At 53.9% G+C, this 56070-nt stretch carries 56 protein-coding genes and 2 pseudogenes (2 of these 58 cut by a window edge); 24 read left to right on the forward strand and 34 right to left on the reverse strand.

Annotated features, from left to right (window positions below; translation table 11 throughout):
* The 5 genes in view from recG to gmk are tightly spaced (at most 54 nt apart) and all read right to left on the reverse strand, a layout consistent with a single transcriptional unit that may run on beyond the window.
* Window positions 1-1604 carry the 5' portion of an ATP-dependent DNA helicase RecG gene (gene recG, locus HV107_RS10605; RefSeq protein WP_182063157.1) on the reverse strand. Its footprint begins 478 nt before the window's first position, so only the first 1604 of its 2082 coding nucleotides appear in the window; the start codon lies at window positions 1602-1604; its stop codon lies beyond the left edge, outside the window.
* A 3-nt stretch (window positions 1605-1607) separates the two neighbouring features.
* The gene (trmH, locus tag HV107_RS10610) at window positions 1608-2297 is read right to left on the reverse strand and encodes a tRNA (guanosine(18)-2'-O)-methyltransferase TrmH (RefSeq protein WP_014068336.1); all 690 of its coding nucleotides are present in this window, start codon (window positions 2295-2297) and stop codon (window positions 1608-1610) included.
* Between the two features lie 4 nt (window positions 2298-2301).
* Entirely contained in the window at window positions 2302-4416 is a 2115-nt protein-coding gene (gene spoT, locus HV107_RS10615; RefSeq protein ID WP_182063158.1) for a bifunctional GTP diphosphokinase/guanosine-3',5'-bis pyrophosphate 3'-pyrophosphohydrolase, read from the reverse strand.
* A gap of 19 nt (window positions 4417-4435) precedes the next feature.
* Window positions 4436-4711, reverse strand: a complete 276-nt coding sequence (rpoZ, locus tag HV107_RS10620; protein WP_000135058.1) for a DNA-directed RNA polymerase subunit omega — start codon at window positions 4709-4711, stop codon at window positions 4436-4438.
* A gap of 54 nt (window positions 4712-4765) precedes the next feature.
* Window positions 4766-5389: a guanylate kinase gene (gene gmk, locus HV107_RS10625; RefSeq protein WP_182063159.1), complete on the reverse strand. Its 624-nt coding sequence runs from the start codon at window positions 5387-5389 to the stop codon at window positions 4766-4768.
* Between the two features lie 251 nt (window positions 5390-5640).
* Between gmk and ligB the strand changes: the two genes are divergently transcribed.
* The gene (gene ligB, locus HV107_RS10630; RefSeq protein ID WP_182063160.1) at window positions 5641-7311 is read left to right on the forward strand and encodes an NAD-dependent DNA ligase LigB; all 1671 of its coding nucleotides are present in this window, start codon (window positions 5641-5643) and stop codon (window positions 7309-7311) included.
* A 1-nt stretch (window position 7312) separates the two neighbouring features.
* Here the strand turns inward: ligB and HV107_RS10635 are convergent, their stop codons facing one another.
* From HV107_RS10635 to HV107_RS10650, 4 genes are all read right to left on the reverse strand, one after another.
* Entirely contained in the window at window positions 7313-7930 is a 618-nt protein-coding gene (locus HV107_RS10635; protein ID WP_014068340.1) for a trimeric intracellular cation channel family protein, read from the reverse strand.
* 238 nt (window positions 7931-8168) lie between these two features.
* The gene (locus HV107_RS10640) at window positions 8169-9227 is read right to left on the reverse strand and encodes a bifunctional transcriptional activator/DNA repair enzyme AdaA (protein ID WP_182063161.1); all 1059 of its coding nucleotides are present in this window, start codon (window positions 9225-9227) and stop codon (window positions 8169-8171) included.
* Window positions 9211-9549 carry an isocitrate lyase/phosphoenolpyruvate mutase family protein gene (locus HV107_RS10645; RefSeq protein ID WP_182063162.1) on the reverse strand — a complete coding sequence of 113 codons (339 nt, stop codon included), beginning with the start codon at window positions 9547-9549 and terminating at the stop codon, window positions 9211-9213. The genes HV107_RS10640 and HV107_RS10645 overlap by 17 nt, the downstream gene beginning before the upstream one ends.
* 146 nt (window positions 9550-9695) lie before the next feature.
* Window positions 9696-10559 carry a YicC/YloC family endoribonuclease gene (locus HV107_RS10650; protein ID WP_182063163.1) on the reverse strand — a complete coding sequence of 288 codons (864 nt, stop codon included), beginning with the start codon at window positions 10557-10559 and terminating at the stop codon, window positions 9696-9698.
* 125 nt (window positions 10560-10684) lie between these two features.
* Between HV107_RS10650 and rph the strand changes: the two genes are divergently transcribed.
* Window positions 10685-11401 (forward strand): ribonuclease PH, encoded by a 717-nt coding sequence (gene rph, locus HV107_RS10655; RefSeq protein WP_014068346.1) that lies wholly within the window; start codon window positions 10685-10687, stop codon window positions 11399-11401.
* Between the two features lie 72 nt (window positions 11402-11473).
* Window positions 11474-12115 carry an orotate phosphoribosyltransferase gene (gene pyrE, locus HV107_RS10660; protein ID WP_182063164.1) on the forward strand — a complete coding sequence of 214 codons (642 nt, stop codon included), beginning with the start codon at window positions 11474-11476 and terminating at the stop codon, window positions 12113-12115.
* Window positions 12116-12155: 40 nt separating this feature from the next.
* Here pyrE and slmA read toward each other — a convergent pair whose 3' ends face one another.
* From slmA to coaBC, 3 genes are all read right to left on the reverse strand, one after another.
* A complete protein-coding gene (gene slmA, locus HV107_RS10665) occupies window positions 12156-12752 on the reverse strand; it encodes a nucleoid occlusion factor SlmA (protein WP_166718145.1) in 597 nt (198 codons plus the stop codon).
* Window positions 12753-12872: 120 nt separating this feature from the next.
* Window positions 12873-13331, reverse strand: a complete 459-nt coding sequence (dut, locus tag HV107_RS10670) for a dUTP diphosphatase (RefSeq protein ID WP_182063165.1) — start codon at window positions 13329-13331, stop codon at window positions 12873-12875.
* Complete coding sequence (gene coaBC / locus HV107_RS10675) at window positions 13309-14520, reverse strand: bifunctional phosphopantothenoylcysteine decarboxylase/phosphopantothenate--cysteine ligase CoaBC (RefSeq protein ID WP_182063500.1); 1212 nt, start codon at window positions 14518-14520, stop codon at window positions 13309-13311. Before coaBC ends, dut begins: the two co-directional genes overlap by 23 nt.
* A gap of 175 nt (window positions 14521-14695) precedes the next feature.
* On the opposite strand from coaBC, the gene radC reads away from it, so the two are divergent.
* The 4 genes from radC (at window position 14696) to mutM (ending at window position 16886) form a co-directional block, all read left to right on the forward strand.
* A complete protein-coding gene (gene radC / locus HV107_RS10680) occupies window positions 14696-15361 on the forward strand; it encodes a RadC family protein (RefSeq protein WP_182063166.1) in 666 nt (221 codons plus the stop codon).
* Between the two features lie 216 nt (window positions 15362-15577).
* Window positions 15578-15814, forward strand: a complete 237-nt coding sequence (gene rpmB, locus HV107_RS10685) for a 50S ribosomal protein L28 (protein ID WP_002436699.1) — start codon at window positions 15578-15580, stop codon at window positions 15812-15814.
* Window positions 15815-15836: 22 nt separating this feature from the next.
* Entirely contained in the window at window positions 15837-16004 is a 168-nt protein-coding gene (rpmG, locus tag HV107_RS10690; RefSeq protein ID WP_003024094.1) for a 50S ribosomal protein L33, read from the forward strand.
* Window positions 16005-16076: 72 nt separating this feature from the next.
* Window positions 16077-16886, forward strand: coding sequence for a bifunctional DNA-formamidopyrimidine glycosylase/DNA-(apurinic or apyrimidinic site) lyase (gene mutM, locus HV107_RS10695; protein ID WP_182063167.1), 810 nt, complete (start codon window positions 16077-16079; stop codon window positions 16884-16886).
* A gap of 48 nt (window positions 16887-16934) precedes the next feature.
* Here the strand turns inward: mutM and coaD are convergent, their stop codons facing one another.
* The 4 genes from coaD to HV107_RS10715 form a co-directional block, all read right to left on the reverse strand.
* Window positions 16935-17414, reverse strand: coding sequence for a pantetheine-phosphate adenylyltransferase (gene coaD / locus HV107_RS10700; protein WP_166718142.1), 480 nt, complete (start codon window positions 17412-17414; stop codon window positions 16935-16937).
* A 3-nt stretch (window positions 17415-17417) separates the two neighbouring features.
* Window positions 17418-18188: a glycosyltransferase family 2 protein gene (locus HV107_RS10705; RefSeq protein ID WP_182063168.1), complete on the reverse strand. Its 771-nt coding sequence runs from the start codon at window positions 18186-18188 to the stop codon at window positions 17418-17420.
* Window positions 18188-19462: a lipid IV(A) 3-deoxy-D-manno-octulosonic acid transferase gene (gene waaA, locus HV107_RS10710; protein ID WP_182063169.1), complete on the reverse strand. Its 1275-nt coding sequence runs from the start codon at window positions 19460-19462 to the stop codon at window positions 18188-18190. Before waaA ends, HV107_RS10705 begins: the two co-directional genes overlap by 1 nt.
* A gap of 67 nt (window positions 19463-19529) precedes the next feature.
* On the reverse strand, window positions 19530-20513 hold the full coding sequence (locus tag HV107_RS10715) for a glycosyltransferase (protein WP_182063170.1): 984 nt from the start codon (window positions 20511-20513) through the stop codon (window positions 19530-19532).
* Between the two features lie 157 nt (window positions 20514-20670).
* Between HV107_RS10715 and HV107_RS10720 the strand changes: the two genes are divergently transcribed.
* Window positions 20671-21774, forward strand: a complete 1104-nt coding sequence (locus HV107_RS10720; RefSeq protein WP_182063171.1) for a glycosyltransferase family 4 protein — start codon at window positions 20671-20673, stop codon at window positions 21772-21774.
* Here the strand turns inward: HV107_RS10720 and HV107_RS10725 are convergent.
* Genes HV107_RS10725 through rfaD form a run of 5 tightly spaced genes read right to left on the reverse strand, consistent with a single transcriptional unit; the run spans window position 21753 to window position 26933 of the window.
* Entirely contained in the window at window positions 21753-22862 is a 1110-nt protein-coding gene (locus HV107_RS10725; protein ID WP_182063172.1) for a glycosyltransferase family 4 protein, read from the reverse strand. The genes HV107_RS10720 and HV107_RS10725 overlap by 22 nt on opposite strands.
* Window positions 22859-23962, reverse strand: a complete 1104-nt coding sequence (gene rfaQ, locus HV107_RS10730) for a putative lipopolysaccharide heptosyltransferase III (RefSeq protein ID WP_182063173.1) — start codon at window positions 23960-23962, stop codon at window positions 22859-22861. The genes HV107_RS10725 and rfaQ overlap by 4 nt, the downstream gene beginning before the upstream one ends.
* Window positions 23955-24941: a lipopolysaccharide heptosyltransferase RfaC gene (gene rfaC / locus HV107_RS10735; protein WP_182063174.1), complete on the reverse strand. Its 987-nt coding sequence runs from the start codon at window positions 24939-24941 to the stop codon at window positions 23955-23957. Before rfaC ends, rfaQ begins: the two co-directional genes overlap by 8 nt.
* Before the next feature lie 3 nt (window positions 24942-24944).
* Window positions 24945-25991: an ADP-heptose--LPS heptosyltransferase RfaF gene (gene rfaF / locus HV107_RS10740; RefSeq protein ID WP_182063175.1), complete on the reverse strand. Its 1047-nt coding sequence runs from the start codon at window positions 25989-25991 to the stop codon at window positions 24945-24947.
* Between the two features lie 9 nt (window positions 25992-26000).
* A complete protein-coding gene (gene rfaD, locus HV107_RS10745) occupies window positions 26001-26933 on the reverse strand; it encodes an ADP-glyceromanno-heptose 6-epimerase (RefSeq protein ID WP_182063176.1) in 933 nt (310 codons plus the stop codon).
* Between the two features lie 215 nt (window positions 26934-27148).
* Here rfaD and kbl point away from each other — a divergent pair, with 215 nt between their 5' ends.
* The 6 genes from kbl (at window position 27149) to HV107_RS10775 (ending at window position 34309) form a co-directional block, all read left to right on the forward strand.
* Window positions 27149-28345 carry a glycine C-acetyltransferase gene (gene kbl / locus HV107_RS10750; RefSeq protein WP_182063177.1) on the forward strand — a complete coding sequence of 399 codons (1197 nt, stop codon included), beginning with the start codon at window positions 27149-27151 and terminating at the stop codon, window positions 28343-28345.
* 9 nt (window positions 28346-28354) lie between these two features.
* Window positions 28355-29380: an L-threonine 3-dehydrogenase gene (tdh, locus tag HV107_RS10755; RefSeq protein ID WP_182063178.1), complete on the forward strand. Its 1026-nt coding sequence runs from the start codon at window positions 28355-28357 to the stop codon at window positions 29378-29380.
* Window positions 29381-29555: 175 nt separating this feature from the next.
* The gene (locus HV107_RS10760) at window positions 29556-31136 is read left to right on the forward strand and encodes a phosphoethanolamine transferase (RefSeq protein WP_182063179.1); all 1581 of its coding nucleotides are present in this window, start codon (window positions 29556-29558) and stop codon (window positions 31134-31136) included.
* Window positions 31137-31204: 68 nt separating this feature from the next.
* Window positions 31205-32461, forward strand: a complete 1257-nt coding sequence (locus tag HV107_RS10765; RefSeq protein ID WP_182063501.1) for an O-antigen ligase — start codon at window positions 31205-31207, stop codon at window positions 32459-32461.
* A 71-nt stretch (window positions 32462-32532) separates the two neighbouring features.
* Window positions 32533-33390: a glycosyltransferase gene (locus HV107_RS10770; protein ID WP_182063180.1), complete on the forward strand. Its 858-nt coding sequence runs from the start codon at window positions 32533-32535 to the stop codon at window positions 33388-33390.
* Window positions 33391-33397: 7 nt separating this feature from the next.
* Window positions 33398-34309, forward strand: a complete 912-nt coding sequence (locus HV107_RS10775) for a capsular polysaccharide synthesis protein (protein ID WP_259349693.1) — start codon at window positions 33398-33400, stop codon at window positions 34307-34309.
* 51 nt (window positions 34310-34360) lie between these two features.
* On the opposite strand, the gene HV107_RS10780 is transcribed toward HV107_RS10775, so the two are convergent.
* The 4 genes from HV107_RS10780 to gpmM form a co-directional block, all read right to left on the reverse strand.
* A protein-coding gene (locus tag HV107_RS10780; protein WP_105318584.1) for an IS3 family transposase occupies window positions 34361-35718 on the reverse strand; the annotation gives its coding sequence in 2 pieces (ribosomal slippage) (window positions 34361-35256 and window positions 35256-35718; 1359 coding nt in all).
* 73 nt (window positions 35719-35791) lie between these two features.
* On the reverse strand, window positions 35792-36727 hold the full coding sequence (locus HV107_RS10785) for a divergent polysaccharide deacetylase family protein (protein ID WP_182063181.1): 936 nt from the start codon (window positions 36725-36727) through the stop codon (window positions 35792-35794).
* Window positions 36728-36730: 3 nt separating this feature from the next.
* Window positions 36731-37990 (reverse strand): murein hydrolase activator EnvC, encoded by a 1260-nt coding sequence (gene envC / locus HV107_RS10790; RefSeq protein ID WP_259349703.1) that lies wholly within the window; start codon window positions 37988-37990, stop codon window positions 36731-36733.
* Between the two features lie 33 nt (window positions 37991-38023).
* Window positions 38024-39568 carry a 2,3-bisphosphoglycerate-independent phosphoglycerate mutase gene (gene gpmM / locus HV107_RS10795; protein ID WP_182063183.1) on the reverse strand — a complete coding sequence of 515 codons (1545 nt, stop codon included), beginning with the start codon at window positions 39566-39568 and terminating at the stop codon, window positions 38024-38026.
* A 249-nt stretch (window positions 39569-39817) separates the two neighbouring features.
* Here gpmM and HV107_RS10800 point away from each other — a divergent pair, with 249 nt between their 5' ends.
* The 5 genes from HV107_RS10800 (at window position 39818) to cysE (ending at window position 42928) form a co-directional block, all read left to right on the forward strand.
* Complete coding sequence (locus HV107_RS10800) at window positions 39818-40249, forward strand: rhodanese-like domain-containing protein (protein WP_182063184.1); 432 nt, start codon at window positions 39818-39820, stop codon at window positions 40247-40249.
* Window positions 40250-40260: 11 nt separating this feature from the next.
* The gene (grxC, locus tag HV107_RS10805; RefSeq protein ID WP_129324327.1) at window positions 40261-40512 is read left to right on the forward strand and encodes a glutaredoxin 3; all 252 of its coding nucleotides are present in this window, start codon (window positions 40261-40263) and stop codon (window positions 40510-40512) included.
* Window positions 40513-40544: 32 nt separating this feature from the next.
* Window positions 40545-41012 carry a protein-export chaperone SecB gene (secB, locus tag HV107_RS10810; protein WP_014068374.1) on the forward strand — a complete coding sequence of 156 codons (468 nt, stop codon included), beginning with the start codon at window positions 40545-40547 and terminating at the stop codon, window positions 41010-41012.
* Window positions 41012-42031, forward strand: a complete 1020-nt coding sequence (gpsA, locus tag HV107_RS10815) for an NAD(P)H-dependent glycerol-3-phosphate dehydrogenase (RefSeq protein ID WP_182063185.1) — start codon at window positions 41012-41014, stop codon at window positions 42029-42031. Before secB ends, gpsA begins: the two co-directional genes overlap by 1 nt.
* Window positions 42032-42106: 75 nt before the next feature.
* Complete coding sequence (gene cysE, locus HV107_RS10820) at window positions 42107-42928, forward strand: serine O-acetyltransferase (RefSeq protein WP_008502718.1); 822 nt, start codon at window positions 42107-42109, stop codon at window positions 42926-42928.
* On the opposite strand, the gene trmL is transcribed toward cysE, so the two are convergent.
* The 8 genes from trmL to HV107_RS10860 form a co-directional block, all read right to left on the reverse strand.
* The gene (gene trmL, locus HV107_RS10825) at window positions 42925-43398 is read right to left on the reverse strand and encodes a tRNA (uridine(34)/cytosine(34)/5-carboxymethylaminomethyluridine(34)-2'-O)-methyltransferase TrmL (protein ID WP_182063186.1); all 474 of its coding nucleotides are present in this window, start codon (window positions 43396-43398) and stop codon (window positions 42925-42927) included. The genes cysE and trmL overlap by 4 nt on opposite strands.
* Window positions 43399-43436: 38 nt before the next feature.
* A complete protein-coding gene (lldD, locus tag HV107_RS10830) occupies window positions 43437-44624 on the reverse strand; it encodes an FMN-dependent L-lactate dehydrogenase LldD (protein ID WP_182063187.1) in 1188 nt (395 codons plus the stop codon).
* The gene (gene lldR / locus HV107_RS10835; protein ID WP_182063188.1) at window positions 44621-45394 is read right to left on the reverse strand and encodes a transcriptional regulator LldR; all 774 of its coding nucleotides are present in this window, start codon (window positions 45392-45394) and stop codon (window positions 44621-44623) included. The genes lldD and lldR overlap by 4 nt, the downstream gene beginning before the upstream one ends.
* On the reverse strand, window positions 45391-47046 hold the full coding sequence (gene lldP / locus HV107_RS10840; RefSeq protein ID WP_182063189.1) for an L-lactate permease: 1656 nt from the start codon (window positions 47044-47046) through the stop codon (window positions 45391-45393). The genes lldR and lldP overlap by 4 nt, the downstream gene beginning before the upstream one ends.
* 269 nt (window positions 47047-47315) lie before the next feature.
* Window positions 47316-47678, reverse strand: coding sequence for a YibL family ribosome-associated protein (locus HV107_RS10845; RefSeq protein WP_182063190.1), 363 nt, complete (start codon window positions 47676-47678; stop codon window positions 47316-47318).
* Window positions 47679-47736: 58 nt separating this feature from the next.
* The gene (mtlR, locus tag HV107_RS10850) at window positions 47737-48327 is read right to left on the reverse strand and encodes a mannitol operon repressor MtlR (protein ID WP_182063191.1); all 591 of its coding nucleotides are present in this window, start codon (window positions 48325-48327) and stop codon (window positions 47737-47739) included.
* Window positions 48324-49472 carry a mannitol-1-phosphate 5-dehydrogenase gene (gene mtlD / locus HV107_RS10855; RefSeq protein WP_182063192.1) on the reverse strand — a complete coding sequence of 383 codons (1149 nt, stop codon included), beginning with the start codon at window positions 49470-49472 and terminating at the stop codon, window positions 48324-48326. The genes mtlR and mtlD overlap by 4 nt, the downstream gene beginning before the upstream one ends.
* A gap of 109 nt (window positions 49473-49581) precedes the next feature.
* Complete coding sequence (locus HV107_RS10860; protein WP_182063193.1) at window positions 49582-51489, reverse strand: PTS mannitol transporter subunit IICBA; 1908 nt, start codon at window positions 51487-51489, stop codon at window positions 49582-49584.
* 658 nt (window positions 51490-52147) lie between these two features.
* Here HV107_RS10860 and HV107_RS10865 point away from each other — a divergent pair.
* Window positions 52148-52504, forward strand: a complete 357-nt coding sequence (locus HV107_RS10865) for a DUF3302 domain-containing protein (protein WP_182063194.1) — start codon at window positions 52148-52150, stop codon at window positions 52502-52504.
* A 2-nt stretch (window positions 52505-52506) separates the two neighbouring features.
* Window positions 52507-52872: pseudogene (locus tag HV107_RS10870) on the forward strand (biotin/lipoyl-binding protein); the annotation flags it as partial.
* A gap of 15 nt (window positions 52873-52887) precedes the next feature.
* Here HV107_RS10870 and HV107_RS10875 read toward each other — a convergent pair.
* Window positions 52888-53585, reverse strand: a protein-coding gene (locus HV107_RS10875) for an IS1-like element IS1B family transposase (protein ID WP_095033700.1) whose coding sequence is annotated in 2 segments (ribosomal slippage) — window positions 52888-53336 and window positions 53336-53585 — 699 coding nt in all. Because the reading frame shifts where the segments join, the coding sequence is not laid out codon by codon here.
* Window positions 53586-53639: 54 nt separating this feature from the next.
* Here HV107_RS10875 and HV107_RS10880 point away from each other — a divergent pair.
* The 3 genes and pseudogenes from HV107_RS10880 to selA all read left to right on the forward strand — a co-directional run.
* Window positions 53640-54419: pseudogene (locus HV107_RS10880) on the forward strand (HlyD family secretion protein); the annotation flags it as partial.
* 90 nt (window positions 54420-54509) lie between these two features.
* Window positions 54510-55118 carry a glutathione S-transferase gene (locus HV107_RS10885; protein WP_182063195.1) on the forward strand — a complete coding sequence of 203 codons (609 nt, stop codon included), beginning with the start codon at window positions 54510-54512 and terminating at the stop codon, window positions 55116-55118.
* 103 nt (window positions 55119-55221) lie between these two features.
* Window positions 55222-56070, forward strand: partial view of an L-seryl-tRNA(Sec) selenium transferase gene (selA, locus tag HV107_RS10890; protein ID WP_182063196.1) — the 5' portion only. The gene runs 537 nt beyond the window's last position; the window shows 849 of its 1386 coding nt (coding positions 1-849); its start codon is at window positions 55222-55224; its stop codon lies off the right edge, out of view.

Below are 56070 nucleotides of genomic sequence, written 5' to 3' on the forward strand. Positions count from 1 at the left end.
ACCGCCTGTTTTTCGGCAGGCTTCATGCGCCCGTGAACCAGGCCCACGTTCAGCTCTGGCAGGGCCAGTTTCAGCTCTTCCCACGTTGCCTCTGCCGCCTGCGCTTCAAGCAGCTCGGATTCTTCAATCAGCGTGCAGACCCAGTACGCCTGGCGGCCTTCGTGAGTACAGGCGTTGCGTACGCGGTCGATGATATCGCTGCGGCGCGTGTCCGGGATGGCAACCGTGGTGACCGGCGTACGGCCCGGCGGCAGCTCGTCGATAGTGGAGGTGTCCAGATCGGCGTAGGCGGTCATCGCCAGGGTGCGGGGGATTGGTGTCGCGGTCATGATCAGCTGATGCGGGTGGAAGCCCTGCTGAAGACCCTTTTCCCACAGCGCCAGACGCTGATGCACACCAAAACGATGTTGTTCGTCGATGATCACCAGGGCCAGGCCATTAAACTGCACCTGTTCCTGGAAGATGGCGTGCGTGCCGACAATCATCTGCACTTCGCCGCTGGCAATGGCGTCCTGTTGCGCAAGACGCGCTTTGCCCTTTTGCTTACCGGCAAGCCAGCCGACTTCAACGCCAAGCGGGGCAAACCAGTTGCGGAAGTTGTTTGCGTGTTGCTCAGCCAGGAGTTCAGTGGGTGCCATCAGCGCCACCTGTTTGCCGTGGGCGATCGCACGCAGGGCGGCCAGTGCAGCAACCAGCGTTTTACCGGAACCCACATCACCCTGTACCAGACGCATCATGGGTACATCGAGCGCCATATCACGTTCAATCTCGGCTACCACGCGCGCCTGTGCGCCCGTAGGTTTAAACGGCAGCGATGTCAGCAGCTTATCTTTTAAATCATCATGGGTGCTTAACGGCTGAGCGTGGAAACGCTGCGCGCCTGCACGCAGTGCCAGCATACTCAGGTTATGCGCCAGTAATTCTTCAAGGATAAGCCGCCGCTGTGCCGGATGCTGGCCGCTTTCTAAATCACTGAGCTGTAGCGACGGAGGCGGGCGATGCAGCGTATGCAGCGCTTGCGGCAGGCTCATCATTCCCTGAGCCAGCTCAGGCGGCAGCAGTTCGGCAATGGCGCAGGTATCGAGCAGCTCCAGCGCCTGATCGGTGAGCTTACGTAATGTGGCCTGTTTGATGCCTTCGGTGGTCGGGTAAACCGGGGTCAGCGTTTCCTGTAGTTCCGGCGTGCTGAGATCGCCCTGCACACGGTATTCCGGGTGGATCATCTCCGCGCCGTATTTGCCGCGTTTGGCTTCCCCGTACGCGAGCACACGTCGGCCAGTGGCCAGGCTGTTTTTCATCGCTGCGCTGAAGTTGAAAAAACGCATGGTGAGGATGCCGGTGCCATCGCTAATCTGGCAGGTCATCATCCGGCGGCCGCCGAAAGTGATGTTGCAGTTCAGCACTTCGCCTTCAACCGTGGCGTAAATCGCGGGAAGGAGATCGCCAATTTTATACAGCTGGGTGCGGTCTTCGTAACGCAGGGGGAGGTGGAGCAGGAGATCCTGCACGGTGTGCAGACCAATTTTCGCCAGTTTGCTGCCTTGCGCTGCGCCCACGCCTGTCAGCGTATTAAGCGGAATGGCATCCAGCAGGCGGCCTTTCATGGGTTATCCTGCGTACTGCATGGTGGACCACCACTCAGCATCGGCTTCGATTTCGCCCTGCGCGTTGACGTGGGGGTAAGGTAATTTTTTCTGCTTCGCCACGCGGGCCAGCACCGGATAGCCGCCTTCAAACAGCAGGCGTTGCTGTTCGTCTTCCGGCAACATGCTGTTGCTGCGTTTGTACATACCGGCGTTCTGACGCTGGCGTTGCGCTTCATACAGAATGAGCGCCGAGGCCACAGAGACGTTCAGCGACTGCACCATGCCAATCATCGGGATGATGATGTCCTGATCCGCCAGATCCAGCGCTTCTTGCGAGATCCCGGTTTTTTCCTGACCCATCAGAATGCAGGTCGGGCGGGTGTAATCTATCTCGCGGAAGTCGACGGCTTTATCGGACAGGTTGGTGGCAAGAACCTGCATACCGCGCCCTTTCAGGTGCGATACGGCTTCGCCAATGGTCTGATGGTTTTTCACTGACACCCAGCTGTTGCTGCCTGCCGCTGCGGATACCATGTTGCGCATCCGGGAACCCGGCCAGACGGCGTGCACTTCATGCACGCCAACGGCATCGGCGGTACGGACAATCGCTGAGACGTTATGAGGTTTATGGACCTGCTCCATGCAGACCGTCAGGTCCGGTTGGCGCCTGGCGAGCATCTCGCAGATACGTGCATAACGTTGTGCATTCATAAAACTAGTTTCTGTTTCGGGTGACTTTAATCACGTCCGGCATCACGCGGATTTTGCGCATAATGTTTGCCAGATGCACGCGGTCACGGGCCGTCAGGCGGATAAAGGCGCTGTAAACGCGGCCATCTTTTTCTTCGGTATTCAGACTCTGAATATTTGAAGAGGCCGTGTTAATCGCCGCCGTCAGGTTAGCCAGTGCACCCTGGTGGTTGAACATATCCACCTTAATTTCGGTGATAAATTCCTGTGCAGTCTCTTTATCCCACTCGACCGCCATGAACTTCTCTGGCTCTTTCTGGTAGCCACGGATGTTACGGCAGGATTCGTGATGGATAACCAGGCCTTTGCCCGGGCTGACGTGCGCAATAATCGGATCACCCGGGATCGGTCGGCAGCATTTGGCGAAGGTGATAAGCACTCCGTCTGCACCTTTGATCGGCAGATGACCATGGCCTTGTGTGGTAGATGGCGCAACAGATGCATCACCCTGCTGCAGGTTTTTCGCGACGACCACGCTCATGGCGTTGCCGAGGCCGATTTCTGCCAGCAGGTCATCAAGTGACGCAAGCTTCATGCGCTCCAGCTCGTGCTGGATGTTCTCTTTCGGGATTTCCGCAAGCTTACGGCTGCCACCCAACGCGTGGTTGAGCAGACGACGGCCCAGGCTTACCGAATCATCGCGTTTGAGATTTTTCAACAGCTGGCGGATTTTGGCGCGTGCCTTGGAGCTCACGACAAAGTTCAGCCAGGCCGCATTCGGACGTGCGCCCGGTGCGGTGATAATTTCCACCGTCTGACCGCTTGAGAGCGGCTGAGACAGCGGGTAAGGCTGTCTGTCGACGCGTGCGCCGACACAGGCATGACCGATATCGGTATGTACTGCGTAAGCGAAGTCGACAGGTGTTGCACCAGCAGGCAGTTCGACGATGCGCCCCTCTGGTGTGAAAACGTAAATCTCATCCGGGAAGAGATCGGATTTAACGCTCTCGATAAATTCAAACGAGCTACCGGCGCTCTGTTGCAGTTCCAGCAGGCTTTGCATCCAGCGTTGCGCGCGGATCTGTGCGGTAGTGGTGCTTTCGCCACCGTGCTCTTTATACGCCCAGTGTGCCGCGACACCCATTTCTGCCATCTGGTCCATGTCTTCGGTGCGAATCTGCACTTCAACAGGAACACCATGAGGGCCGATCATCGAGGTATGCAAAGATTGATAGCCGTTCGCTTTTGGAATGGCGATATAGTCTTTGACGCGACCTGGACGCGGTTTGTAGAGGCTGTGCATCTGGCCCAGTACGCGATAGCAAGTATCGGAATCGTGGACGATGACGCGAAACGCGTAGATGTCCATGATCGAGTGAAAACGCTGCTCTTTGAGCACCATTTTGCAGTAGATGGAGTACAGATGTTTTTCGCGACCGCTGACGCGGCACGGAATTCCCGCTTCCTGTAAACGCCCTTCAATTTCAGAGAGGATTTTTTGAATCATCTCTTTACGGTTACCACGTGCGGCTTTCACCACCTCTTTAATCACGCGATAGCGGTTTGGGTACAACGCTTCAAAACCCAGCTCTTCCAGCTCGGTTTTAATGTGATGGATACCTAAACGGTGCGCCAGCGGGCTATAGATTTCGAGGGTTTCACGGGCAATGCGGCGACGTTTGTCCGGGCGAAGTGAGCCCAGCGTGCGCATGTTGTGGGTACGGTCGGCGAGTTTGATGAGTATGACGCGGATATCCTGCACCATCGCCATAATCATCTTGCGGAAGTTTTCGGCTTGCGCCTCTTTCTTGTCGCGGAATTTCAGCTTATCAAGCTTAGACACCCCTTCCACCAGTTCGGCAACGCTTTTGCCAAACAGCTGTTCCATGTCCTGGTAGGTGGCGGGGGTATCTTCGATCACGTCATGCAGCAGTGCGGCCATCAGCGTTTCATAGTCGAGTTTCATCTCGGCCAGAATACAGGCCACCGCTACCGGGTGCGTGATATAGGGTTCACCGCTTGAACGTGTCTGGCCCTCGTGAGCGTCACGTGCAACGAGATACGCCTGCTGGAGACGCTTAATCTGGTCTTCCGGCAGGTAGTGTTGAATCAGTTGATTCAGGCTTTCAAACAGATACAAGGGCGACCCGCAGGTTTAATTAACGACGACCTTCAGCAATGGCGGTTACGGCCTGCAGTTCTGCGGCTTCCTGCTCTTGCTGCTCCTGGCGCTCACGCACGTCGAGGATCTGGTTGTTGATCAGACCTTCTTCGATTTCGCGAAGTGCAATAACGGTGGTTTTATCGTTTTCTTCCGGTACCAGCGGATCTTTGCCGCCTACCTGCATCTGACGAGCGCGACGCGCGGCGACCAGCACCAGGTCAAAACGGTTACCAATTTTCTCTACAGCGTCCTGAACAGTTACGCGTGCCATACTTAAAATGCTCCACAGGTGAAGAAATGACTGGGCATGATACTGAAAGTGGGTTCAGTCTGCCAACAGTTTGGTGATTAATGCGTCATGTCGCTGCTTCTGGCGGCTCATACGCAGACGTTCTGCGCGAAGAATGGTTTTGAGATCGCTCAGCGCGGCATCAAAATCATCATTCACAATAAGGTAATCATATTCCGCGTAATGGCTCATTTCTGCAACTGCCTGTGCCATACGCTTTGCGATCACTTCTTCGCTGTCCTGGCCACGGCCACGCAGGCGGCGATCCAGTTCATCTTTCGATGGCGGTAAAATAAAGATGCTGCGCGAATCAGGCATTTTCTTGCGGATTTGCGCTGCGCCCTGCCAGTCGATATCGAGGAACACATTCACGCCAGTCGCCAGAACCTGCTCAATAGTTTCACGCGACGTGCCGTAGTAGTTACCGAAAACTTCTGCATGTTCAAGAAACGCATCTCTGCCAATCATCGCTCTGAATTCGTCGTGATCTACAAAGAAATAGTGTTCACCGTGCACTTCACCCGGACGCGGTTGGCGTGTGGTGTGAGAAACAGAAACCTGTGTGTCGTACAACGGTTGGGTTTTTAACAGTGCCTGAATAAGGCTGGATTTACCCGCGCCACTAGGGGCAGAAACAATATAAAGCGTGCCTTGAGCCATGAGAGTCTTTTGTATGTGTTAGCGAAGAAGTCCTACATACGGGCTTATTATACACGTCACCGCCCTGTGACGTAGCCTTTGTCACACTTTTTCACCAGGTTTATTGAATTTTGCGTAACGATTTCCGGTTTTACATACGGTTTGCTGCAACGGCAATAAATCCTGGATAACGCCTCGCAGGTTGATGTTTTGACGTTAGTACCCTGACACGTATCGCGTTATACCTCTGATCATTCAATGGAGGGGTAGCGATGTGGCGATGGATAAGCGGGATGATGTTGCTGTGGTGCGGATATGGCGTGGCGGTATGCCCGGTTTGGCCGCCAGCAAAGGCAGACAAAGAAATAGCGACGCTCAGTGCGCAGCTTAAACGCTGGAACGATGCGTACTGGCAACAAGGCAGCAGCCCGGTTAGCGATGAAGTGTACGATCAGCTCACTGCACGGCTAAAACAGTGGCAGCGTTGTTTTGGCAGCGAGCCTGCGGACCTGGCGATCCCCGTGCTTGCGGGGAATATACAGCATCCAGTTTCCCATACTGGGGTGCAAAAAGTGGCGCACAAAGCGGCACTTCGGCAGTGGATGCAGTCGCGCGGCGATCTCTGGGTGCAGCCAAAAGTCGACGGAGTGGCGGTGACGCTGGTCTATCGCAACGGGGTGTTAACCCAGGCGATTAGCCGCGGGGACGGCAACAAGGGGGAAGACTGGACTGAGCAGGTTCGCGCAATACCGTCGGTGCCCGGTCACCTGCAAGGCGCACTGGCGAACAGCGTGTTGCAGGGCGAATTATTCCTTCTGAGCGACAGCCATATCCAGAAGCAGATGGGTGGTATGAATGCCCGGGCGAAGGTCGCGGGTGCACTGATGCGAAAAACGGACAAACTGCAATTAAGCCGCATTGGCGTGTTTGTCTGGGCCTGGCCGGATGGCCCGGCAACCATGCCGCAGCGTCTTGCGGCGTTAACAGAGGCCGGATTCCCCCTTACGGCACGCTATACGCTGCCCGTCCGCTCAGTGGATGAAGTCGAGAAGCAGCGTGCGCAGTGGCTCACTTCCCCGCTCCCGTTTGCCACTGATGGCATTGTCGTTCGTTCTGCGAATGAACCACCGGGTGAGCGCTGGCTACCCGGAGAAGGGCACTGGGTAGTTGCATGGAAATATGCACCGGTTTCGCAGGTTGCGGAGGTAAGGGATATCCGTTTCACCGTAGGAAGAACGGGCAAGATTTCGGTTATTGCCGCGCTGGAGCCTGTGCAACTGGATGACAAACGTGTTCAACGGGTTAATCTGGGCTCTGTTGCTCGCTGGCAGGAACTGGATATTGCGCCAGGGGATCAGATCCTGATAAGCCTTGCCGGGCAGGGCATTCCCCGGATTGATAAGGTCGTCTGGCGGGGCCCGCTTCGACAGAAACCCAATCCGCCACCCTCAAAATTCCATTCGCTGACCTGCTTCTACGCATCCCCGGAATGTATGGAACAGTTTATAGCCCGGCTGACGTGGTTAAGTTCGAAACCGGTGCTGGATATTGAAGGTGTAGGGGAGTCTGCCTGGAGAACGCTTTATCAGACCCACCATTTTGACCATATTTTTTCGTGGCTTTCATTAACCCAGCCAGAGTTGCAGGCGACGCCGGGGTTCTCTGCCGCGCGCGGGTTAGCGGTATGGCACCGGTTTAACCTGACACGCGAACGGTCATTTATTCGTTGGGTTATGGCGATGGGGGCTCCACTGCCTCAGGCGTCACTGAAAGCGGCCACAGGCGTGTCGTGGCAGGAAATGAGTCAGCGGAATAGTTCAGAGTGGCGAGCTTTACCGGGGACGGGAGAAGAAAAAGCGCGGCAAATCGTTAACTGGCTGCACCAGCCCGATGTTGCTGCGCTGGCAAAGTGGCTTTCAGAGCAGCACATCAACGGGTTTTAAGTCAGTGTGCGTTGTGCTTGTAATGAAAAACGGGCAGGCCGAGTTTCAGGCGCAACGCCAGCATCCGGGCGGTAAAGCCAAACAGTAGTGTGGAGATAACCACCACGTCGTGATTAGAAACGTAATGCTGCAACGCAACATAGAGCACTGCTGCGGCAAAGGATATCCCGGCATACAGCTCTTTCTGGAACACTAACGGAATGCGTTTGCAGAACATATCGCGCAACACGCCGCCGAACACCCCCGTGACCACGGCAGCGATAATGGCAATAACCGGGCCTTCACCCATATCCAGCGCGATTTGTGCGCCGATAATAGAAAAGACGATAAGCCCAAGCGCATCCAGTACCAGAAACAGGCGGCGCAAATGAGGCATGACGGGGGCAACAATTGTGGTTAATACTGCGGCCGTTGCCACAATAATCACGTATTCAGGGTTTTTCACCCAGCCGAGCGGGTAATGGCCCAGCAGAATATCGCGCACAGAGCCGCCGCCAAGTGCGGTTGCGGTGGCGATAATAATCACGCCGAAAGTGTCCATGCGGCGACGCCCCGCCGCGAGCGCGCCGGTCATGGCTTCTGCGGTGATCCCGATAAGATAAAGAATGTGAAGCAGCATATAACCTCCGGTGTGAAGGCGTGGAGGTTAGCGATTTGTGCGCAGGATCACGATTGAGATTTTCTAAGGTGAATCATTTTTGATAATTTTTAGTAATGATTGGTTGCCAAATGTTAATAATTTAATTGCCTGTTTTATAAGAATTATATCCCCATTATTAGCCTGATCTTACTGAGTGTTTATTTTATTTTTTACCTATAAAAACTAATCCTTTAAAGTGATGCGCAGTACCAGTTATTCAGGTAAGCACTTTCCTGATTTTAGCTTCGTGGCTAATCAACCATTCTTTACGCGCAATACCCCCGCCGTAGCCGGCCATTGAGCCATCTTTTCCAATAATGCGATGACACGGGATAACAATCGCGACACGATTCGCGCCATTCGCTGAGGCAACAGCACGCACGGCAGTCGGTTTGCCAATCTCCGTCGCAAGGGCCTGATAATGTGCGGTATCACCAAACGAAATGCCCTGTAATCCCTCCCAGACGCTTCGCTGGAACTCGCTGCCGGGTGTATCAAGTGCCACATCGAATGATTGTCGCAGGCCGGCAAAGTATTCCCCAATTTCTTTCTCAGCCTGGCGGGTATGGGTGTTTTCCCCTGCGATGATGTTCGCCCTGAACAGATGTTGCAGATCCCTGAATTCGGTTTCCAGCGCCCGACGGTCGACAAATTCCAGCAGACAAACCCCGCGCTCAGTGGCGCAAACAAACATTGGGCCTAATGGGGTGGTAAAGCGATGAATGAGGATTATCTCTTTGTGTGTACCGGGCGAGGAGCCCGTCAGTTTTTTGCAGGTGTAGCCAAATCCGCTCAGGGATCCGTAACCATTGTCGAACGCGACGTCGGTCGTTGAGCGGCCGGTTTTTAGCTCCTGTAGTGCCACGTTAACCCGCTGCATCCGCTGAAAGGCCTGAAACGTTATCCCGTGGTTTAGCAGGAACCAGCGCCGTACTCGCTCCGGGCTGATGCCGTTCTGACGCAGTTCAGTATCGCTGACGCGTTCTTTGGGTTGTTCGCGCAGAAGCCTTAGCGCGTGTTCAATGAAATCAGGCGCAGAACTGGCGTTCTCTGTTGGGCGACACACCTTGCATGGGCGGAACCCGGCATCCAGAGCGGATTTAAAGTCAGTATAAAATTCAACGTTCTCTCGTTTGGGTTTTCGCGCACGGCATACCGAAATGCAAAACACGCCGGTGGTTTTAACGCCCACGAAAAAAACGCCGGTAAATTCTTCTGCGCGGTTGAGTAACGCCTGATACCAGATATCGCACTGGGTATTATCGGTTATTTTCATGGCCAAAAATGTCCGAGAAAGAGTGGGTTGCCTGAATCTTACAGAGTAAATCTGTGAGCCGCGCTTGCAGGGTAGCATGGATAAAATTACCCATCGAAATGCGCTTTACACCCAGCGTGGCCAGAGTATTGAAATCTGGCAGGGCAGGCATACACATCACGTTTAAGGATACAGTTATTTTGCTGGCAAGGGCGGCAATAGCGGCGCTGGACGTACCCAGTGCGTGATATCCCGACTGTTCGGCGGCGAGAGCACTGCTGGCATCCCAGACGTTGGCGATAAGCAATGGCTGGGGCTGATGGTGAAGCGCGTTGAAGTCCATGATTTTCTCCTGTTGTGATGTGCAGTATGAATGTGCCGCGTCAGGCACAGCTCTCACAACCGAAAATCGGACGAGCATTTTTTCGTGGGCGCAAAATGAAAAAAGCCACTGTTTCCAGTGGCCTTTTCTCACGGTACTGCGGGAGATTATTCGATGTTCTGGATCTGCTCGCGCATCTGCTCAATAAGCACTTTCAGCTCAATGGCAGAATTAGTCACGTCGGAATTGATGGATTTAGACGCCAGGGTGTTCGACTCGCGGTTAAACTCCTGCATCATAAAATCGAGGCGACGACCTACGGCTTCTTTTTTCTTCAGAATGTTGTAGGTTTCTTTCACGTGCGCTTCCAGACGGTCCAGCTCTTCTGCAACGTCCACACGCTGCGCCATCAGCACCAGCTCTTGTTCCAGACGGTTGTTTTCTAACTGAACTTCGGCTTCTTCCAGCTTCGCTACCAGGCGTTCGCGCTGCCATTGCAGCACTTCTGGCATATGGGCACGGACTTTGGTGACTTCGGTGCTGACACCTTCAAGGCGTTGCTCAATCAGGGCTTTCAGCGCCTGGCCTTCGGTTTCACGGGCAACGATAAAGTCATCCAGAGTGCCATCGAGGGCGGCAAGGATTTCCGCAGCGATAGCATCCAGATCCTGTTCACCGGCGGCCATGACGCCAGGCCAGCGCAGAATATCAACCGGATTGATTTCGCCTTCATCGCTTTGCATTTTGACCCAGTTCGCCGCATTGACAAGCTGTTTGGCCAGTTTTTCGTTGAGGATCAGTTCACCCTGTGCGCTGGCATCAGGCTCAAAACGCAGGTTACATTCTACTTTACCGCGCGTCAGGCGAGAGCGGATACGCTCACGCACAACAGGCTCAAGGCTGCGGAACTGCTCCGGCATACGGAAATAAGTTTCCAGGTAGCGCTGGTTTACCGAGCGCATTTCCCAGGTCGCACTGCCCCAGCTGCCCTTGATTTCACGCCGGGCGTAGGCGGTCATACTGCGGATCATAGACATTCCCGTTTTTAAAGGAGAGATGGGGGGATTATAGCTTTCAGGACTTTGTCAGGATAGGAATAAGCGCGTTTAATCCGTATAATGCGCAGCCACATTCGTTTCAAGCCGGAGAATTCATCATGCGTCCAGCAGGTCGTAGCGCCAATCAGGTACGCCCCGTCACCCTGACCCGTAACTATACAAAACACGCTGAAGGCTCCGTGCTGGTTGAATTTGGTGATACCAAAGTTCTGTGCACCGCGTCCATCGAAGAAGGTGTACCGCGTTTCCTGAAAGGTCAGGGCCAGGGCTGGATCACCGCCGAATACGGCATGTTGCCGCGTTCGACCCATACCCGTAACGCGCGCGAAGCGGCGAAGGGCAAGCAGGGCGGCCGTACCATGGAAATTCAGCGTCTGATCGCACGTGCGCTGCGCGCCGCTGTTGATCTGAAAACGCTGGGCGAGTTCACCATCACCCTGGACTGCGATGTTATCCAGGCCGACGGCGGTACGCGTACGGCATCCATCACCGGCGCCTGTGTTGCTCTGGCTGATGCCCTGAATAATCTGGTTGCTGCGGGCAAACTGAAAACCAACCCACTGAAAGGGATGGTTGCCGCAGTTTCTGTGGGTATCGTGAATGGCGAAGCGCTCTGCGACCTGGAATATGTTGAAGATTCCGCCGCAGAAACCGATATGAACGTGGTAATGACCGAAGATGGTCGAATTATTGAAGTGCAGGGCACGGCAGAAGGCGAGCCGTTCACTCACGAAGAGCTTCTTACCTTGCTGGCTTTGGCCCGAGGGGGAATTGAATCCATTGTAACGACGCAGAAGGCGGCGTTAGAAAATTGATTTTAAAGGCGACTGATGAGTCGCCTTTTTTTTGTCCGTAGAAAAGCAAAAAGTCATTTGAGGAGTAAGCCCATGAAACCGTATCAGCGCCAGTTTATTGAGTTTGCGCTTAACAAGCAGGTACTTAAGTTTGGCGAATTTACGCTGAAATCCGGGCGTAAAAGCCCCTATTTCTTCAATGCCGGGCTGTTTAATACCGGGCGTGATCTGGCCCTGTTAGGCCGTTTCTACGCAGAAGCGCTGGTGGATTCAGGGATTGATTTCGACCTGCTGTTTGGCCCGGCTTACAAAGGCATTCCGATTGCGACGACTACCGCTGTTGCGCTTGCGGAACACCACGACCGCGATGTGCCGTACTGTTTTAACCGTAAAGAGGCCAAAACCCACGGTGAAGGCGGTAACCTGGTAGGCAGTACGTTGCAAGGCCGCGTGATGCTGGTGGACGATGTGATCACTGCCGGTACGGCGATCCGCGAATCAATGGAAATCATCCAGGCTAACGGCGCAACGCTTGCGGGCGTGCTGATCTCTCTGGATCGTCAGGAGCGTGGACGCGGCGAAATTTCGGCGATTCAGGAAGTGGAGCGTGATTACGGCTGCAAAGTGACGTCAATCATCACCCTGAAAGACCTGATTGCGTATCTGGAAGAGAAACCAGAGATGGCGGACCACCTGGCATCGGTGCGTGCGTACCGGGAAGCGTTCGGCGTATAAATATATAGCCCGGTGGCGCAACGCTCACCGGGCCTGGATCCTACTGTAATTGTGCTGCCACTAACGGCCAGCGGGCGTCAAAATCGTCCGTTGGACAGTATTTGAATTCGCTACGCACAAAGCGGGAGAGCATACCCTCGCAAAACGCCAGGATCTGGCTTGCCAGCAGTGTTTCGTCAGTCACATACCCTTCGCCTTCACGCATTTTCTTCTCACGCAGTACCTGGCGCAGCTGCGCTTCGATGCGTTCAAAGAGCTGGTTAATGCGACCCTGGAGTCTGTCCTGTTCAAACATCAGCGCGTGGCCGGTCAGAATGCGGGTTAAGCCTGGGTTACGTTCACCAAAACCCAGAATCAACAGCACGATCAGACGCAGGCGTGCGGTGGTGTCTTTCTCATCTTTCAGAATCAGGTTGATGCGTGTGATCAGGCTGTCTTCGATAAACTCGATCAGGCTGTCAAACATCCGGGTTTTGCTGGGAAAATGACGGTATAGCGCTGCTTCTGACACGCCAACAGAGGCGGCCAGTTTTGCAGTGGTGATGCGTTGACTGCCATCGCTGGATTCAAGCATCAGAGCCAGAGATTGAAGTATTTCTTCGCGACGATTCCTTTTCGCAGTTTGTTTTTCTGCCATGTTACAAAATACCCCTGAAAATAATCACTTGCCAGGCTGGCATCCACGCAGCGACCGCAAACTGGCGTTTGCGGTTTTTTATTGCATTATGGCGCTGTGGGACGCGTATTTATTGGGCGATTATTTCCGCCCGGAATGGCCGAAGCCGCCTTCGCCGCGGTCGGTGGTGTCAAAGTCTTCCACCAGGTTAAATTCTGCCTGCACCACCGGTACAAATACCATCTGCGCGATGCGTTCGCCCGGTTCAATGGTGAAGCTGTCCTGACCGCGGTTCCAGACGGAAACCATCAGTTGACCCTGATAGTCAGAGTCGATCAGACCGACCAGGTTACCCAGCACGATACCGTGCTTATGACCCAGGCCAGAGCGAGGCAGGATCACCGCTGCCAGCGACGGGTCAGCAATGTGAATCGCCAGCCCGGTCGGGAGCAGGGTGGTTGCACCCGGCGCCAGCTCTACGGCGTCATCGAGACAGGCACGCAGGTCAAGACCGGCAGAGCCGGAGGTGGCATAGGTTGGCAGCGGGAATTGCTGACCAACACGCGGGTCCAGAATCTTAACGTCGATTTTTTTCATCATAACGGGTAACGATCTCGTCCAGTAATTGTTGGCCCAGGAGTTCCTTGCGCTCAAGCGGTAAGACTTTATCTCCATCCTGCCAGAAAAGGTGCAGTGCGTTGCTGTCGCTGTTAAATCCTTGAGTGGCCAGCGATACGTCGTTCGCGCAAATCAAATCGAGGTTTTTGCGGGTACGTTTTTGCCGGGCATATTCTTCCACATTATTCGTTTCTGCGGCAAACCCAACAACGTAAGGGCGATGATTTTTCAGCGCGGCAACCCCGGCAACGATATCCGGGTTTTTCACCATTTTTATCGTTAATTCATCGCCTTGCTTTTTAATCTTCGCATCAGCAATGGTCTCTGCGCGGTAATCAGCCACCGCCGCACAGCCGATAAAAATCTGCTGGTTGTGCGCGTGAGCTTGCACGACAGCTTCCATTTCCAGCGCCGTTGTTACATCAATACGCTGTACAAAAGGTGGCGTCGGCAGTGACACCGGGCCACTCACCAGCGTGACGTTTGCCCCTCGTTTTGCCGCGGCCTGAGCAATGGCAAAGCCCATCTTACCGGAGCTGTGATTGGTGATATAGCGCACCGGGTCCAGTGGCTCGCGCGTTGGGCCCGCGGTAATCATGATGTTGAGATGTTGCAGATCGTTGACAGGCGCAAAATGGGCTGCGGCCATATCCACAATCGTCAACGGGTCGAGCATTCGCCCAGGGCCGATATCGCCACAGGCCTGGCTGCCGCTGTCTGGCCCCCAAATCAGCAAACCACGCGCGGCCAGGGTCTCCAGATTATGCTGGGTGGCGGCATTACGGTACATCTGCTGGTTCATGGCGGGAACCACTGCAACAGACGCAGGCGTTGCCAGGCAAATTGTCGATACCAGGTCGTTTGCCATGCCTGCTGCAACGCGCGCAATTAAGTCGGCTGTTGCAGGGGCAAGAATAACCAGGTCTGCCCATTTGCCCAGCTCAATATGGCCCATAGCGGCTTCGGCAGCCAGGTCCAGCAGGCTGTCTGATACCGGGTATCCTGAAACGGCCTGAAGGCTCAGGGGAGTGATAAAGGCTTTACCGCCTTCAGTTATCGCGACCCGCACATCGGCCCCGCGCTCGCGCAAGCGGCGTACCAGCTCCGGCGCTTTATAGGCAGCAATACCGCCGCTCACGCCAAGAACGATTTTTTTACCGGCCAGGCTCATCATGATTCTTTCCTGTTGGGTTTCACCAGAGAGCAGGCATTTTATCACAATCCCAAAAGTGGGGTGCTTTTGTCCTTCGGTCACTTTGCGAGGCGATACGCAAGAATGAAAACTGTGCGTCGAACGCGGGACTGGCCTGTGGCAGCATTGACGGCAACCACAAGGAGACAGGGATATGGAACGTATTTCACCCATGCTACCGCGTGAAAAAATGCTGAATTACGGCATCACGTCGCTAACGGATGATGAACTGCTGGCGCTGTTTTTACGCACCGGCACACCTGGGAAAACGGTTTTTACTCTGGCGCGAGAGCTGCTGCAACATTTTGGTTCGCTGCACGGCTTGCTCACGGCTGAGCTGGCAGAGTTTAAGAATGTTGAAGGTATTGGCGTGGCGAAATATGCCCAACTGAAAGGCATTGCAGAGCTTGCCCGGCGTTTTTACAGTGTGCGGATGCTGGAAGAAGATTCGCTCTTAACCCCTGACATGACGAGAGAATTCCTGCAAAGCCAGCTGACGGATGCCGAGCGCGAGATCTTTATGGCGATCTTCCTCGACAATAAAAATCGGGTGCTGAAGCACTGCCATCTGTTTTCGGGAACGCTGAACCACGTTGAGGTTCATCCGCGAGAAATTGTGCGGGAAGCGATAAAAGTGAATGCAGCCGCCGTGATCCTCGCGCATAATCACCCCTCAGGCTGTGCGCAACCGAGCAGAGCCGACAAAGAGATCACCGCGCGCATTATCAAATGCTGTCAATTCATGGACATTCGTGTGCTGGACCATCTGATAATTGGTCGCGGAGAGTACGTTTCTTTTGCAGAACATGGTTGGATTTAGACCATTTCACGCGATCCATCGGGATCTTTGTCTGTTCGGGACTTGAGCACATCGCCGAGTCAGCGTATACTACGCCACCTTTGAGAATCTCGGGTTTGGCAATTGGGCCTGGCAATCGAGAGTTCGCTTAGAACTGCGATGACCGGGCTGTAAAGCCTGACGAGGCGCCGATACCCCATACGAAGCTCGAGCTAATTTGATTTTTGGAGAATAGACATGTCCCGAGTCTGCCAAGTTACTGGCAAGCGTCCGGTGACCGGTAACAACCGTTCCCACGCACTGAACGCGACTAAACGCCGTTTCCTGCCGAACCTGCACTCTCACCGTTTCTGGGTTGAGAGCGAGAAGCGTTTTGTCACCCTGCGTGTATCTGCTAAAGGTATGCGTGTTATTGATAAGAAAGGCATCGATACAGTTCTGTCTGAACTGCGTGCCCGTGGCGAAAAGTACTAAGTACTTAACGAGGAACTAAATCATGGCTAAAGGTATTCGCGAGAAAATCAAGCTGGTTTCTTCTGCTGGTACAGGTCACTTCTACACCACCACGAAGAACAAACGTACTAAGCCGGAAAAACTGGAACTGAAAAAATTCGATCCAGTTGTACGCCAGCACGTACTGTACAAAGAAGCTAAAATTAAATAATTTTAGTCTCCTTGTATTGAAAAACCCCGCTCCTGCGGGGTTTTTTGCATTCTGACTCTCAACGGAGGAACCATGCCTGAATTACCTGAGGTAGAGACCAGCCGCCGCGGTATTGAACCCCATCTGGTTGGCGCGACTATTCTTCATGCTGTCGTTCGCAATTGCCGTCTGCGCTGGCCGGTTTCCGATGAGATCCATGCCCTGAGTGATAAACCGATTCTGAGCGTGCAGCGCCGCGCCAAGTATCTGCTGCTGGAGCTGCCGGATGGCTGGATAATCATCCATCTGGGGATGTCCGGGAGCCTGCGGATCCTCAGTGAAGAGTTACCTGCCGAAAAACACGACCATGTTGATCTGGTGATGAGCAATGGCAAAGTACTGCGCTACACCGACCCGCGCCGCTTTGGGGCGTGGTTGTGGACCAAAGAGCTTGAAGGGCATAGCGTGCTGGCACATCTGGGGCCTGAGCCGCTCTCTGACGCCTTTAACGCAGACTACCTGAAAGAGAAGTGTGCGAAGAAGAAAACCCCGATCAAACCCTGGCTGATGGATAACAAGCTGGTGGTGGGCGTGGGCAATATTTACGCCAGTGAATCCCTGTTTGCCGCGGGCATTCATCCCGACCGTCTGGCGTCGTCGCTGTCGGCTCAGGAGTGCGAACTGCTGGTCAGAGTGATTAAAGCGGTACTGCTACGCTCGATTGAGCAGGGTGGAACGACACTGAAGGACTTTCTGCAAAGCGACGGTAAGCCGGGCTATTTTGCGCAGGAGTTGCAGGTATATGGGCGTAAGGGTGAGCCGTGCAGAGTGTGCGGGACACCGATTATTGCCACGAAACACGCTCAGCGCGCCACGTTCTACTGCCGTCAGTGCCAGAAGTAATACATTTTTAGGCCGGGCAAGCGCAACGCCGCCTGGCAATCAAAAGGGTTACTTCAGCTTCTCCATCAGCGCCTGATGGACATTCACCGGCAGGAAGTGGGTCACATCGCCGTGATGACGGGCGACCTCTTTCACCAGCGTGGAAGAGATAAACGACCACTCTTTTGACGGCATCAGGAATACGCTCTCCAGATCCGGCATCAGATGGCGGTTCATGTGTGCCAGCTGCATCTCATATTCGAAGTCAGCCACCGCGCGTAACCCACGGATCAGGATATTGGCCTGCTGGGTACGGGCGAAGTTAGCCATCAGGTCACTGAACCCCACCACTTCAACGTTCGACAGGTGTGAAATCGCATCGGTGGCGAGCTGTACGCGCTCGGGCAGATCGAACATCGGCTTCTTACTGGGGCTGGCAGCAATCGCCAGAATCACCTTGTCGAACATGCTCGCTGCACGGGTGATGATATCAAGATGGCCGTTGGTGATCGGATCGAAGGTACCCGGATAAATCGCTTTTGTGCTCATGGCTCACGTTTTCTCTGAGTAGCCGCGGCTAAGCGCCCACAGCTCGGTGTATTTGTTAAATGTATACTGAGCATTCACGACCGCCAGTAACCAGCCCTGTTTTCCGTCCAGCACCCCGCCACGCAGCAGCAAGGTTTTCAGAAATGCTCCGATCGTATGGGTGAAAATACCGGTCAGCGTTGCCTTCTTGCCACGTTGATGGCGTTCCTGTGCCCATGCGGTAGCGTAGTTGAGCTGTTTACGCTGGAAGCTGGCGAAATCGCGGCAGGTCAGGTGCAGTAAATCACCGTTTAAGGCAACTACCGGAGCGTTATCGCAGGCCAGGGATTCATGCACCAGGTTATCGTTGTACTGGTAACGCTCGCGCTCATACAAACGCATCACACGGTCAGGGTACCAGCCGCTGTGGCGCATAAACCGGCCGAGAAAGTAGTTACGACGCGCGATGCTGTACACAGCACCTGACTGAGGCGCGGCGAGCACGCCCTGAATCGCCTGCTGGAGCTCTGGCGTAATGCGCTCGTCGGTGTCGATCATCAGCACATAATCGCCGGTCGCGTAAGATTGCGCGCGTTGACGCTGCACGCCATAACCCTGCCAGTCCGTATTGGTGTACACCTTCACGCCTGCTGCACGGGCTATCTCTGCCGTGTTGTCCTCACTGCCTGAATCGAGGAGGACAATTTCGCCAGCCCAGGCCACAGAGTCCAGGCAATCGGGAAGCAGGTCGGCGGCGTTTTTGGCGATCATGACGACCGACAGACGCTGAGACATTAATGGCTCCGCTGAGGCAGATAAGGTTGAAGAAGTTGCAGCAGACGGGTCAGTGCGCCCTGGTTCTGATGCAGCACCTCGACGGCATGGCGGCCATACCACAGACGGTAATCTTCGTCAGTCAGAAGGGTCGATACCTCTTTGACCACCGAGTCCGCATCGGTCACGGTAATTAAGCCATCGGCTTGCTGCAATTTAGCGCAGATATCTTTGAAATTAAATGTGTGTGGGCCCATCAGCACTGGAATCGCGTGCGCCGCAGGCTCCAGCGGGTTATGACCGCCGCGCTCGACCAGGCTACCGCCCACAAAGGCGAGGTCGGCAATTCCGTACAGCAGCATCAGTTCGCCCATCGTATCGCCAATCACCACCTGGGTGCTACTGGACGGGATCTCGCCGCTGCTACGCAGGGTGAAGCTGAAACCGCCTTTCTGCACCATCTCGCGGGCGTCTTTGAAACGTTCCGGGTGACGAGGGACAAGAATCAGCAGTAAGTCCGGGAATTTTTCCAGCAGCTTACGGTGCGCTTGCAGGATAATCTCTTCTTCGCCGTCGTGGGTACTGGTGGCAATCCAGACCTGGCGGCGCGGGGCCCACTGGCGACGCAATGTGACTGCGCGTGCGGCGAGCTCGGGCGTGACCGAAATATCGAATTTCAGGCTGCCGGTCACCGCCAGCTGGTTGCGCTTGAGGCCAAGAGAGACAAAGCGTGCAGCGTCTTCTTCGTTCTGCGCGGCAATCAGCGTGATTTTGCCAAGCAGGCGACGCATAAATTTACCCAGCTTGCCGTAGCCTTTTGCCGAGCGCTCAGAGAGGCGCGCGTTGGCGATAACCAGCGGGATTTTTCGGGCATGAAGAGCGGAAATCATATTCGGCCACAGTTCGGTTTCCATCACGATCACAAGCTTTGGGCGAACGGTATTCAGGAAACGATTCATGGCGCAGGGCAGATCGTAAGGCAGATAGACGTGATGCACGCCTTTGCCAAATGCGGACATAACGCGCTCTGAGCCGGTCGGGGTCATGGTGGTGACGGTTATCGGCAAAGAGGGGTAACGGTGGCGCAGGGCGCGTACCAGCGGAATAGCCGCCAGCGTTTCGCCAACAGAAACGGAATGCAGCAAAATACCGTCCGGGGCGACTTTATTGCGGCAATAGCCATAGCGTTCAGCCCAGCGTTTTCGGTACGCAGGCGCTTTACGGCTACGAAGCAACAGTCGCAGCCACACCAGTGGCTGAATGATGTAGAGCAGAGCGGTATACAACAATTCCAAGCGATTATCCGTTTTTTTTAGTTTCGGCGGGCAAATTCTAAGCATTTAAGCCAGGTAAAGCTATCTCTTATGCCAGATACCGCTTTAAACGGAAATAACGGCGGCCCAGGCGCCAGTGCTGGCGAAGCCCACGGGCGTTTTTCCAGATAAGTGCCCAGATCCCGCGATCGAACAGCTCCTGGATAATTTCACGCTTTTTGGCCGTATCGCCAATGTTGTTAATCGCGTGCAGGATCCCCAGACCCTCTTTCGCGATTTGCCACTGGCAGGCCGGTACGCGGCGCACGGCATCCGGGTAGCGCTGGTTGATAACGTCCAGCATCTCAAGGATTTTCATATAGTGGCGCGCGTTACGCATCCGCGAGTCATCCGTGCCCGGCGTGTGTGATACCGATGCGGAATGGATGAGATAGTCGTAGAAGGTTTCGTCTGTGTACTGAACGCGTCTGGCGGTCAGCAGCACTTCGGTCGTCCACGGGATATCCTGGTGGCGCAGTCCATGCTCGAACGTGAACCCTTGCGCTTTAATAAACGCGTGGCGATAAATATTAAGCCAGGTCACATGCAGGAATTTACGCGATGCCAGCGCGCGCTGAAGCCAGGTTGGGCCATCCAGCACGTCGGTGGATTGCAGTTTGTCGGACGGGAAGATTTTTTTCGCAGGTCTGCCGTCATCGTAAATATAGGTGCCGTTACAGGTGGCGACGTCGAGATCGTTTTTCTTCGCCATCTCCAGCAGGCGTGGGTACATGCCCGGGTAAATCACATCGTCGATGTCCGGGAACGCGACATACTCGCCTGTGGCCTCAGCCAGACCGGTGTTACGAGCGGCAGAGACGCCCTGGTTGGTCTGTTCGATGACCTTGTAATACGGGAATTCACTGGCGTATTGCGCAATGATGGCCGCAGAGTTATCGCTTGACCCATCGTCCACAACGACAAGTTCCAGACTGTCCAGATGTTGAGCTTTGATGCTGTCGAAAAATGCACTCAGGAATTTTTCACCGTTATAGACGGCGACCACAAGGCTCAATAAAGGTTTGTCGGACATGCTTTCTCCGTTGTGTTCAGGGCAGGCCACCCATGTTGGTGGTACCATTCGTGCTGTATTATATCTGGTGGATACTAAAAACATATGCCTGTAGGGACAAAGATCCCGTCAGGCGGCAAATTAGCGTCACGCTGGCGAGATTCATAACAGGAAATGTATGCATATTGTTCACACTGAAGCAGACGGTGGTAAAGGCGGGCAGCCTTTGCGCATTATTAACGAATCGTTAGGCATGATTCAGCGTGGCCATCAGGTGACCATTCTTTGCCCGGAAACCGCGCCGCTGCACGCGATGGCGAAAAGCGCCGGGCTAACGGTTGTCACCATGCCGTTAAAGCGTAAGAACCTTAAAAATCTGCAATTGTTACGTCGCTGGCTGAGTGACAACCGTAAATCGATTGATGTCATCAATAGCCATAACTCAGCTGATACCTGGCTGGTGGCACTGGCAAACCTGACGCTGTCGAACCCTGTGCCGCTGGTGCGCACGCGCCATGCCTCTGGTGTGCCGCGTAATAACTGGACGACCCGCTGGCTGTTCCGTAAAGCCTGTGCCCATATCGTCACAACCGGTGAAGCGCTGCGTCATCAGGTGGCGAATATTGGCGTACCCATGTCCCAGAGCACATCCGTGCCGAGCGGTGTGGATACGCAGCGTTTTCACCCGGCGGATAAACACGACGCCCGCGTGCACTGTGGATTGTCGCAGGAGGATTTCTGGCTGGGGGTGGTGTCGCATCTGCGTCCGAACAAAGGCCACAGTGTGCTGCTGCGCGCCCTGGCGCAAATCGATAACCCACACATCAAGCTGGCGATTGTCGGGGAAGGGCCGCACAAGGCAACGCTGGAGCAGGAAATCGTCGGCCTGGAATTGCAACAGCGCGTAGTGATGGCGGGGCATCAAAGCGACCCTGAGCGCTGGTTCCCGGCGTTTGATATTGCGCTGAGTCCTTCACACGATATGGAAGGTGTTCCTCAGGGCGTTCTGCAATCGCTGGCGTCTCGTATTGCCACTATCGCGACCGATGCCGGCGGGACGGCGGATGCAGTGATTGATGGTCAGACGGGGATTCTGGTCGCCCAGCGTGATGAAAAAGCGCTGCACGATGCCATCGAGAAACTGTATAACGATGCAGCTCTTCGCGAGAAGCTGGCGCAGCAGGGTTATGATTACCTGAGCACCCACTTTACCCGCGAATGTATGCTGGACGCGATGGAGAAAGTCTTCTCTGAAGCGGCTCAGCGCAGCAGGTCGCGATAAAGCGCCTGGAGCTCTTTTGCCATTCTGTCCAGGGTGTAGGGTTCAGCGGTTGCGCGAGCAGCTGCTGAATAATCAACGCCCTGACCACGGCCTTGCAGCCAGTGGGCGATAGCCTGCTGATAGCCTTCACTGTCGAGCGCGTCGCGCACCCAGCCGTTTTGACCTTCAGTTATCCATTCTGCCGCGCCGCAGCCGTGGCTGGTGAGCAGCGGCAGACCACAGGCCAGCGCTTCCACGCAGACATTCGGGAACGGATCGTAGAGCGTAGGCAGGATCAGCGCGTCCGCCGTGCCGTAAACTTCCCGCACATCTGCAACCGGCCCCAGGAAACGCACGCGTGACGCCACGCCGAGCGTCTGTGCCAGCTTTTCAAATTTGCGCGCGTGTTTATCGCGACCGGCAACCAGCAACCAGACGTCAGAATGCGGGACAATGGCACGTAACGCGGTGGCCACGCCTTTACGGCTAAAACCAGACCCGACATACGCCAGCACTGGCGCATCTTCGGGGATGCCGAGCGCAGCACGCTGCGACAACGCGCGGACATCCGGGCTGAAATGCGCCGTATCCACACCGTTGTAGATCACGGTCAGTTTGTCATCCGACAAAGCAAAGCGGCGGGCGATGTCATCACGCACCATCTTTGAGTTGCAGATAACGGTGCGCAGTTGCGGATGGGTAAACATCTGCGCTTCAGCCTGCAAAATATAGCGGTGATAACGGCTGAATGACTGCGCCCAGCGTGCCAGCGGCGATAAAATGCGGCCATACTGCTCAAGCCATGTGGCGTGTACGCCATCGCCTGCGCGGAAAATGGTTGCCCCCGGAATTCGCTCATGGCTTTGCACAATATCGAACTGAGCAAAATGCGAGGCTGCTTCCACCGCAAACCCGGACTCGCGGGCAATACGGTTACGGAACGGCGGGTTTACCGTCAGTGTTTTCCAGCCTGAAGCATCTTCCCACTGGCGGGCAATCAGCGTGACATCCAGGGTTGTGTCCTGAGCCAACACGTTCAGCGCGCGGGAAACAAAACGCTCCGCGCCGCCGTTGGGGTTGTAGGTCTGTCGGACGATCGCCAGCTTCATGCAGGATATTCCAGCAGCAGGGTATCAATAGCGCTCAGCACCTGTTGCGGGGTAATGGCGGTGATGCAGTCGGAAACGCCACCGTCACCGCAGCCCGCCTTGCCGCAAGGCTGGCAGGTAAATCCGGCGGTGATCACGCGATAATTCACACCCCACGGTGCCCACTTGATTGCCCCGGTTGGGCCAAAGATAGCCACGGTCGGGGTCCCTACGGCACTGGCGAGGTGCATTGGCATGGAGTCAACGCCGAAGTAAATACGCGCGTGCTTCATCAGGGCACCCAGCTCTTTCAGGTTCAACTGACCGCTTAAATCAAACACCGGCTGGGTAAGCGCAGCACGCAGCTCATCCATATACGCGGTTTCTTCTTTTGACGGCGCGGCAGAGAGGATAATCGGCAGGCCACGAGCCGCCAGGTTATCGATTGTTGCCGCCAGCTTTTTGATATCCCAGGCTTTAAACATCCAGCGCGACGTCGGGTGCACCAGAATGTAGGATTTACTCTGTAGACCAAATCCGGCCAGTTTCTCAGCTATGGAGGTTTCCGCCGCGTCACCCGGTACAAACAGGGTATGTTTGTCTTCATCAGACTGCGGGTGGATCCCTACCCGACGCAGGGCGTCCAGATTCACTTCCACCATGTGGCGGCTGTTGTCCTGAATCGCCGGGTAGAGCGTGGTGAAGGATTTCACCCAACGACGACGTGCCAGTCCACCGCGTTTATCCGGTTTAAAGCCGACGGAGACACGCGGCTTCAGCCGACGCGCCAGACGCGCGCCGTGCCAGTGTTCGGTAAGGTTAATCAGCACATCGTACTGACGTCCTTTCAGCGTATTGACCAGAGCACGATACAGACGGAACTGCTCGAACCAGCCCTTTTTGCGCCAGTTGCGACCAATGGTATGCACCTGATCGATATGCGGATGGCTGGTCAGCATCGCCTGCGTGTCGTCGTAGACCAGCGCGTCGACTTCAACATTCGGCCAGTTCTTTTTCAGCACGGTAAAGACCGGCGAGGTAAGCAGTACGTCACCGTGGTGACGCAGCTTAATGATCAGCACGCGCTTTGGTGGGCGCTCCGCTGAGAAAAAATCAGACATAGGCTCTCTCTGCTGCCAGCAAAGGCTCTAATTGCGCAAATACCGCAGCGGCGCTGAGGTCGCTCAGCTGCGATGAATGTTCCGGACGGCAGATATATTGATTTTTTCCGTAGCCGCCGATAAGACCCGGGTCCGTTGGGCCGTAAAGCGTAATATTAGGTCTATCCAGTGCGGCCGTCAGGTGGCTCAGGCCAGTATCTACCGATACCACTGCCGTCGCGCCCGCCAGCTCTTGTGCCACGCCATCGAGCTTCATGCGTGGCAAGACGTCCACGTAATCAAACCCTTCTGCCAGGCGTTTGGCGCGCGCCTCTTCATGCGGGGCACCCCACGGCAGTTTGATGCGCAAACCTGCGCTACCCAGTAAACCGATCAGCTCACGCCAGTGGGTTTCCGGCCAGTGTTTGTCATCCCGGGTGGTGGCATGGAGGAAAATCAGATAAGGCGCGCTAAGTTGCTGTGAATTATGGAGGAAATGCTGCGAAATGGCGTAATCGCCCTGCATTTCAGGTTTGGCATAACCCAGGCTTTTGGCGAACAGTTCACGGGTACGTTCCACCGCGTGCTGCTGTTTCGCAATATGATGGCGACGGTTATAGAACAGGCTTGCCAGCGGTTCGCGGGCGCTTTGCCAGTCCATGCCGTGCTTTACGCCGTGCGCCAGGCGCGTCACCAGCGCGGCGCTTTTGACCAGCCCTTGCGCGTCGATGATGGCATCGTAATGCTGAGCCTGCACCGCATCGCGAAACGCTTTGCGCTCGGCTTTAATCGGTGCGGAGAACCACGCCTTACGCCAGCGGCGGATAGCCACCGGGATCACACGGTCGACCGCTTCATGCCAGGTGGGGATCTGCGCGAAACCTTCTTCCACCACCCAGTCAAAACGAATGCCGGGAATGGCTTGCATCGCGTCCGTAAGGGACGGCAGCGTATGCAGTACATCGCCCATCGAAGAGGTTTTAACGATCAATACCCGCATTCGTTATCCTTCTTCGCTCAACAGCAGTTCGTTAAGCTCTTCGAGCACGCGCTCTGGCGTAATGTCGATCAGGCTCTGATGATAGCCTTGTGCCGCATCGCCTTTACGCACTTTGTGGTAGCCGGTGATCAGGCGAATAACACGCGCCTTGTGTGACAGCGGCGGGGTGAAGTCCGGGCTGCTTGGGCCATAAAGGGCAACCAGCGGGCGGTTAAGCGCAGCAGCAACGTGCATCAGGCCAGAATCGTTGGTGACCACGGCTTTACAGGCGGCAATCAGAATAACCGCTTGCTCCAGCTGGGTTTCCCCGGCCAGGTTACGGCACCAGGCCTGCTGTTCTGTACTCAGTGTGGCAAGGATTTCATTGCCCGCTTCGTGATCTTTCGCCGAGCCGAACAGGACAATCTGGTTGCCTTCGTCGATAAGCTGTTTTGCCAGTTCGGCGTAGTGATAGTGCGGCCAGCGTTTTGCCGGGCCGAACTCTGCGCCAGGGCAGAAACCGATCATTGGGCGTTCGTCCGAAATACCAAACGCGTTGCAGGTCTGGGATTTTTCGCCATCGTTAACCTGCAACTGCGGCCACAACAGCGGCTGCGGCAGGTCTTTCGCACTGCGCATCACGCCTTTGTCGTAGGCCAGCGCAACATAGCGCTCCACCATCAGTGGCCAGGCCGCTTTATCCAGCACTCGGGCGTCGTTCAGCAGGCCGTAACGCATTTCACCGCGCCAGCCGGTGCGATGAGGCACGCCAGCAAAGAAGGGTACTAAGGCGGATTTAAACGAGTTGGGCAGCACGTAAGCGCGATCGTAGCGCTTTTCGCGCAGGCTGTGGCCGAGCTTGCGGCGTTCACCGATTTCCAGCGCCCCGTGGCCCAGCGGCATCGGGATAGCGTCGTTTACTTCAGGCATCCGCGATAACAGCGGACGGCACCATGCAGGTGCCATCACGTCGATTATCGCCTGGGGATAGCGCGCCTTGAGCGTGCGATAGAGACTTTGCGACATCATCATGTCGCCCACCCATGACGGGCCGATCACCAGTATCTTCATGCTTACTTCTTACGCGTCGCGGTTCAGCCAGGCCATATATTCCGTTACGCCTTCGGCAACGGTCTTGAACGGCTTGTCGTAGCCCGCGGCACGCAGGTTGGTCATGTCAGCCTGAGTGAATGCCTGGTAGCGGCCTTTCAGCTTTTCCGGGAACGGAATGTATTCAATGCTGCCTTTTTTGTGATACGCCAGGGTTGCGTCCGCAACGGCCTGGAAGGATTCTGCACGGCCCGTACCCAGGTTGAAGATACCGGACACGCCGTTTTCCCAGAACCACAGGTTCACCGCGGCAACGTCGCCAACATAAACGAAGTCACGCTTGAAGCTATCGCTGCCTTCGAACAGTTTCGGACTTTCGCCATTATTCAGTTGGGTGTTCAGGTGGAACGCAACGCTCGCCATGCTGCCTTTGTGGCCTTCACGCGGCCCGTACACGTTGAAGTAGCGGAAGCCCACGATCTGGGAATTTGCTTCAGGCAGAACCTGACGCACGTATTCGTCGAACAGGAACTTAGAGTAGCCATATACGTTCAGCGGCTGCTCATATTCGCGGGATTCGATGAAGTTTGACGTACGGCCGCCGTAGGTTGCCGCAGAAGAGGCATACAGGAACGGAATTTCACGCTCCAGGCAGTAGTGCAGAATCTCTTTGGAGTACTGATAGTTGTTGTCCATCATGTACTTGCCGTCCCACTCGGTGGTGGAAGAGCATGCACCCTCGTGGAAGATAGCTTCGATTTCGCCGAACTCTTCACCTGCCATAATCTGGATAAGGAAGTCTTCTTTATCCATATAGTCAGCAATGTTCAGATCCACCAGGTTTACAAATTTGGTGCCGTCTTTCAGGTTGTCCACCACCAGGATGTCGGTGATGCCTTTGTCATTGAGAGCCTTAACAATATTGCTGCCGATAAAGCCCGCGCCGCCGGTAACGATAATCATAACTGTAACCTTTGAAGTGTGGAGCCCGGGGACAATCCCGGACGCTAATGTTTCTATCATATCATTAGTATGGCGACCCTACAGCCATTCACCGACATCGCGCATGGGTACGCGTGATTTATGCTACAAAAACGAGAAGAGATAATGTGTCATCTCGTCATGAAGTATAGGTTTGGGTAATATGTGCCGAAATTTGCCGAGTCTGGAGAATTGCAATGCGTGGTGATTTTTACAAACAGTTAAACAGCGACCTGGACACCGCACGCGCGGAAGGGTTGTTCAAAGAAGAACGCATCATCACTTCTGCACAGCAGGCGGACATCACCGTCGCCGATGGCAGCCATGTGATCAACTTTTGTGCGAACAACTATTTAGGTCTTGCGAATCACCCTGAGCTGATTGCCGCTGCGAAAAACGGCATGGACACCCATGGTTTCGGTATGGCCTCCGTACGCTTTATCTGCGGTACGCAGGACAGCCACAAGCAGCTTGAGAAAAAGCTGGCGTGCTTCCTCGGAATGGAAGACGCGATCCTGTACTCCTCTTGCTTTGATGCTAACGGCGGCCTGTTTGAAACGCTGCTGGGCGCAGAAGATGCGATTATTTCCGATGCGCTGAACCACGCCTCCATCATCGATGGCGTGCGTCTGTGTAAAGCGAAGCGTTTCCGCTATGCCAACAACGATATGGCTGAACTGGAAGTACGCCTGAAGGAGGCGCGTGAAGCGGGCGCTCGCCATGTGCTGATCGCCACCGACGGCGTGTTCTCAATGGACGGCGTGATCGCCAACCTTAAGGGCGTGTGTGACCTGGCGGATAAATATGATGCGCTGGTGATGGTCGATGACTCTCATGCGGTGGGCTTTGTGGGCGAAAATGGTCGTGGTTCGCACGAATACTGCGACGTGATGGGCCGTGTGGACATCATCACCGGCACGCTCGGTAAAGCACTGGGCGGCGCGTCCGGCGGCTATACCGCAGCGCGTAAAGAAGTGGTCGAGTGGCTGCGTCAGCGTTCCCGTCCGTACCTGTTCTCCAACTCCCTGGCACCAGCCATTGTTTCAGCCTCCATCAAAGTGCTGGAGATGGTGGAATCAGGCGCGGAACTGCGTGACCGTCTGTGGTCCAATGCGCGTCTGTTCCGTGAAAAAATGAGTGCCGCAGGCTTTACCCTGGCCGGTGCTGACCACGCGATCATCCCGGTAATGCTGGGCGATGCGGTTGTGGCGCAGAACTTTGCCCGTGAACTGCAAAAAGAAGGGATTTACGTTACCGGGTTCTTCTTCCCGGTGGTGCCAAAAGGTCAGGCGCGTATTCGCACCCAGATGTCTGCGGCGCATTCGCCTGAACAAATTGAACGTGCGGTTGAAGCCTTTACCCGCATCGGCAAACAACTGGGCGTGATTGCCTGAGGACGTGAGATGAAAGCGTTATCCAAACTGAAAGCAGAAGAAGGGATTTGGATGACCGACGTGCCGGAGCCGGAAGTCGGTCATAACGATCTGCTGATCAAAATCCGTAAAACCGCCATCTGCGGTACTGACGTCCATATTTACAACTGGGACCAGTGGTCGCAGAAAACCATTCCGGTACCTATGGTGGTTGGCCACGAATATGTCGGCGAAGTGGTTGGCATTGGTCAGGAAGTGAAAGGCTTCAAAATTGGCGATCGCGTGTCTGGCGAAGGTCACATCACCTGCGGCCATTGCCGTAACTGCCGCGGTGGTCGTACGCACCTGTGCCGCAATAGCGTGGGTGTGGGTGTCAACCGTCCTGGCTGTTTTGCGGAATATCTGGTGATCCCGGCATTCAACGCGTTCAAAATCCCGGACAACATTTCCGACGATCTGGCCTCCATCTTCGACCCGTTCGGTAATGCGGTGCATACGGCGCTGTCGTTCGATCTGGTGGGTGAAGACGTGCTGGTGTCTGGTGCTGGTCCGATCGGCATTATGGCTGCGGCAGTGGCGAAACACGTCGGCGCGCGTAACGTTGTTATCACTGACGTGAATGAATATCGTCTGTCGCTGGCACGCAAAATGGGCGTTACCCGTGCTGTGGATGTCTCTAAAGAGAGCCTGAACGACGTGATGGCTGAGCTGGGCATGACCGAAGACTTCGACGTGGGCCTGGAGATGTCTGGCGCACCACCGGCGTTCCGTACCATGCTGGATACCATGAACCACGGTGGCCGTATCGCCATGCTGGGTATTCCGCCGTCAGACATGTCTATCGACTGGAACAAGGTGATCTTCAAGGGTTTGTTCATCAAAGGCATCTATGGCCGTGAGATGTTCGAAACCTGGTACAAGATGGCTGCACTGATCCAGTCTGGTCTGGATCTGTCGCCAATCATTACTCATCGCTTCTCCATCGATGAGTTCCAGCAGGGCTTTGACGCAATGCGTTCAGGCCAGTCCGGGAAAGTTATCCTGAACTGGGATTAAGCTGCTCTCAGGCACCCGTTTTACGGGTGCCTGTACACGTTTTAGCGGTTTGACTTTCCAGGGGTTACTTGTTAACTTCTGGCGAATTTTTCTCCACAGAGTCTTCTCCGCGCGTTCATTCTTGCAGTCATAATGATTACGTCAGGAAAGATTTTGCCAGGCTAATCAGGTCATTATGTCCACATTGTTTTCGCAAAAGTTGGTTGATACCCCTTCACGGCTTGCCGCTTTTTTAACTGTAGTTGTTTCCCTGCTAATAGTTATTGGCGTTAATATTGTAAATGCTAAATATAATGCGGTGATTAACCGAACGCTGGTTTTTGTACTGATATTGCTGACGTTAAAGTGCATAAATAACAAATTTATTAAAAACGTACTGGCGGTAGTTTTATTAATTCCAGTCGCGGCTGATCTTACCCTTCAGTTATATGCGTGGAATAACTTCAATTCAGCATTTAGCTATGGGTTTGCGCTCAGCGTATTAAATACCACGCCGGGTGAAGCCAGTTCGATGCTCGGGCTGTACTGGCGTGAATGCATTATCTTTGTGGCGTTTTCCGCGCTGTTTATCTATACCGCCAACACTGGCGGATGGCCTGTTGCACCACGTTTTCGTCGCTGGCCGGTTATTGCGCTGGCATTAACGCTCGCAGCCTTTATCGGCCAGGCCTGGCAGCATCAGCTCAGAAGAAGTAATGTTGAAAGCATGGCGCAGCGCGTTGTGCAGGCCACGCCAGTCAGTACTGCAAAAGTGTTTATGCAGGCGATAGAAGATAACGCGGTGGTCGCTAATATCGGCAATAACATTCCCGATTATAAACTCACGCTGTCGGACACCGGGATTGAAAACTATGTGCTGATTATTGGTGAGTCAGAGCGCACGGCAAACATGGGTATCTATGGTTATCAACGGGATACCACGCCAGAGCTGGAGAAACAAAAATCGCAGCTTTTGCTGTTCCGCAATGCTGTAACTCCCGCACCTGTCACCATTATGGCCGTGCCATTAGCAATGACAGCCGATACCGTGGGCAAGCGCGATCCGCATAAATACAGCGATAATGTCATTAATATCGCCAATAAAGCGGGATATGACACCTACTGGTTTAGCCGTCAGGGCAAGGGCGGGGCGCATAATAATGTCATTACTGGCATCGCCATGAACACCAGGCAGCATCAGTGGGTAGAAGGGGGCTATGATGAAGACCTGCTTCCGTTACTGAATGATGCGCTGAAAAAACCGGGCAAAAAAATCATCGTTTTGCACCTGTACGGTAGCCACGAGCCAGCCTGTCGACGTTTCCCGGCAAGCCAGGCCGTTCTGAGTGGCGGCAGCGAAGCCGATGATTGTTACGATAACTCGGTGCGTTACACCGATACTCTGATGGGAAATGTATTCCGTACTCTGGAAAACTCGCGTTCATCGGTGATGTATTTTTCCGATCACGGTCTGATTCGTGATCCGCAGCGTTCGGTGGTTTACTCTCACGGCAACGTTAACCCTCCCAGAGAGGCCCTGCAGATCCCGATGTTTATCTGGTACGGGCAACAGGTTGATTCTAAAAATAAACTCATCGGCGACTATGATAAGCCCTGGTCCGCTGATGATGTAAACACGCTCGCGGAGTTGTGGTTAGGCATTCATCGTCAGGGAGAGCCTGAGCAGTCGGTGCAGTCCTGGCTTGCCAGTTACGATAAGAATGTGACGGTGCTGGATACGACAGGTAAGTCGTATGAATGGCGCAATATTCGTTAACACAGGTACGTTCAACTTGTTTCTGGCTATGTGGTAGCCTGATTTGCCTTTTAGTAAATGGAATGATGATGATTATTGTAAAACGAGATAAGGTCCAGTTTGCGTTACTGCAATTACTCTTCGGACTGTGTGCTATTGCTTTTGGTTGCGTTGTCGTTGCACCTAATTTGTCGGCAAAAGTTCTGAGTGTGGCGGGAATCACTGCACTGGTCATTTTTTTGCTGGATATCAAAAACATCAAAAAAAATGATGCATTTTGGCTTTGCCTGATCCTGTTGGTCATCGGGATCTGCGATTTGACCTGGTACCGTATGTATAAGGTCGAAAGTGCAGCGATAAACTCATATCGCGCATACCTTGAGGCCGGAAAAATCTGTGTTTTCGGTGCATTTTCGATCTTTGTTTTCGCAAATAAAAATCAGCTGAAGGTTGGCAGCAATAAGATACATATGTTGCTGATCATCGCGTTACAGGTGATGATTGTTATCTACGCGGGCTATCAGCATCTGTTTATGGACAGTAAGAGGGTGACGCTGGCACTTACGGGCGGCACTGATGCAACAGGTGCGGCATATACAGTTGCCTTTATCTCCTTTTATACCATCCTGGTTCTGCAACACAGTAAGACAAGATGGAAAGAGCTTTTCATCCTGGGACACTTTTTCATCACATTCCTGGTTCTGGTCACGACAGAAACACGTGCCGCGATTTTGGTCTATCCGATTATTTTCTTTGGGCTGCTGGTGGTAAAACTCTATAAAGAGAAGCACATTCCGTGGAAAGGTGTAACTGTTTTCCTGATCGCCTTACTGGCCGGTGCGTTTATGATGAAAGACAACCTGGTGAAGCGATATGATGACCTTAACCGCGATATTGTCGCTTTCGATAAAGACAACAGTAGAACATCGGTAGGCGCACGCTTTGCAATGTGGGAGACAGGTCTGGCAGCATCGAAAAATAATTATTTCTGGCAATCCACCGATGAGCGCAACGCGAAGATAGTGGAAGAAGTAAAAAGGGATCCGAGCCTGTCCGGGGCGCTAGAGCACATGCGAGGCCATCTGCATAATGAAATAGTGGAAACGCTCTCAGTTAAAGGACCTTCTGGTGTAATTCTCTATATTCTTTTTGTTATATCACTGGGTTGGTACGCTTTACGCAAATTAAAAAGTATTATTCTTTGTGCCTTCCTGGTGTCATTAATTATGTTCGGTTTAAGCGGTGTAATGTTCTATTCTAAAACCACGCCGGTTGCCTGGATGCTGACACTTATAATGTCGGTTGTTTTCCTTGAGCAAAACAAGCATCGGGATATCATAAAGTAATCGTTTTGATTCTCCACCGGGAAAAAGGTATTCTCCCGGTGGAAAAATGTCATTTAACAGACGAGCACGCTATGAACGAACTGATTTCAGTAATCATCACCACCTACAACAGAGAGGATTTGCTGGAACGTGCCATTCGCTCAGTAATTGCTCAGACTTACCCTGCTGTAGAATTGATTATTGTTGATGACTGTTCGAACGAAAAAACGGCGCAACTCATTGAACGTATACGATCAGAGTGTGACGCGCGTTTTGTGCATTTCATTTATGAACGTAACGAGAAGAACAGCGGCTCTAACTTCAGCCGCAACCGGGGTTACGCACTCTCGCACGGTGTGTTTGTCACCGGTCTGGATGACGACGACTATTTCCTCCCTGAGCGTTTATCAAAGCTGGTTTCGCGCTACGATGAAAACTATGCCTTTGTTACGGATACCCCTGCCCGGCTGGATAAAACTCACCGCACCTACCCAGATACCAACGATAAAAGAATAATTGGGTTACAGGATATCCTCTGTGAAAACGTGGTGGGTAATCAGGTACTGACAACGAAAGAGAAACTTTCAGGCGTGGGGGGATTTTCCCCTGAGATTAAACAACAGCAGGATCGCGATGTCTGGATTAAATTAATCCTGAAATATGGTCCCGGTATTAAATACAGTTTTAGCACCGCCATGGTGGATGCTGAGCACGGCAGTAACCGAATTACATCGCAAATTAAAAAATACAATGCTTACCGGAAGCTCTATTTTAAATACCGTGAGCACATGTCCGAAGAAACCAAAAGCAATAACCTGTTCCAGCTGATGTCGTTCCGTGGGTTTAAATCTTCGCGCATGAACTGTTTATTACGCGGGCGTAAAAAAGATGCCAAGCTGAGAATGAAACTGCTGCGCCGTACGTTAAAAGAGATGTTCCAGGGTAGATAAGGGCGAAATGATGAATCTCAATCTAATCAATAAACTCATCAAAAAAGCACGGCGCTGGCAGAAGAAAACCGGTTTATCTCTTTTCCAGCGTGCGGCTGCGCATTTTGAGCAGAAGAAAAAAGAGACGCTGTTTGGCGTTATTGATGCGCTGAAAATTCAGCCAGAATCCGCGAGCAACACTGAACCCAGCCAGTCGCGCATTATCTGGATCTGCTGGTTTCAGGGGCTGGAAAGCGCGCCAGAGCTGGTTAAGCGTTGTATCGAATCCGTACAACGTAATACGCCTGACGCTCAGGTTGTTATCCTGACGGATGACAATATCCCTGATTACCTCTCATTACCGGAACACATTAAAACCAAGTATCAGGCCGGGCTTATCAGCAAAGCACAATATTCCGATATTGTTCGCTGCTCATTGCTGTATCAGTACGGCGGGATCTGGATGGATGCCACCGTCTTTATGACGAAAGCCGTGCCCGAGTCTTTCTATGAAAATAGCTTCTCTTCGCTGCGTTTTGACTCACGCGAAAATGCGACAAGCCAGGGATTCTGGACGGCCTATTTTCTTGCCTCGCAAAAGGGCAATACGCTGGTGAAACTGGTTCGGGATATCCTTTATCGTTACTGGCAACATCACGATACCCTGATCGAATATTTCCTGATTGATTACAGCTTCTTGTATGCCCGCGAACGTTATCCTCAGTTTCACGAGGTAATGAATGCGCAGCCGGTGACGGGAAATAATCGCTTTTTGATTCGCCAGTTTATCTCTGCTGCACCTGATGCAGCGGCGATTGATACCCTGAACCGCGATCCCGTGGGGATCTATAAACTCTCCCACAAGGAACAGTATCGTACTGCGGATAACGGGAAGCCGACGCTGTACAGCCAGATCCTCGACGATACCTTCCGTCTGTAATGACAAAAAAGCCACCCTCACTGAAGTGAACCCCATATATTGGACACGTTCTTAACTGGCGGCTGACATGGCCTGGGTTCGGTATTGTACCGGACTCAGGCCGTTTAGTTTTAGCTTGATTCGTTCGTTGTTGTAGTAGTGGATATACTCTTCCACCGTTTTTCGTAGATGGTCTGTATTTTCAAACTCTTCGTGGTACCAACATTCTGTTTTCAGCAGACCAAAAAAATTTTCTATCACTGCATTGTCCAGACAGTTCCCTTTGCGCGACATGCTTTGTTCTATGCCTTTAGCTTTAAGTTTCTCCTGATACCGTGCCATCTGATACTGCCAACCCTGATCAGAGTGCAGTACCGGTCTGTCACCCGGTTTCAGCCTCTTGACGGCTTTGCTGAGCATGTTTTCGACCAGATTCATTCCCGGATGCGTCGTCATATTCCAGGCTATTATCTCGCTGTTATACAGATCAAGCACTGGTGACAGATACAGCTTTGTCCCTTTTACGTTGAACTCTGTCACATCCGTGACCCATTTCTGGTTTGGACTGCTGGCCTTAAAATCACGTGCAAGGGTATTTGGCGCTACTTTACCGTAGGTGCCTTTGTATGACTGATACTTTTTGCTTCTCAGGCATGAGGCCAGCCCCATCTTGCGCATCAGTTTCCGTACTGTTTTATGATTAATGCCATAGCCTTCATTACGCAACGCCAGGGTAATGCGCCGGTAACCATATCGTCCTTTATGATAGTGGAACAGTGCGGCTATTCTTTGCTGTTCGCCCTCATAGCGCTCTCCACGGCTATCTGCTTTGACATGCCAGTAGTACGTGCTGCGAGGTAATCCTGCTATATGAAGCAGCATTCTCAGGTTATGGTTTCGCCTCAATTCGGTAATTATTTTTGCTTTGTCTTCTGCTTTTCCCGAATCAAGGCCTGAAGCTTTTTTAGGTAGGCATTCTCAACACGCAGGTATTCAAGTTCTTCCTCAGCGTTCTGGAACGCTGGACGGGGATTATTAAGTTCTTTATCTGAAGTTTCGTTCTTCCCTGACTTCATCTGGCGTCCTCTGGGTTTATCCTGTAGGGCAATGATACCGCCAGTACGGTAAAGACGCTCCCATTTGCTGACAGTACAAGCGGCTGCAATACGAAACTCCGCCGCAGCTTTCCGGGATGATTTGTTGTGTTGCTGCATCCAGAGCACGACAGACTCTTTAAACTCGGCAGAGTAAGCCCTGGTAGGAATGGTAAAACTGTCCATCCCATTCACTTTCCAGTGCTCAGTCCAGCGTCTGACCGCTCCGTGATCAACGCCGAACAACCGCGCTGTTTTCTTTGCACCATCACTGCTGAACAGATAGTGGAGTACGACTTGCTGCTTGAATTCAGGTGAGTATTTTTTTCTGCCCATTGAAACGCAAAACCCCTAATCGTTGGATGTCCAACTTTCGGGGTTCACTTCATCACAGGTGGCTTTTTTGTTATCAGGATTTCTTACCCCATCCCTGCCACTGCTGCTGAACGTATTTCACCAGCGTGCTTTCACTAATGCTATCGCCAATCACTGTGAAGAAGCGGGTCGCGTAGACCGGCGCTGGCGGCTGTTTTGGTTTGCAGCTCTTCACACCGCGGAACGGATTACGCGGCGCAGATGGCTTAGCGGGTTGTGAAAGATTTGGTGTCGACGTATCTGACTGCGGTTCATTCAGCAGGTCGCTCGGGCGCACCAGCGTGATATCGGAAGGCAAAGTCGGCAGCATCTGTTGCAGGACGCGCACGGTAGACGGATGCGGGTGACCAATGGCAATTGCCGATCCGTTGCGACGCGCCAGCTGCACCGCACGATTGAACTGTACGCGAATATCCGCTTCGTTTTGGGTGTCATCCAGGAACACCTTGCGCTTAATGACTTTCACCCCAGTGCCCTGGGCTGCACGCATGGCCTGGCTGTTGCCGATGGTCATGCTGTCCAGGAAGTAGAGATTGTAGCGCTCCAGCGCCTGCATCACTTTCAGCATGCCGTACAGGTTGGATGTCATCGCGCTGCCCATATGGTTATTCAGGCCCACGGCAAACGGCACTTTGTTGTAAGCGTCGCGGATGATGCGATCGATCTCATCGCTGCTCATGTCCGGACGTAGGGTGTCTTTTTCCAGCGGTTGTTTGCTGAGCGGTGCCATCGGCAAATGGATCAGAACCTGATGCCCGCTATTGTGGGCTTTGGTTGCTATTTCGCGGGCGTGTGGCGCATTGGGCAGCACGGCGACGGAAATGGCCGACGGCATCGCCAGTACCTGGTTTTCGGTTTGCGGACGATAACCGAAGTCATCAATGACGATGGCAAGTTTGCCTGCGTATACCGGTGCTGCCAGCGCCAGTGCGCTGGCGACGGAGAGAACAATTCGACGAAATTGAAGCAAAACTTATCTTCCCAACCACGGCTGTGGATTGACCGCCTGACCCTGGCGACGAATTTCGAAATAGAGTGACGGGCGGCCCTGACCGCCACTGCTGCCCACAAGGGCGATGGGTTGACCCGCGCGCACCTGAGTGCCGACGCTGACCAGTGCGCTCTGGTTGTAGCCGTAAAGGCTCATATCGCCTTTGCCGTGTTCGACCACCACCACAAGCCCGTAACCCTGTAACCAGTCGGCAAGGATCACGCGGCCATCGGCAATCGCTTTTACTTCGCTACCTTCAGACGCACCGATAACTATCCCTTTCCAACGTAGCTCACCCTGCAACTGTTCGCCATAGCGATGCAGAATAGAGCCGCGAACAGGCCAGTAAGCCTGACCGCGAGGCGCACCCAGACCGCCAGTACGCGACATCAGTGAGCGTTCGCTCTCCGTGGGTTTGTAGGTTGTCCCTTTGCGTGACGCTTCTTGTTGCTTGTCGCGAACGGCCTGCGCGTCGCGTGCTTCTTTCTCGGCGCGCGCTTTGGCTGCCGCTTCTGCACGGGCAATGCTGTTACGCAGTTTTGATTCGTTGGCGCGCATTTCGCTTAGCTGGCTCTGGCCTTCCTGAATGGACGACTCAAGACCAGAAAGGGTTTTTTGACGCTCATTACGCGCCCGCTCGAGCTTTGCCTGCTGCGCCTGCTGATCGTAGAGCAGCGTTTGTTGCTGACTCTGTTTCTCTTCCAGCTCGGCTTTTTGTGAGGTGACTTCTTCGCGGGTCTGTTTCAGCTGGGCGATAGTTTCCTGGCGCGCCTGGTTCAGGTAACCGAAGTAGGCCTGCAAACGCTGGCCGCGCTGGGTTTCTTCCCCGCTTAAAATCAGCTGAATGCCGGTATGCTCCCCCTGACGGAAGGCGGCATCAAGCTGAGCCGCGAGATTGCGCTCCTGGCTGGCGCGCTGGCGCTCCAGTTTGGCAATCGAGGCATTCATTTCGTCGATCTGTTTATTCAGCTGCGCGAGGGTGTTTTGTGTTTCACGTAGCTTGCGTGCGGCAGCGGAGATGGCTTCTTCCTGCTGCTTCAGTTGGGCAAGGAGTGATGAACGCTGCTGTTGCTGCTGGCGTACCGCACGCTCTTTGGCGGCGATATCGGCCTGAATAGATTTAAGCTGGTCGCGATCGTCCGCATGTGCGGATGCTGCGCACAGCAATACGCCAGCGCTGAGTGCGCTGGCGCAAAATAGGGCCCTGACTGATAACCGAAGCGGTTTCACGACCCATGTGATTGAAAAAATCGCCTTTCCCCTCATGGGGAGCGATTATTCCACGATGAACAGCGGCTTGCCAGTCATCTCTTTAGGGATTTCCATACCCATCAGCGTCAACATGGTTGGCGCGATGTCGGAAAGCTTGCCGCCTTCCACCGCTTTCAGTGGTTTATCACCGACATAGATCAGCGGAACAGGCAGGTTGGTGTGGGCAGTGTGAGCCTGGCCGGTAGATGGATCGCGCATCTGTTCTGCGTTACCGTGGTCGGCGGTGATCAGCATCTGGCCACCCACGGATTCAATCGCTTTTGTAACCTGCTCAACGCAGTGATCCAGTGCTTCAACGGCTTTGATTGCGGCTTCCATCACGCCGGTATGGCCAACCATGTCGCCATTCGGATAGTTACAGATGATGGTGTCGTACTTACCGCTTTCGATAGCCGCGACCAGTTTTTCAGTCAGCTCGGCAGAGCTCATTTCTGGTTGCAGATCGTAGGTAGCAACTTTCGGCGAGTTGATCAGGATACGGTCTTCGCCTTTGAACGGCTCTTCAACACCACCGTTAAAGAAGAAGGTCACGTGTGCGTATTTCTCTGTTTCAGAGATACGCAGCTGCGTTTTATCGTTTTTCGCCATCCACTCACCGAGGGTGTTTGCCAGTGAGGCCGGTGGGTAAGCGCAGGGTGCTTTGATGTCTGCGGCGTATTCGGTCAGCTGGATGAAATCAAGTTTCACCACCTTCTTACGGGCGAAGCCGTCGAAATCGCTGTTCACGAATGCACGGGTGATTTCACGCGCACGGTCAGCACGGAAGTTCATGAAAATCAACGCATCGCCGTCTTCCATCGCTGCATCGGCCTGGCCTTCAGCGCGGATAACCGTCGCTTTCACGAATTCGTCGTTTTCATCGCGGGCGTAAGCTGCTTCCAGACCTTCTACGGCAGTCGCAAACTGGAACTCGCCTTTTGCCTGGGTCATCAGGTCATAAGCTTGTTCAACGCGATCCCAACGGTTGTCGCGGTCCATTGCGTAGTAACGACCGATGATGGAGGCCACACGGCCTTTACCCAGTGCGGCAAATTTGTCTTCGAAGGCTTTCAGGGAACCTTCAGCGCTGCGTGGTGGCGTATCGCGGCCATCAAGGAAAGCGTGCAGATAGATTTTCTCAGCACCGCGTTCTGCTGCCAGCTCAACCATAGCCATGATGTGATCTTCATGGCTATGAACGCCGCCCGCAGAGAGCAGCCCCATGATGTGTACAGCCTTGCCTGCGGCAACGGCTTTATCAACCGCGCCAGACAGCGTTGGGTTAGAGAAGAAAGTACGTTCCTTAATTTCAACGTCCAGACGGGTCAGGTCCTGATACACGATACGACCCGCGCCCAGGTTAACGTGACCGACTTCGGAGTTGCCCATCTGGCGATCCGGCAGACCCACTTCCAGGCCAGATGCATCAATCAGGGTATGGGGACGTTTTGCCCACAGTGCATCCATGACTGGGGTTTTGGCGTTGAAAATGGCGTTATCCTGCTGATCTTCACGGTAGCCATAGCCATCCAGAATCACCAGTACCATAGGTTTTTTAGAAACCGACATTGCGACAACCTCATGCTCAAGAGACAAAAAATTTGCGTAATTTTACTACAGCTGAATCGATCAAATAGCCGCAGAAGATCAAAGAATGCGTAGGGGCAAGGCGCTTCCCAGGTCATTTTAAGGCTTTTTTTTCGTGGCATCCCGCAGAAAATGGATTAGCTTATTGTCGCTGGCTGTATTTGCCACAACGCACAGGTATACTCCTGTCCTGGTTTTTTTAATCACTTTTGACGGGAGTTGTTACCCCCCATGCAAGAAATTATGCAATTTGTTAGCCGCCACCCGGTACTGAGCATCGCGTGGATTGGTCTATTGGCCGCAGTGCTGTTCACTACCTTTAAGGGCCTGACGTCCAAAATTCGGGTTATTACCCGTGGTGAAGCGACGCGTCTTATCAATAAAGAAGATGCCGTCGTCGTCGACCTGCGCCAGCGCGATGATTTCCGTAAAGGCCACATTGCAGGTTCTGTTAACCTGCTGCCTGCTGAAATTAAAGCGAACAACGTTGGCGAGCTGGATAAGCATAAAGCCCAGCCGATTATCGTTGTAGACGGTACCGGGATGCAGGCGCAGGAATCTGCGAGCGCACTGCACAAAGCCGGTTTTGAAAACGTATCTGTGCTGAAAGAAGGCATTTCCGGCTGGAGCGGGGAAAACCTTCCTCTGGTTCGCGGTAAATAAGGAGCCCAGTCATGGCCAATATCGAGATCTACACCAAAGCAACCTGCCCGTTCTGCCACCGTGCGAAAGCGCTGCTGAACAGCAAAGGCGTCACCTTCCAGGAACTGCCTATTGATGGTGACGCGACAAAACGCGAAGAGATGATTCAACGTAGTGGCCGTACGACGGTTCCGCAGATTTTTATTGATGCGCAGCACATTGGCGGCTGTGATGACTTGTATGCGCTCGACGCACGTGGTGGACTCGATTCCCTGCTGCGCTAAGAGACTTTAGGACAATTAAAAAGGGTTTTTCCATGTCAGAACAAAACAACACCGAAATGACTTTCCAGATCCAGCGCATCTACACCAAGGATGTCTCTTTCGAAGCGCCAAATGCGCCACACGTTTTCCAGAAAGATTGGCAGCCAGAGGTTAAACTTGATCTTGATACCGCATCCACCCAACTGGCGGATGATGTGTATGAAGTTGTGCTGCGCGTAACCGTAACCGCTTCTCTGGGCGAAGAAACTGCATTCCTGTGCGAAGTACAGCAGGGTGGTATCTTCTCCGTCGGCGGTATCGAAGGTAACCAGATGGCGCATTGCCTGGGTGCATACTGCCCGAACATCCTGTTCCCGTATGCTCGTGAATGCATCACCAGCCTGGTTTCTCGCGGTACATTCCCGCAACTGAACCTTGCGCCAGTTAACTTTGATGCGCTGTTCATGAATTATCTGCAACAGCAGGCTGGCGAAGGTGCTGAACAACATCAGGATGCCTGATGAGCACTGTTAATGCGTCAATGACTGTGATCGGTGCCGGCTCTTACGGCACCGCTCTTGCTATCACGCTGGCAAGAAATGGTCACGATGTGGTTCTGTGGGGCCACGATCCAAAACATATCGCGACGTTGCAACACGACCGCTGCAATGTGGCGTTCCTCCCGGACGTTCCGTTTCCTGATTCCCTGCGCCTCGAAAGCGATCTCGCGACCGCACTCACGGCCAGCCGCAATATTCTGATTGTGGTGCCAAGCCATGTCTTTGGCGAAGTGCTGCGTCAGATTAAGCCGCTGATGCGCGCAGATGCACGTATTGTGTGGGCGACGAAGGGGCTGGAAGCTGAAACCGGACGCCTGCTCCAGGATGTTGCCCGCGAAGCGCTGGGTGATGACATTCCTCTGGCTGTGATTTCCGGGCCGACGTTCGCGAAAGAGCTGGCCGCAGGTCTGCCAACGGCAATCTCTCTGGCCTCGACCGATGCGACCTTCTCTGACGATCTTCAGCATTTGCTGCACTGCGGCAAGAGCTTCCGTGTCTACAGCAACCCCGATTTTATCGGCGTGCAGCTGGGTGGTGCGGTGAAGAACGTGATTGCTATCGGCGCAGGTATGTCAGACGGCATTGGTTTCGGCGCGAATGCGCGCACGGCGCTTATCACCCGCGGGTTAACCGAAATGTCCCGTCTTGGCGCGGCGCTGGGCGCTGATCCTGCCACCTTTATGGGAATGGCGGGCCTGGGTGATCTGGTACTGACCTGTACCGACAACCAGTCGCGTAACCGCCGCTTTGGCATGATGCTTGGACAGGGCAGCGATGTAAAAGGCGCGCAAGAGAAGATTGGCCAGGTGGTTGAAGGCTATCGCAATACCAAAGAAGTCCGCGAGCTGGCACACCGTTTTGGTGTCGAAATGCCAATAACCGAGGAAATTTATCAGGTATTGTATTGCGGAAAAAATGCGCGCGAGGCAGCATTGACCTTATTAGGTCGTGCGCGCAAGGACGAGCGTAGCAGCAACTAATCGCAGGGAACTGTCGTCACTCAACGATCGGCCAGCAAAGACTGGCCGATCGTACTATTACGTCTGGAGTATGCAATGCCGTGTGAAGAACTGGATATCGTCTGGAATAATATTAAAGCCGAAGCCCGGGCTTTGGCCGACTGCGAGCCTATGCTGGCCAGCTTCTACCACGCGACGCTACTCAAGCACGAAAACCTCGGCAGCGCCCTGAGCTATATGCTCGCCAACAAACTGGCCTCCTCAATTATGCCTGCCATCGCCATTCGCGAAGTAGTGGAAGAGGCCTACGCCGCAGACCCGGAAATGATCGCCTCTGCCGCCTGTGATATCCAGGCTGTGCGCACGCGTGACCCGGCTGTTGATAAATACTCCACGCCACTGCTGTACCTGAAAGGCTTCCATGCGCTTCAGGCTTACCGCATTGGTCACTGGCTGTGGAACGAAGGCCGCCGTGCGCTGGCCATCTTCCTGCAAAACCAGGTGTCGGTCACCTTCCAGGTGGACATCCACCCGGCCGCGAAAATTGGCCGTGGGATCATGCTTGACCATGCCACGGGCATTGTCGTGGGTGAAACCGCGGTCATTGAAGATGATGTGTCGATTCTGCAATCGGTCACGTTGGGTGGTACGGGCAAAACCAGCGGCGATCGCCACCCGAAAATTCGCGAAGGGGTGATGATTGGCGCGGGTGCGAAGATCCTCGGTAATATCGAAGTCGGGCGTGGGGCGAAGATTGGTGCGGGTTCGGTTGTGTTGCAGCCCGTTCCGCCGCACACCACCGCAGCTGGCGTACCGGCGCGTATCGTCGGCAAGCCAGACAGCGATAAACCGTCGATGGATATGGATCAGCACTTCAACGGTATTCACCATACATTTGAGTATGGTGACGGCATTTAACTTCTGAGAATGGCGCCAGGGTAACCCAGCTGGCGCCAGGCTTCATACACCACCACCGACACCGCATTAGACAGGTTCATGCTGCGGCTGTCCGGCATCATTGGAATACGGATTTTGTGTTCAGCGGGCAGGGCGTCCAGAATGGTTGCGGGCAGGCCACGGGTTTCCGGGCCAAACATCAGATAATCCCCGTCCTGATAGCTCACTGCACTGTGTGCAGGCGTTCCTTTGGTGGTCAGGGCAAACATGCGCTGCGGCTTTTCTGCCTCCAGAAACGCGGCATAGTCGTGATGACGAACCACGGCAGTAAATTCATGATAATCCAGCCCTGCACGGCGCAGGCGTTTGTCGTCCCACGTGAAGCCCATTGGCTCAATGATATGCAGGCGAAAACCGGTGTTAGCGCACAGGCGGATGATGTTGCCGGTATTGGGTGGGATTTCTGGTTCGAATAAAACGATATTAAGCATGTTGCCCCCTTGAATAGCGGGGGCAGAATAGCACAGAACTAGGCCGCATTCCCTTGCGACAGCGGTGCCAGTGCCGCAGGTAGTCTACTCAGTTCCTGCACCAGCGAATCCTGGCTGATTTCGCTAATCGATTTCGCACCAGTCAGCGTCATTGCCACTTTCATCTCTTTCTCGATCAGGTTCAGCAGATTCGCCACGCCCGCCTGACCGTGGGTAGCCAGTGCATACAGGTAGGCACGACCCAGCAACACGCTGTCTGCACCCAGTGCAATCATGCGCACCACGTCCAGCCCGCTGCGAATGCCGCTGTCGGCCAGAATAGCGATATCACCTTTTACTGCATCGGCAATGGCAGGCAGTGCGCGGGCAGAAGAAAGCACCCCGTCGAGCTGGCGCCCACCGTGGTTAGACACCACAATGCCGTCAGCACCAAAACGCACGGCGTCGCGCGCATCTTCCGGATCGAGAATGCCTTTGATCACCATCGGGCCGTCCCAGAATTCACGGATCCACTCCAGATCTTTCCAGGAAATTGACGGATCGAAGTTGTTCGCCAGCCAGCCGATGTAATCTTCCAGACCGGTGGGTTTACCGAGATAAGTCGAGATATTGCCCAGATCATGCGGACGACCGTTCAGACCAACGTCCCACGCCCACTGCGGGTGAGTGACAGCCTGCCAGTAGCGACGCAGGGCGGCATTCGGGCCGCTCATCCCGGAATGCGCATCGCGGTAGCGCGCCCCCGGCGTTGGCATATCGACGGTAAAGACCAGCGTCGAACAGCCTGCGGCTTTGGCACGCTCCAGCGCATTACGCATAAACCCGCGATCGCGCAGAACGTACAGCTGGAACCACATCGGGCGCTGAAGGGTTGGAGCGACTTCTTCAATCGGGCAGACGGACACGGTGGAGAGCGTAAACGGAATGCCTTTGGCATCTGCCGCTGCGGCCGCCTGTACTTCGCCGCGACGGGCGTACATGCCACACAGGCCGACAGGGGCGAGCGCAACAGGCATTGAGAGCGTTTCATTAAACAGCTTCGTCTCAAGGCTCAGGTCAGACATATTTTTCAGCACGCGCTGGCGCAGAGCCACTTCTGACAGATCTGCTACGTTACGACGCAGTGTGTGCTCTGCATACGCTCCGCCGTCGATATAGTGGAACAGGAATGGCGGTAAAATGCGTTGCGCCGCGGCGCGATAGTCACTGGCTGCTGAAATAATCATGCTTTGTTCTCCCTGGAAATATCGTTGTCGCCAGGCAGACGGGTAATGCGTGCCTGTCGGGCCTGATCTTCATCGAATTGTTTAATGGTGGTGTGCACAAAGCCCAGATGCGCCATCATCGCTTTGCGCGCGGCATCGGCATCACCGGCCAGAATGGCGTTAAGCACCGCCTCGTGCTGCTCGGTCAGTTGAGCAAACACTGGCGGTACCAGATACATGCGCTGGCGGCTCTGCTTGACGGAGGATTGCAGCAGGTCGAAGAAACCGCGCATGGTCTGGAGCAGCACCACGTTATGTGAAGCCTCGGCAATCGCCAGATGAAAACGGACATCAGCCTGCGAAGCGATATCGGGGTCGCTGCTTTGGGTTGCCTCAAAACAGGCCCGCAGTTTCTCTTTATCGGCTTCTGTGGCCCGCATTGCCGCATGCCAGGCGGTGCTGGTTTCGATGGCGTGTCGGGCTTCGAGGATGTCAAAGCTGTAGTCAGGGTCGTTTGCCATCAGCGTTTTGAGGGGCTGAACAATGTTTTGCTCAGACCAGTCATCGTGCTGCCAGCGCACAAAGGTGCCGCCGCCACGACGGCTCAGTAGCACGCCGTCATTAACCAGCGTCGCCAGCGCTTCGCGCAGTGAATTACGCGATACCCCAAGCTGGGCGGCAAGCTGGCGCTCGGCGGGCAATTTCATGCCCGCTTCAAGCTGTTGTTCTTCAATCAGCGCCCGCACGCGAGAAGCAATCTCGTCGGACAGGCGTCTGGGCATCACTATCATGGAATCATCCAGGTTAAGACATAGGCCTGAAGGGTGGTTATCACACCGACCATGCAGGTAAATATCAGGCTGTGTTTGACGGTAAAGCGGAACAGATCCGACTCTTTACCCACCAGGCCCACCGCCGCACAGGCAATAGCGATGGATTGCGGGGAGATCATCTTGCCGGTGACGCCGCCCGTTGTATTCGCTGCGACCAGCAGCACGTCCGAGACGCCGATTTGCTGCGCGGCAGTTGCCTGAAGCGCGGCGAAGAGGGCGTTAGACGACGTATCTGAACCTGTCAGGAATACCCCCAGCCAGCCAAGGAACGGCGAGAAAAAGGTGAAGGCGTGGCTGGTGTGCGCCAGAGCCAGCGCCAGCGTGGATGACAGGCCGGAATAGTTCGAGATAAACGCGAATGCCAGCACCATTCCAATGGAGTAAATCGGCAGCGCCAGCTCTTTAATGGTGGTTGCAAAGGTCTGTATAGCTGCGGATGGCTTCATACGCAGCCACACGACAGAAAGGATAGCCGCAAACAGGATGGCTGTGCCGGTCGCGGAGAACCAGTCGAACTTGTATACCGCAGCATAGGGTGTTGCGGCGTGAACAACCGGCGGCATCCGGGCGACCATTTTGTCGAGGAACGGTACGGAGATGTTAATCACCATGTCGTACAGCGCACCGCCTGGGGCAAACAACGCTTTAAACGGCGGCACGCTCCACAGTGTGACGGTTGCCGTCAGGAACAGGAACGGTGACCACGCGCGGATCACCTGGCCCGCGGTATATCCGGTGCGCGCCAGTGTTTGATCAACCTGCGAGGCACCCATATCCGCAAAGCGGAAGATGCGTACCGGCTGCCAGCGTTTGAGGAACAGCGTCAGACAAACCAGCGAAACCAGGGAAGAGATAATGTCCGGCAGTTCCGGGCCGAGGAGGTTTGAGCTGAGGAACTGAGCAATGGCGAATGAACCACCCGCCACCATTACCGCAGGCCAGGTTTCTTTCACACCACGCCAGCCGTCCATAATCGCCATGATCCAGAACAGCACGATGATGGTCAGGAACGGCAGCTGGCGGCCAACCATCTGGCCGATTTCGAAGCTGTCCAGCCCGGTGACTTGCCCGGCAACCAGAATCGGGATACCCATCGCGCCAAACGCCACCGGCGCAGTGTTAACGATCAGGCACAGGCCCGCGGCATAAAGTGGATTAAAACCAAGACCAACCAGCAGTGCCGCCGTGATCGCAACAGGTGCGCCAAAACCGGCTGCCCCTTCAAGGAATGCGCCGAAGGAGAAACCGACAATCAGCATCTGCAAGCGCTGGTCCGGGGTGATCGAGAGAATCGACGACCGGATGATGTCAAACTGCCCGGTTTTCACCGAGATTTTATAGACAAAGACTGCGGCAATAATGATCCACGCTATCGGCCACAGGCCGTAGAAGAAACCGTAGACGACGGAGGCCAGCGCGCGATCGACCGGCATTTTGTAGAAAAGCAGCGCCACCATCAGGGCGATGGCAACGGTATACGTCGCGGCGAGGTAACCCTTCAGCTTGAGCTTAATCAGCGCAAAGAAGAAGAACAGAATCGGTAGCGATGCGATCAGGCTTGAAAGCCAGATATTCCCGGCCGGATCGTAGTTTTGTTGCCAGAGGCTCATGCAGGTCTCCTGAGGACCACACAGCTAGCAATGCGGGTGAGTCTCCGCTCATCTCTGCGTCACAAGCTGTGTAAAAGTGGTCCTGCCAATAGTGTGATGTAGGGTGAATGACAATGAATGGTTAATCAGATGTTATCGATGAGCAATGGTTTTGTGAGTAAAGATTATGGAATTGTGAACCAGGGAAGGGATGTTTGATTAATTGGTTGGGCCAATTATGGCTGGAAAGGGAAGTAGGCCGGGTAAGCGCAGCGCCACCCGGCACGAAATCAGAACGCGGTCTTACAAAAACCCGTCATCTCTTTCAGGCCCATTTCGCGGCCGAGTTCCGTCATCGGGTGTACGACGACCAGGCCACGCACGCTTTTCTTCAGCTTGCCCATATCGGCCTGTTCTTTTTTGGTGATCGCGCGACGGTGCGGCATGTCCATCAGCTTTTGCGCTTCTTTGCTCAGCTTCTGGCCTTTGACTTCACGCAGACGTTCGATTTCGGTTTCCAGCGTGGCGATCTCTTTTTCCAGCTCAGCGTATTTCTCAGCGGCATCAACCAAAGAGAGATCGGCCTGCTGGTGGCGGATCAGATCCAGACGATCGCTCAGGCGTTTAATTTCGTTCTTTTCGACTTCTTTCATCACAAATGACTCTAAAAACGGGGGATTTACAGGGAAGGATACACCAATGTGCGCAGGCTTACTTCTGAAACGCTTTTTTTAAGCTGATTCGGGAAATCAGCTCAGTCAGGGAAAGCACCATTGTAGAACGGACAACCTGTTGATAACGAAGCTTTTGCATAGCATACAGCTCAGGATCACTGTTATCAAAATGAGGTGCCGGAGGCAACGCGGTGACGCAGTGCAACTCACCGAAGGGTCCCAGAATTTCATCATCGGTGAAGGTGTACTCGTTACCGTCATGATTGAGCTCTTCACGCAGCGCCATCAACAGCTCAGCGTCTTCATACTCTGGCCTGCTGAGCACGCCAAGGCCGTAAATCAGCTTCAGGCGCACGGATAAATCGCCCAGCGGTCCGTCTCCGTCCAGTAACGGTTCTACAGCATATTTTACCGCGTAGTCGTCTTTGCGAAACACCTGAAGCACCAGGATATTCACCGCCTCGGTCAATAGCTCGACGGCGGCAATCAGGAAGCTTCGTACGGTTTTGCCAGCATTCAGACGCTCAAGCACACGATTTTCAAAGGCCTGGGTTTGTTCCATTATTGCCTGCATATCTGACAATCTGTTATCTGGGCGCAGGATAACCTGCGCCGCATTCTGCATCATTTGGTTGCGTTATAAGCTTTAATCGCCTCCACAACCACGTTGCTGTTGGCATCCAGGCCTGAAACCTGCGCCAGCGCAGCTTGCGGGCCTTCATCGCCAATCAATTTCGCCAGCTCAAGCGCCTGTGGATCTTGCTCGCTGCGGTAATGCATGGCAGCGGCAATCCCTTTCACCAGGTTGGCGTGCGGCAGACCGTATTCCAGCGTGCCCAGCAGTGGCTTAATCAGACGGTCGCCCGCGCTCAGTTTGCGCAGTGGCTGACGGCCAACGCGCTCAACGTCATCTTTCAAATACGGATTTTCAAAACGACCGAGGATTTTCTGGATGTATGCTGCATGTTTTTCAGCATCAAAACCGTAGCGTTTGATCAGCACCGCGCCGCTCTCTTCCATTGCACCTTTTACCACAGCGCGGATTTTCTCATCGAGAATCGCGTCACGGATGGTCTGATGACCGGCCAATTTTCCGAGGTACGCGGTTATAGCATGACCGGTGTTCAGCGTGAAGAGTTTACGTTCGACAAATGCCATCAGGTTATCAGTTAATTCCATCCCCGGGATGGTTGGCAGCGCGCCTTTAAACTGTGTTTTATCGACAATCCATTCGCTGAAAGTTTCAACGGTCACTTCCAGCGGGTCGTTGGTGGCGGATTCAGACGGCGGAACGATACGGTCAACGGCGGAATCGACAAAGCCGACGTGTGCTTCAACCCAGGCTTTATCTTCGTCGGCGACGGCAGCCAGGACGTGACCTTTCAGCTGCGTGGTGCCACGCACCATGTTTTCACAGGCGATGATGTTCAGTGGGGTATCAATGCCCTGAGCTTTACGTTTCGCCAGGCCTTTTGCCACCGCAGGGGCGATACGCTCAAGCACAACCGGGCCGACCGCAGTCGTCACCAGGTCAACGCTTGCGATCAGATCAACCACGTCATCACCGATGCTGCTTACCGCATTCACGCCAGAAACGGTTTCGATTTGCTCGTTTTCTCCCACCACGTGAACCTGATAGCTATGACGGGCATTCAGGGCGTCTAGTACCACCTGGTTCACATCGGCGAATGTCAGCGTAATGCCCGCGTCGGCCAGCAATTTGCCGATAAAGCCACGACCAATATTACCTGCGCCAAAATGTAATGCTTTCATAGTGTTAACCTTCATTAATGTTTTTACCCGAGAGGGCTGGGGTGAGGAACCGCATAACTTTCCCCTCACCCTAGCCCTCTCCCCAGTGGGGAGAGGGAAGAGAACGATATTACTTATTCAGCAGCGCCAGTACTTCTTCCACGCTGGTGGTGCTGGCCAGACGCTCGATGACCGATTCGTCATCCAGGGCGTTGGTCAGGCTGGTAATCACCTGAATGTGCTCGTTGTTGCGAGCGGCGATACCAATCACCAGACGGGCAATGTCGTCTTCTTCTTCACCGAAGCGAACACCCTGTGGATACTGACAGAACACAACACCGGTTTTCAGCACGCGGTCTTTCGCTTCAACCGTACCGTGCGGAACCGCGATGGATTCACCCAGGTAGGTTGGGGTCAGTTTTTCACGTTCCAGCATTGCGTCAACATACTCAGGCTGAACGTAACCGCCTTTCACCAGTTGCTCACCCGCAAAGCGAATCGCTTCTTCTTTGTGGGTCGCAGTACGACCCAGGAAGATGTTTTCCGCACCCAGTTTGAACAGGTGGCTGTCGTTCGCATCGAAACTGTCTTTCAGGCTATCGCGAACTTTCACTTCGTTGTCTTCGTGGCGTTGTGCCGCAACCAGACGCTCAGTCAGGTTGGTGTACAGGCCGCTGTCGAGGAAGTTGGTCAGCGAAATGTGCTGCGCCTGTGGAACCTGACGCATAGCACGTTCGGTCAGGTCGCGGTGCGTGATAACCAGGTCAACATCCGGTGGCAGGCTGTTAATCGCGCTGTTGGTCACAGAGATATTGCTCAGACCTGCATCCTGTACTTTCTTACGCAGCACGCCTGCACCCATTGCGCTGGAGCCCATACCGGCGTCGCAGGCAACGATGATTTTACGTACGTGGCTCAGGTCGTTAGACACATCACCTGCGGCCAGCGGAGTAGCGCCTTTGGATTCCGCTTTCATGTCGTGCATACGACGAGTTGCTGCTTCGATATCGTCGTCTTCTTTCACTTTACTGGTTTTCAGCAGGATAGAAGAGACAACGAAGGAGACCGCCATTGCCGCACAGATAGCAGCGATGTTAGCGAAGTAAGCACCTTTTGGCGTCATCGCCAGCACGGCCAGGATAGAGCCCGGAGAGGCAGGAGAAACCAGACCACCGCCCAGCACGCTCAGAGTGAACACGCCAGTCATACCGCCGAGGATAACGGCCAGGATCAGACGTGGGTTCATCAGCACGTACGGGAAGTAAATTTCGTGGATACCACCCAAGAAGTGAATGATAGCTGCACCGCCCGCAGACTGTTTTGCACTGCCGCGACCAAAGAAGATGTATGCCAGCAGAACACCCATACCCGGGCCTGGGTTCGCTTCAATCAGGAAGAAGATGGACTTGCCAAGTTCATGAGACTGCTGAATACCCAGCGGTGAGAAGATACCGTGGTTGATGGCGTTGTTAAGGAACAGGATTTTCGCTGGTTCTACAAAGATAGACGCCAGCGGCAGCATGTCGTGCGCAACCATGAAGTTAACGCCTGCTGCCAGAATTTTGGACAGCACTTCAACAGCCGGGCCAATGCCGAGGAACGCCAGAATCGCCAGAATCATACCGATGATGCCAGCAGAGAAGTTGTTCACCAGCATTTCAAAGCCGGAACGAATCTTACCGTCAACCCAGTTATCAAAGTGCTTAATTGCCCAGCCGCCCAGAGGACCGGCAATCATCGCACCCAGGAACATCGGCATATCCGCACCGACAATCACACCCATTGTGGTAATGGCACCAACCACACCACCACGGTCACCGCCCACCAGACGACCACCGGTAAAACCGATGAGCAGCGGCAGCAGGTAAGTAATCATTGGGCCAACAAGTTTCGCCAGCGTTTCGTTAGGCAACCACCCTGTCGGAATGAACAATGCAGTGATGATACCCCACGCGATAAACGCGCCGATGTTTGGCATCACCATGTTGCTGAGGAAACGACCAAAGCTTTGTACTTTGATCTTGAAATCGGATGACATAAAACACCCCTTCTTATGTTTACGCTTAGGCTTGCGGCCCGAGGTTTATCGTTAATGTACGGCGGTAGAGGTAGCCGGGCCCTGTTCATGCTGTGAAATCTGGCACTGAATCGTTCAACTGTCCAGACGGTGAAATTTTGTGTGATCTGAGTCACGTAAATGTAGGGGGTGTGGTATTTAATGAGGTGATCTGCATCACAAAAGTGATGTGCAAAAAAAAGTCAACGCGGGTAAATGGCGTAAAAACCACAGCATTTTGTGATGCGTATCACATTTAGTGGTCACCTGTTTGTTTCTATAACGTGACTGAATTCACAAAAAATTTTCATGCAGATTTCTCTGGATGTGATCAACGACAAACTCTGTTTTGCAGTTCACAGCCAGGATGTAATCAAACAGCATCAAAAGCAAAAACTACACATGTGTGAGTGTGTTATGGCGAAAAGTGAAAACCTGGAGTACTCTCATATGTAAGGTTAAGTCTATTATTATTCAGGATATATTTTGACACGCTTATAAACTTGCATGGAGATGTAATAAAAAACCATACTCTGCGGCTCTGAAAAATAAGTGCACGTTATTGCGCTTAAATTGAATTAATTTGCGTGCTTATTATTTAATTTATTTAATGAGTTTTCGTTGTCTGAGTGAGGGAAATATGTTTCTCAACTACTTTGCGCTGGGCGTATTAATTTTCGTGTTCCTGGTTCTGTTTTACGGGATCATCGCCATTCATGATATTCCTTATAATATGGCTAAAAAACGCAACCACCCCCATGCTGATGCAATCCATACAGCCGGGTGGATAAGCCTGTTTACTCTCCATGCCATTTGGCCGTTTTTGTGGATTTGGGCAACGCTGTACCAGGAGGAGCGTGGCTGGGGTATGCAGAATCATATCACAAAGCCTGATGAGGTCCCCGGCATGGATGCTCTGTCCAAACGTGTGGCCGAACTAGAACAAAAACTGGCTGCTGCTCAAGCGCCAGCAGATAAGAATACGTCGGAGCACTGATCATGGATCTGTTGATTATTTTAACCTATGTGGCTTTTGCCTGGGCTATCTTTAAAATATTCCGTATTCCTGTAAACCAGTGGACGCTCGCCACCGCGACATTAGGTGGGGTGTTTATTGTTGCGGGACTCATCTTATTAATGAACTATAACCACCCGTATACTTTTACGGCGCAAAAAGCGGTTATTTCGATTCCCATTACACCGCAGGTTACGGGTGTGGTTAGCGAAGTCACAAATAAAAATAACCAGCTTATTAAAAAAGGCGAAGTGTTATTTAAACTGGATCCGGGCCGCTACCAGGCGCGCGTCGACAGACTGCAAGCTGACCTGGTGACCGCCACGCACAATATCGACAACCTGAAAGCGGGTAATGACTCCAACTTATTGATAGTGTTTTATGTTCAGATAATGCCCGATGACTTTGTCATGCAGCTCCACCGATTTTGAGAACGACAGCGACTTCCGTCCCAGCCGTGCCAGGTGCTGCCTCAGATTCAGGTTATGCCGCTCAATTCGCTGCGTATATCGCTTGCTGATTACGTGCAGCTTTCCCTTCAGGCGGGATTCATACAGCGGCCAGCCATCCGTCATCCATATCACCACGTCAAAGGGTGACAGCAGGCTCATAAGACGCCCCAGCGTCGCCATAGTGCGTTCACCGAATACGTGCGCAACAACCGTCTTCCGGAGCCTGTCATACGCGTAAAACAGCCAGCGCTGGCGCGATTTAGCCCCGACGTATCCCCACTGTTCGTCCATTTCCGCGCAGACGATGACGTCACTGCCCGGCTGTATGCGCGAGGTTACCGACTGCGGCCTGAGTTTTTTAAATGGCGGAAAATCGTGTTGAGGCCAACGCCCATAATGCGGGCGGTTGCCCGGCATCCAACGCCATTCATGGCCATATCAATGATTTTCTGGTGCGTACCGGGTTGAGAAGCGGTGTAAGTGAACTGCAGTTGCCATGTTTTACGGCAGTGAGAGCAGAGATAGCGCTGATGTCCGGCGGTGCTTTTGCCGTTACGCACCACCCCGTCAGTAGCTGAACAGGAGGGACAGCTGATAGAAACAGAAGCCACTGGAGCACCTCAAAAACACCATCATACACTAAATCAGTAAGTTGGCAGCATCACCTGAAAGCGCAGCTTTCGGAAGCAGTAGCCAATACCACGCGTGTGTCTGCTGAGCGTGACCGCCTGTATAAAGATTATCAGCGTTACCTGAAAGGCAGCCAGGCGAAGGTTAACCCATTCTCTGAAAGCGATATCGATAACGCACGCCAGAACTATCTGGCACAGGATGCGCTGGTAAAAGGCTCAGTGGCTGAACAGACGCAGATCCAAAGCCAGTTAGACAGCATGGTTAACGGTGAACAATCGCAGGTGGCGTCCCTGCGTGCGCAACTGGCTGAGGCCAAATACAACCTCGATCAGACTGTCGTCCGTGCGCCAAGTAATGGATATATCACGCAGGTGCTGATTCGCCCTGGGACATACGCAGCCGCGCTGCCACTGCGTCCGGTGATGGTGTTTATTCCTGAACAGAAACGCCAGATTGTTGCTCAGTTCCGTCAGAACTCCTTACTGCGTCTGAAACCGGGTGATGAAGCTGAAGTGGTATTCAATGCACTGCCAGGACAGGTGTTCTCCGGTAAACTCACAAGCATCCTGCCAGTGGTGCCGGGTGGTTCTTATCAGGCCCAGGGAGTGTTGCAATCGCTGACGGTCGTTCCGGGTACGGACGGCGTACTGGGTACGATTGAGCTTGACCCGAATGCCGATGTCGATGCATTACCGGACGGTATTTATGCTCAGGTTGCGGTCTATTCCGACCACTTCTCGCACGTTTCCGTAATGCGTAAAGTGCTGCTGCGTATGACCAGCTGGATGCACTACCTCTACCTCGATCATTAATCCTTCCGGGGCAGGAATGCGATACGCATACCTGCCTTTTTTCATTGCTTGATCCATACTGACCTCTTTGTGGGCATTCAGGATCAGGCAATGAAACTTATCGGCAGCTATACCAGTCCCTTCGTGCGTAAAATCTCAGTTCTCCTGCTGGAGAAAGGGATTGAATTTGAATTCGTCAATGAACAGCCCTACAACGCCGAAAATGGCGTTGCCCGGTTCAACCCGCTAGGGAAAGTCCCGGCGCTGGTAACCGATGATGGCGAATGCTGGTTTGATTCCCCTATTATTGCGCAATACATCGAACTACTGGGCGTCGCACCAGCCATGCTCCCGGCCGATGCTAAAGCGGCACTGGCGGTGAAACAGATTGAAGCCCTGGCTGATGGCATTATGGACGCGGCACTGGCTTCCGTGCGCGAACAGGCAAGACCCGCCGCACAGCAATCGGAAGCGGAACTGGTGCGTCAGCGTGAAAAAATCAGCCGTAGCCTGGATATGTGCGAGCAGTTAATCCGGGATGGCATCATCCAGAGTGATAGCCTGAACCTGGCGACAATAGCCATTGCCTGCGCCATCGGTTATCTCAATTTTCGCCGGGTTTCTCCGGGCTGGTGTGTGGAGCGCCCGTTGCTGGTTAAGCTTGCCGAAACACTGTTCCAGCGCGAGAGTTTTGCCCAGACTGAACCGCCTAAGGCTTGATTCGGGTTATAACACTTCGGTTCGGGAGGCTGTACAATCCCTCTTCACATCGACTCCCTCTCCCGTCGGGAGGGGGGATGATAATCCATTGCCAGGCGCTTTCATGACTACTCAACGCTCTCTCTACAGCCACATCCCCGCAACCGATCGTCTGCTTCGTGATCCCCACTTCCTGGTCGTACTGGAAACGTTCGGCCATCGCGCAACGGTCGATATGCTGCGCACGTTACAGGAAGAGGCCCGGGAACACATTCTGGCCGAAAATGCGTTGCCAGACTGGGCTGCACACTGGGGGCAGGAAGTTGAACAGCGGCTGGCAGCGAATACACAAAACACGTTGCGACCGGTCATTAATCTGACGGGGACCGTTTTGCATACCAATCTGGGGCGCGCCCAGCAGGCTGAAGAGGCCGTCAGTGCGGTGGCGCAGGCCATGCGCTCGCCCGTCACGCTGGAGTATGATCTCGACGGCGCCGGGCGTGGGCATCGGGACAGAGCGCTCGCGGACTTACTTTGCCAGCTCACCGGCGCGGAAGATGCCTGTATTGTGAATAACAACGCGGCGGCAGTGCTACTGATGCTGGCGGCGATAGCAAACGGTAAAGAGGTGGTCGTATCGCGCGGTGAACTGGTCGAGATTGGCGGTGCGTTCCGCATCCCGGATGTGATGCGTCAGGCCGGGTGTACATTGCATGAAGTGGGCACCACCAACCGTACCCACGCGAAGGACTATCGCGCGGCAGTGAATGAAAACACAGCGTTGCTGATGAAAGTGCATACCAGCAACTACCATATCGAAGGCTTTACCCACACAGTTGAAGAAGCCGAACTTGCGGAGATTGGGCGCGAGCTAAACGTGCCGGTGGTGGCGGATCTCGGCAGCGGTTCGCTGGTGGATTTGAGCCAGTACGGCCTGCCAAAAGAGCCGATGCCGCAGGAGATGATCGCCGCG

Origin of the sequence: Enterobacter sp. RHBSTW-00175, assembly GCF_013927005.1 — a bacterium.
In the GTDB taxonomy this organism is placed as follows: domain Bacteria; phylum Pseudomonadota; class Gammaproteobacteria; order Enterobacterales; family Enterobacteriaceae; genus Enterobacter.

What these genes read in the sequence shown, in the direction of transcription:
- coaBC (WP_182063500.1), bottom strand. Translation starts at nt 14,520, where the DNA reads ATGAGCCTGGCCGGTAAAAAAATCGTTCTTGGCGTGAGCGGCGGTATT.
- rpmB (WP_002436699.1), top strand. Translation starts at nt 15,578, where the DNA reads ATGTCCCGAGTCTGCCAAGTTACTGGCAAGCGTCCGGTGACCGGTAAC.
- HV107_RS10800 (WP_182063184.1), top strand. Translation starts at nt 39,818, where the DNA reads ATGCAAGAAATTATGCAATTTGTTAGCCGCCACCCGGTACTGAGCATC.
- HV107_RS10705 (WP_182063168.1), bottom strand. Translation starts at nt 18,188, where the DNA reads ATGTCTCAGCGTCTGTCGGTCGTCATGATCGCCAAAAACGCCGCCGAC.
- HV107_RS10760 (WP_182063179.1), top strand. Translation starts at nt 29,556, where the DNA reads ATGTCCACATTGTTTTCGCAAAAGTTGGTTGATACCCCTTCACGGCTT.
- rpmG (WP_003024094.1), top strand. Translation starts at nt 15,837, where the DNA reads ATGGCTAAAGGTATTCGCGAGAAAATCAAGCTGGTTTCTTCTGCTGGT.
- HV107_RS10765 (WP_182063501.1), top strand. Translation starts at nt 31,205, where the DNA reads ATGATTATTGTAAAACGAGATAAGGTCCAGTTTGCGTTACTGCAATTA.
- HV107_RS10645 (WP_182063162.1), bottom strand. Translation starts at nt 9,549, where the DNA reads ATGGACTTCAACGCGCTTCACCATCAGCCCCAGCCATTGCTTATCGCC.
- kbl (WP_182063177.1), top strand. Translation starts at nt 27,149, where the DNA reads ATGCGTGGTGATTTTTACAAACAGTTAAACAGCGACCTGGACACCGCA.
- HV107_RS10725 (WP_182063172.1), bottom strand. Translation starts at nt 22,862, where the DNA reads ATGAAGCTGGCGATCGTCCGACAGACCTACAACCCCAACGGCGGCGCG.
- HV107_RS10860 (WP_182063193.1), bottom strand. Translation starts at nt 51,489, where the DNA reads ATGTCATCCGATTTCAAGATCAAAGTACAAAGCTTTGGTCGTTTCCTC.
- rfaF (WP_182063175.1), bottom strand. Translation starts at nt 25,991, where the DNA reads ATGAAGATACTGGTGATCGGCCCGTCATGGGTGGGCGACATGATGATG.
- rpoZ (WP_000135058.1), bottom strand. Translation starts at nt 4,711, where the DNA reads ATGGCACGCGTAACTGTTCAGGACGCTGTAGAGAAAATTGGTAACCGT.
- HV107_RS10650 (WP_182063163.1), bottom strand. Translation starts at nt 10,559, where the DNA reads ATGATCCGCAGTATGACCGCCTACGCCCGGCGTGAAATCAAGGGCAGC.
- gpsA (WP_182063185.1), top strand. Translation starts at nt 41,012, where the DNA reads ATGAGCACTGTTAATGCGTCAATGACTGTGATCGGTGCCGGCTCTTAC.
- slmA (WP_166718145.1), bottom strand. Translation starts at nt 12,752, where the DNA reads ATGGCAGAAAAACAAACTGCGAAAAGGAATCGTCGCGAAGAAATACTT.
- lldR (WP_182063188.1), bottom strand. Translation starts at nt 45,394, where the DNA reads ATGATAGTGATGCCCAGACGCCTGTCCGACGAGATTGCTTCTCGCGTG.
- grxC (WP_129324327.1), top strand. Translation starts at nt 40,261, where the DNA reads ATGGCCAATATCGAGATCTACACCAAAGCAACCTGCCCGTTCTGCCAC.
- ligB (WP_182063160.1), top strand. Translation starts at nt 5,641, where the DNA reads ATGTGGCGATGGATAAGCGGGATGATGTTGCTGTGGTGCGGATATGGC.
- HV107_RS10635 (WP_014068340.1), bottom strand. Translation starts at nt 7,930, where the DNA reads ATGCTGCTTCACATTCTTTATCTTATCGGGATCACCGCAGAAGCCATG.
- HV107_RS10640 (WP_182063161.1), bottom strand. Translation starts at nt 9,227, where the DNA reads ATGAAAATAACCGATAATACCCAGTGCGATATCTGGTATCAGGCGTTA.
- secB (WP_014068374.1), top strand. Translation starts at nt 40,545, where the DNA reads ATGTCAGAACAAAACAACACCGAAATGACTTTCCAGATCCAGCGCATC.
- mutM (WP_182063167.1), top strand. Translation starts at nt 16,077, where the DNA reads ATGCCTGAATTACCTGAGGTAGAGACCAGCCGCCGCGGTATTGAACCC.
- HV107_RS10715 (WP_182063170.1), bottom strand. Translation starts at nt 20,513, where the DNA reads ATGTCCGACAAACCTTTATTGAGCCTTGTGGTCGCCGTCTATAACGGT.
- radC (WP_182063166.1), top strand. Translation starts at nt 14,696, where the DNA reads ATGGAACGTATTTCACCCATGCTACCGCGTGAAAAAATGCTGAATTAC.
- coaD (WP_166718142.1), bottom strand. Translation starts at nt 17,414, where the DNA reads ATGAGCACAAAAGCGATTTATCCGGGTACCTTCGATCCGATCACCAAC.
- rph (WP_014068346.1), top strand. Translation starts at nt 10,685, where the DNA reads ATGCGTCCAGCAGGTCGTAGCGCCAATCAGGTACGCCCCGTCACCCTG.
- rfaQ (WP_182063173.1), bottom strand. Translation starts at nt 23,962, where the DNA reads ATGTCTGATTTTTTCTCAGCGGAGCGCCCACCAAAGCGCGTGCTGATC.
- dut (WP_182063165.1), bottom strand. Translation starts at nt 13,331, where the DNA reads ATGATGAAAAAAATCGACGTTAAGATTCTGGACCCGCGTGTTGGTCAG.
- HV107_RS10865 (WP_182063194.1), top strand. Translation starts at nt 52,148, where the DNA reads ATGTTTCTCAACTACTTTGCGCTGGGCGTATTAATTTTCGTGTTCCTG.
- HV107_RS10845 (WP_182063190.1), bottom strand. Translation starts at nt 47,678, where the DNA reads ATGAAAGAAGTCGAAAAGAACGAAATTAAACGCCTGAGCGATCGTCTG.
- pyrE (WP_182063164.1), top strand. Translation starts at nt 11,474, where the DNA reads ATGAAACCGTATCAGCGCCAGTTTATTGAGTTTGCGCTTAACAAGCAG.
- gpmM (WP_182063183.1), bottom strand. Translation starts at nt 39,568, where the DNA reads ATGTCGGTTTCTAAAAAACCTATGGTACTGGTGATTCTGGATGGCTAT.
- HV107_RS10885 (WP_182063195.1), top strand. Translation starts at nt 54,510, where the DNA reads ATGAAACTTATCGGCAGCTATACCAGTCCCTTCGTGCGTAAAATCTCA.
- trmH (WP_014068336.1), bottom strand. Translation starts at nt 2,297, where the DNA reads ATGAATGCACAACGTTATGCACGTATCTGCGAGATGCTCGCCAGGCGC.
- HV107_RS10770 (WP_182063180.1), top strand. Translation starts at nt 32,533, where the DNA reads ATGAACGAACTGATTTCAGTAATCATCACCACCTACAACAGAGAGGAT.
- trmL (WP_182063186.1), bottom strand. Translation starts at nt 43,398, where the DNA reads ATGCTTAATATCGTTTTATTCGAACCAGAAATCCCACCCAATACCGGC.
- lldP (WP_182063189.1), bottom strand. Translation starts at nt 47,046, where the DNA reads ATGAGCCTCTGGCAACAAAACTACGATCCGGCCGGGAATATCTGGCTT.
- rfaD (WP_182063176.1), bottom strand. Translation starts at nt 26,933, where the DNA reads ATGATTATCGTTACCGGCGGCGCGGGCTTTATCGGCAGCAATATTGTT.
- lldD (WP_182063187.1), bottom strand. Translation starts at nt 44,624, where the DNA reads ATGATTATTTCAGCAGCCAGTGACTATCGCGCCGCGGCGCAACGCATT.
- cysE (WP_008502718.1), top strand. Translation starts at nt 42,107, where the DNA reads ATGCCGTGTGAAGAACTGGATATCGTCTGGAATAATATTAAAGCCGAA.
- rfaC (WP_182063174.1), bottom strand. Translation starts at nt 24,941, where the DNA reads ATGCGGGTATTGATCGTTAAAACCTCTTCGATGGGCGATGTACTGCAT.
- gmk (WP_182063159.1), bottom strand. Translation starts at nt 5,389, where the DNA reads ATGGCTCAAGGCACGCTTTATATTGTTTCTGCCCCTAGTGGCGCGGGT.
- tdh (WP_182063178.1), top strand. Translation starts at nt 28,355, where the DNA reads ATGAAAGCGTTATCCAAACTGAAAGCAGAAGAAGGGATTTGGATGACC.
- HV107_RS10720 (WP_182063171.1), top strand. Translation starts at nt 20,671, where the DNA reads ATGCATATTGTTCACACTGAAGCAGACGGTGGTAAAGGCGGGCAGCCT.
- mtlD (WP_182063192.1), bottom strand. Translation starts at nt 49,472, where the DNA reads ATGAAAGCATTACATTTTGGCGCAGGTAATATTGGTCGTGGCTTTATC.
- HV107_RS10775 (WP_259349693.1), top strand. Translation starts at nt 33,398, where the DNA reads ATGATGAATCTCAATCTAATCAATAAACTCATCAAAAAAGCACGGCGC.
- mtlR (WP_182063191.1), bottom strand. Translation starts at nt 48,327, where the DNA reads ATGATGCAGAATGCGGCGCAGGTTATCCTGCGCCCAGATAACAGATTG.